At 66.0% G+C, this 55,186-nt stretch carries 58 protein-coding genes and 1 pseudogene (2 of these 59 cut by a window edge); 21 read left to right on the plus strand and 38 right to left on the minus strand.

Annotation, left to right across the window (positions count from 1 at the left end; genetic code table 11):
* Positions 1-2,482, minus strand: the 5' portion of a protein-coding gene (locus ACT3S6_RS02175) for an AAA family ATPase (protein ID WP_444553524.1). Its footprint begins 662 nt before the window's first position; the window shows 2,482 of its 3,144 coding nt (coding positions 1-2,482); the start codon lies at positions 2,480-2,482; its stop codon lies off the left edge, out of view.
* A complete protein-coding gene (locus tag ACT3S6_RS02180; RefSeq protein ID WP_444553525.1) occupies positions 2,479-3,645 on the minus strand; it encodes an exonuclease SbcCD subunit D in 1,167 nt (388 codons plus the stop codon). The genes ACT3S6_RS02175 and ACT3S6_RS02180 overlap by 4 nt, the downstream gene beginning before the upstream one ends.
* A 162-nt stretch (positions 3,646-3,807) precedes the next feature.
* Between ACT3S6_RS02180 and ACT3S6_RS02185 the strand changes: the two genes are divergently transcribed.
* The 5 genes from ACT3S6_RS02185 (at position 3,808) to ACT3S6_RS02205 (ending at position 8,152) form a co-directional block, all read left to right on the plus strand.
* The gene (locus tag ACT3S6_RS02185) at positions 3,808-4,347 is read left to right on the plus strand and encodes a CBS domain-containing protein (protein WP_444553526.1); all 540 of its coding nucleotides are present in this window, start codon (positions 3,808-3,810) and stop codon (positions 4,345-4,347) included.
* 46 nt (positions 4,348-4,393) lie between these two features.
* On the plus strand, positions 4,394-5,455 hold the full coding sequence (gene pdhA, locus ACT3S6_RS02190) for a pyruvate dehydrogenase (acetyl-transferring) E1 component subunit alpha (protein ID WP_444553527.1): 1,062 nt from the start codon (positions 4,394-4,396) through the stop codon (positions 5,453-5,455).
* Positions 5,456-5,475: 20 nt separating this feature from the next.
* The gene (locus tag ACT3S6_RS02195) at positions 5,476-6,468 is read left to right on the plus strand and encodes an alpha-ketoacid dehydrogenase subunit beta (RefSeq protein ID WP_444553528.1); all 993 of its coding nucleotides are present in this window, start codon (positions 5,476-5,478) and stop codon (positions 6,466-6,468) included.
* A 9-nt stretch (positions 6,469-6,477) separates the two neighbouring features.
* Positions 6,478-7,764, plus strand: coding sequence for a pyruvate dehydrogenase complex dihydrolipoamide acetyltransferase (locus ACT3S6_RS02200; RefSeq protein ID WP_444553529.1), 1,287 nt, complete (start codon positions 6,478-6,480; stop codon positions 7,762-7,764).
* Between the two features lie 190 nt (positions 7,765-7,954).
* Entirely contained in the window at positions 7,955-8,152 is a 198-nt protein-coding gene (locus ACT3S6_RS02205; RefSeq protein ID WP_444553530.1) for a DUF4177 domain-containing protein, read from the plus strand.
* A gap of 135 nt (positions 8,153-8,287) precedes the next feature.
* Here the strand turns inward: ACT3S6_RS02205 and ACT3S6_RS02210 are convergent, their stop codons facing one another.
* The gene (locus tag ACT3S6_RS02210; protein ID WP_444553531.1) at positions 8,288-9,157 is read right to left on the minus strand and encodes a DUF1295 domain-containing protein; all 870 of its coding nucleotides are present in this window, start codon (positions 9,155-9,157) and stop codon (positions 8,288-8,290) included.
* Between the two features lie 129 nt (positions 9,158-9,286).
* On the opposite strand from ACT3S6_RS02210, the gene ACT3S6_RS02215 reads away from it, so the two are divergent.
* The 3 genes from ACT3S6_RS02215 to ACT3S6_RS02225 all read left to right on the plus strand — a co-directional run bounded on the left by ACT3S6_RS02215 (position 9,287) and on the right by ACT3S6_RS02225 (position 12,564).
* Complete coding sequence (locus ACT3S6_RS02215) at positions 9,287-9,742, plus strand: MarR family transcriptional regulator (protein WP_444553532.1); 456 nt, start codon at positions 9,287-9,289, stop codon at positions 9,740-9,742.
* Between the two features lie 62 nt (positions 9,743-9,804).
* The gene (locus tag ACT3S6_RS02220; RefSeq protein ID WP_444553609.1) at positions 9,805-11,607 is read left to right on the plus strand and encodes an AMP-dependent synthetase/ligase; all 1,803 of its coding nucleotides are present in this window, start codon (positions 9,805-9,807) and stop codon (positions 11,605-11,607) included.
* 30 nt (positions 11,608-11,637) lie between these two features.
* Positions 11,638-12,564 carry an ADP-ribosylglycohydrolase family protein gene (locus ACT3S6_RS02225; RefSeq protein WP_444553533.1) on the plus strand — a complete coding sequence of 309 codons (927 nt, stop codon included), beginning with the start codon at positions 11,638-11,640 and terminating at the stop codon, positions 12,562-12,564.
* On the opposite strand, the gene ACT3S6_RS02230 is transcribed toward ACT3S6_RS02225, so the two are convergent.
* On the minus strand, positions 12,565-13,566 hold the full coding sequence (locus ACT3S6_RS02230; protein ID WP_444553534.1) for an exonuclease domain-containing protein: 1,002 nt from the start codon (positions 13,564-13,566) through the stop codon (positions 12,565-12,567). It abuts the gene before it with no gap.
* Positions 13,567-13,670: 104 nt separating this feature from the next.
* Here ACT3S6_RS02230 and ACT3S6_RS02235 point away from each other — a divergent pair, with 104 nt between their 5' ends.
* Positions 13,671-14,360 (plus strand): VTT domain-containing protein, encoded by a 690-nt coding sequence (locus ACT3S6_RS02235; RefSeq protein WP_444553610.1) that lies wholly within the window; start codon positions 13,671-13,673, stop codon positions 14,358-14,360.
* An 89-nt stretch (positions 14,361-14,449) separates the two neighbouring features.
* Here the strand turns inward: ACT3S6_RS02235 and rdgB are convergent, their stop codons facing one another.
* The 6 genes from rdgB to clpS all read right to left on the minus strand — a co-directional run bounded on the left by rdgB (position 14,450) and on the right by clpS (position 18,650).
* Entirely contained in the window at positions 14,450-15,076 is a 627-nt protein-coding gene (gene rdgB / locus ACT3S6_RS02240; protein ID WP_444553535.1) for an RdgB/HAM1 family non-canonical purine NTP pyrophosphatase, read from the minus strand.
* A complete protein-coding gene (rph, locus tag ACT3S6_RS02245) occupies positions 15,076-15,828 on the minus strand; it encodes a ribonuclease PH (RefSeq protein WP_444553536.1) in 753 nt (250 codons plus the stop codon). Before rph ends, rdgB begins: the two co-directional genes overlap by 1 nt.
* A 43-nt stretch (positions 15,829-15,871) precedes the next feature.
* Entirely contained in the window at positions 15,872-16,732 is an 861-nt protein-coding gene (locus ACT3S6_RS02250) for an MBL fold metallo-hydrolase (protein ID WP_444553537.1), read from the minus strand.
* Positions 16,729-17,691, minus strand: coding sequence for a glutamate racemase (murI, locus tag ACT3S6_RS02255; RefSeq protein WP_444553538.1), 963 nt, complete (start codon positions 17,689-17,691; stop codon positions 16,729-16,731). The genes ACT3S6_RS02250 and murI overlap by 4 nt, the downstream gene beginning before the upstream one ends.
* A 64-nt stretch (positions 17,692-17,755) precedes the next feature.
* The gene (locus ACT3S6_RS02260) at positions 17,756-18,340 is read right to left on the minus strand and encodes a DUF2017 family protein (RefSeq protein WP_444553539.1); all 585 of its coding nucleotides are present in this window, start codon (positions 18,338-18,340) and stop codon (positions 17,756-17,758) included.
* Positions 18,341-18,344: 4 nt separating this feature from the next.
* Positions 18,345-18,650, minus strand: a complete 306-nt coding sequence (clpS, locus tag ACT3S6_RS02265; protein ID WP_444553540.1) for an ATP-dependent Clp protease adapter ClpS — start codon at positions 18,648-18,650, stop codon at positions 18,345-18,347.
* 102 nt (positions 18,651-18,752) lie between these two features.
* Between clpS and ACT3S6_RS02270 the strand changes: the two genes are divergently transcribed.
* Together ACT3S6_RS02270 and ACT3S6_RS02275 are read left to right on the plus strand one after the other, a co-directional pair.
* Positions 18,753-20,066 (plus strand): nicotinate phosphoribosyltransferase, encoded by a 1,314-nt coding sequence (locus ACT3S6_RS02270; RefSeq protein WP_444553541.1) that lies wholly within the window; start codon positions 18,753-18,755, stop codon positions 20,064-20,066.
* A 38-nt stretch (positions 20,067-20,104) separates the two neighbouring features.
* Positions 20,105-20,743 (plus strand): isochorismatase family protein, encoded by a 639-nt coding sequence (locus ACT3S6_RS02275; protein ID WP_444553542.1) that lies wholly within the window; start codon positions 20,105-20,107, stop codon positions 20,741-20,743.
* A 27-nt stretch (positions 20,744-20,770) separates the two neighbouring features.
* Here the strand turns inward: ACT3S6_RS02275 and ACT3S6_RS02280 are convergent, their stop codons facing one another.
* Positions 20,771-21,265 (minus strand): GNAT family N-acetyltransferase, encoded by a 495-nt coding sequence (locus ACT3S6_RS02280; protein WP_444553543.1) that lies wholly within the window; start codon positions 21,263-21,265, stop codon positions 20,771-20,773.
* A 55-nt stretch (positions 21,266-21,320) separates the two neighbouring features.
* Complete coding sequence (locus ACT3S6_RS02285; protein ID WP_444553544.1) at positions 21,321-22,052, minus strand: alpha/beta fold hydrolase; 732 nt, start codon at positions 22,050-22,052, stop codon at positions 21,321-21,323.
* Positions 22,053-22,184: 132 nt separating this feature from the next.
* On the opposite strand from ACT3S6_RS02285, the gene ACT3S6_RS02290 reads away from it, so the two are divergent.
* Positions 22,185-23,162, plus strand: coding sequence for a hypothetical protein (locus ACT3S6_RS02290; RefSeq protein WP_444553545.1), 978 nt, complete (start codon positions 22,185-22,187; stop codon positions 23,160-23,162).
* A complete protein-coding gene (locus ACT3S6_RS02295; RefSeq protein ID WP_444553546.1) occupies positions 23,159-23,683 on the plus strand; it encodes a GNAT family N-acetyltransferase in 525 nt (174 codons plus the stop codon). Before ACT3S6_RS02290 ends, ACT3S6_RS02295 begins: the two co-directional genes overlap by 4 nt.
* 37 nt (positions 23,684-23,720) lie before the next feature.
* On the opposite strand, the gene ACT3S6_RS02300 is transcribed toward ACT3S6_RS02295, so the two are convergent.
* From ACT3S6_RS02300 to ACT3S6_RS02320, 5 genes are all read right to left on the minus strand, one after another.
* A complete protein-coding gene (locus ACT3S6_RS02300) occupies positions 23,721-24,128 on the minus strand; it encodes an ASCH domain-containing protein (protein ID WP_444553547.1) in 408 nt (135 codons plus the stop codon).
* Between the two features lie 33 nt (positions 24,129-24,161).
* Positions 24,162-25,145, minus strand: coding sequence for an ArsA family ATPase (locus ACT3S6_RS02305; RefSeq protein ID WP_444553548.1), 984 nt, complete (start codon positions 25,143-25,145; stop codon positions 24,162-24,164).
* Positions 25,136-25,429 carry a cory-CC-star protein gene (locus ACT3S6_RS02310; RefSeq protein ID WP_444553549.1) on the minus strand — a complete coding sequence of 98 codons (294 nt, stop codon included), beginning with the start codon at positions 25,427-25,429 and terminating at the stop codon, positions 25,136-25,138. The genes ACT3S6_RS02305 and ACT3S6_RS02310 overlap by 10 nt, the downstream gene beginning before the upstream one ends.
* A gap of 4 nt (positions 25,430-25,433) precedes the next feature.
* Positions 25,434-27,161, minus strand: coding sequence for a carbon starvation CstA family protein (locus ACT3S6_RS02315; protein WP_444553550.1), 1,728 nt, complete (start codon positions 27,159-27,161; stop codon positions 25,434-25,436).
* Positions 27,162-27,353: 192 nt separating this feature from the next.
* Positions 27,354-28,274 carry a serine hydrolase domain-containing protein gene (locus ACT3S6_RS02320; protein ID WP_444553551.1) on the minus strand — a complete coding sequence of 307 codons (921 nt, stop codon included), beginning with the start codon at positions 28,272-28,274 and terminating at the stop codon, positions 27,354-27,356.
* Between the two features lie 64 nt (positions 28,275-28,338).
* On the opposite strand from ACT3S6_RS02320, the gene ACT3S6_RS02325 reads away from it, so the two are divergent.
* The 3 genes from ACT3S6_RS02325 to ACT3S6_RS02335 all read left to right on the plus strand — a co-directional run bounded on the left by ACT3S6_RS02325 (position 28,339) and on the right by ACT3S6_RS02335 (position 29,584).
* Positions 28,339-28,947, plus strand: coding sequence for a TetR/AcrR family transcriptional regulator (locus ACT3S6_RS02325; protein WP_444553552.1), 609 nt, complete (start codon positions 28,339-28,341; stop codon positions 28,945-28,947).
* 169 nt (positions 28,948-29,116) lie between these two features.
* On the plus strand, positions 29,117-29,308 hold the full coding sequence (locus ACT3S6_RS02330) for a hypothetical protein (RefSeq protein ID WP_444553553.1): 192 nt from the start codon (positions 29,117-29,119) through the stop codon (positions 29,306-29,308).
* 102 nt (positions 29,309-29,410) lie between these two features.
* The gene (locus ACT3S6_RS02335; protein WP_444553554.1) at positions 29,411-29,584 is read left to right on the plus strand and encodes a hypothetical protein; all 174 of its coding nucleotides are present in this window, start codon (positions 29,411-29,413) and stop codon (positions 29,582-29,584) included.
* Between the two features lie 33 nt (positions 29,585-29,617).
* Here the strand turns inward: ACT3S6_RS02335 and ACT3S6_RS02340 are convergent, their stop codons facing one another.
* Positions 29,618-30,748, minus strand: a complete 1,131-nt coding sequence (locus ACT3S6_RS02340) for an FAD-dependent monooxygenase (RefSeq protein WP_444553555.1) — start codon at positions 30,746-30,748, stop codon at positions 29,618-29,620.
* Between the two features lie 301 nt (positions 30,749-31,049).
* Positions 31,050-32,720 (minus strand): APC family permease, encoded by a 1,671-nt coding sequence (locus ACT3S6_RS02345; protein ID WP_444553556.1) that lies wholly within the window; start codon positions 32,718-32,720, stop codon positions 31,050-31,052.
* A 256-nt stretch (positions 32,721-32,976) separates the two neighbouring features.
* Here ACT3S6_RS02345 and ACT3S6_RS02350 point away from each other — a divergent pair.
* Positions 32,977-33,372 (plus strand): annotated as a pseudogene (locus tag ACT3S6_RS02350) (mycothiol transferase); the annotation flags it as partial.
* A 96-nt stretch (positions 33,373-33,468) separates the two neighbouring features.
* On the opposite strand, the gene ACT3S6_RS02355 reads toward ACT3S6_RS02350, so the two are convergent.
* From ACT3S6_RS02355 to ACT3S6_RS02385, 7 genes are all read right to left on the minus strand, one after another.
* Positions 33,469-33,930 (minus strand): NUDIX hydrolase, encoded by a 462-nt coding sequence (locus ACT3S6_RS02355; RefSeq protein WP_444553557.1) that lies wholly within the window; start codon positions 33,928-33,930, stop codon positions 33,469-33,471.
* A gap of 47 nt (positions 33,931-33,977) precedes the next feature.
* Positions 33,978-35,729, minus strand: a complete 1,752-nt coding sequence (locus ACT3S6_RS02360; protein ID WP_444553611.1) for a DEAD/DEAH box helicase — start codon at positions 35,727-35,729, stop codon at positions 33,978-33,980.
* A 216-nt stretch (positions 35,730-35,945) separates the two neighbouring features.
* On the minus strand, positions 35,946-36,257 hold the full coding sequence (locus tag ACT3S6_RS02365) for a DUF3039 domain-containing protein (RefSeq protein WP_444553558.1): 312 nt from the start codon (positions 36,255-36,257) through the stop codon (positions 35,946-35,948).
* A gap of 28 nt (positions 36,258-36,285) precedes the next feature.
* Positions 36,286-37,860 carry a transporter gene (locus tag ACT3S6_RS02370; RefSeq protein ID WP_444553559.1) on the minus strand — a complete coding sequence of 525 codons (1,575 nt, stop codon included), beginning with the start codon at positions 37,858-37,860 and terminating at the stop codon, positions 36,286-36,288.
* On the minus strand, positions 37,842-38,621 hold the full coding sequence (locus ACT3S6_RS02375; RefSeq protein WP_444553560.1) for an ABC transporter ATP-binding protein: 780 nt from the start codon (positions 38,619-38,621) through the stop codon (positions 37,842-37,844). Before ACT3S6_RS02375 ends, ACT3S6_RS02370 begins: the two co-directional genes overlap by 19 nt.
* 113 nt (positions 38,622-38,734) lie before the next feature.
* Positions 38,735-39,691 carry a co-chaperone YbbN gene (locus tag ACT3S6_RS02380; protein WP_444553561.1) on the minus strand — a complete coding sequence of 319 codons (957 nt, stop codon included), beginning with the start codon at positions 39,689-39,691 and terminating at the stop codon, positions 38,735-38,737.
* Between the two features lie 60 nt (positions 39,692-39,751).
* Positions 39,752-41,443, minus strand: coding sequence for a hypothetical protein (locus ACT3S6_RS02385; RefSeq protein ID WP_444553562.1), 1,692 nt, complete (start codon positions 41,441-41,443; stop codon positions 39,752-39,754).
* Positions 41,444-41,640: 197 nt separating this feature from the next.
* Here ACT3S6_RS02385 and ACT3S6_RS02390 point away from each other — a divergent pair, with 197 nt between their 5' ends.
* Positions 41,641-42,918 carry an AI-2E family transporter gene (locus ACT3S6_RS02390; protein ID WP_444553612.1) on the plus strand — a complete coding sequence of 426 codons (1,278 nt, stop codon included), beginning with the start codon at positions 41,641-41,643 and terminating at the stop codon, positions 42,916-42,918.
* A gap of 36 nt (positions 42,919-42,954) precedes the next feature.
* On the opposite strand, the gene ACT3S6_RS02395 is transcribed toward ACT3S6_RS02390, so the two are convergent.
* A complete protein-coding gene (locus ACT3S6_RS02395; protein WP_444553563.1) occupies positions 42,955-43,299 on the minus strand; it encodes a hypothetical protein in 345 nt (114 codons plus the stop codon).
* Between the two features lie 74 nt (positions 43,300-43,373).
* Between ACT3S6_RS02395 and nucS the strand changes: the two genes are divergently transcribed.
* The 3 genes from nucS to ACT3S6_RS02410 all read left to right on the plus strand — a co-directional run bounded on the left by nucS (position 43,374) and on the right by ACT3S6_RS02410 (position 45,793).
* The gene (gene nucS, locus ACT3S6_RS02400; RefSeq protein ID WP_444553564.1) at positions 43,374-44,069 is read left to right on the plus strand and encodes an endonuclease NucS; all 696 of its coding nucleotides are present in this window, start codon (positions 43,374-43,376) and stop codon (positions 44,067-44,069) included.
* A gap of 77 nt (positions 44,070-44,146) precedes the next feature.
* Positions 44,147-45,382: an N-acetylglucosamine-6-phosphate deacetylase gene (locus ACT3S6_RS02405; protein WP_444553565.1), complete on the plus strand. Its 1,236-nt coding sequence runs from the start codon at positions 44,147-44,149 to the stop codon at positions 45,380-45,382.
* A 207-nt stretch (positions 45,383-45,589) separates the two neighbouring features.
* A complete protein-coding gene (locus tag ACT3S6_RS02410; RefSeq protein ID WP_086998333.1) occupies positions 45,590-45,793 on the plus strand; it encodes a cold-shock protein in 204 nt (67 codons plus the stop codon).
* A gap of 102 nt (positions 45,794-45,895) precedes the next feature.
* Here the strand turns inward: ACT3S6_RS02410 and ACT3S6_RS02415 are convergent, their stop codons facing one another.
* The 11 genes from ACT3S6_RS02415 to ACT3S6_RS02465 form a co-directional block, all read right to left on the minus strand.
* Complete coding sequence (locus tag ACT3S6_RS02415; RefSeq protein WP_444553566.1) at positions 45,896-46,327, minus strand: DUF2550 domain-containing protein; 432 nt, start codon at positions 46,325-46,327, stop codon at positions 45,896-45,898.
* Positions 46,328-46,334: 7 nt separating this feature from the next.
* Entirely contained in the window at positions 46,335-46,619 is a 285-nt protein-coding gene (locus ACT3S6_RS02420) for a F0F1 ATP synthase subunit epsilon (protein WP_444553567.1), read from the minus strand.
* 2 nt (positions 46,620-46,621) lie between these two features.
* On the minus strand, positions 46,622-48,082 hold the full coding sequence (gene atpD / locus ACT3S6_RS02425) for a F0F1 ATP synthase subunit beta (protein ID WP_444553568.1): 1,461 nt from the start codon (positions 48,080-48,082) through the stop codon (positions 46,622-46,624).
* Positions 48,083-48,139: 57 nt separating this feature from the next.
* Positions 48,140-49,030: a F0F1 ATP synthase subunit gamma gene (locus ACT3S6_RS02430; protein WP_444553569.1), complete on the minus strand. Its 891-nt coding sequence runs from the start codon at positions 49,028-49,030 to the stop codon at positions 48,140-48,142.
* A 70-nt stretch (positions 49,031-49,100) separates the two neighbouring features.
* On the minus strand, positions 49,101-50,735 hold the full coding sequence (gene atpA / locus ACT3S6_RS02435) for a F0F1 ATP synthase subunit alpha (protein ID WP_444553570.1): 1,635 nt from the start codon (positions 50,733-50,735) through the stop codon (positions 49,101-49,103).
* Between the two features lie 112 nt (positions 50,736-50,847).
* Positions 50,848-51,663, minus strand: coding sequence for a F0F1 ATP synthase subunit delta (locus ACT3S6_RS02440; protein ID WP_444553571.1), 816 nt, complete (start codon positions 51,661-51,663; stop codon positions 50,848-50,850).
* Positions 51,663-52,214 (minus strand): F0F1 ATP synthase subunit B, encoded by a 552-nt coding sequence (locus ACT3S6_RS02445; RefSeq protein ID WP_444553572.1) that lies wholly within the window; start codon positions 52,212-52,214, stop codon positions 51,663-51,665. The genes ACT3S6_RS02440 and ACT3S6_RS02445 overlap by 1 nt, the downstream gene beginning before the upstream one ends.
* A gap of 55 nt (positions 52,215-52,269) precedes the next feature.
* Positions 52,270-52,488, minus strand: coding sequence for an ATP synthase F0 subunit C (gene atpE / locus ACT3S6_RS02450; RefSeq protein ID WP_086998932.1), 219 nt, complete (start codon positions 52,486-52,488; stop codon positions 52,270-52,272).
* A gap of 69 nt (positions 52,489-52,557) precedes the next feature.
* Complete coding sequence (atpB, locus tag ACT3S6_RS02455; protein ID WP_444553573.1) at positions 52,558-53,364, minus strand: F0F1 ATP synthase subunit A; 807 nt, start codon at positions 53,362-53,364, stop codon at positions 52,558-52,560.
* A 327-nt stretch (positions 53,365-53,691) separates the two neighbouring features.
* Positions 53,692-54,174 carry a hypothetical protein gene (locus ACT3S6_RS02460; RefSeq protein ID WP_444553574.1) on the minus strand — a complete coding sequence of 161 codons (483 nt, stop codon included), beginning with the start codon at positions 54,172-54,174 and terminating at the stop codon, positions 53,692-53,694.
* A 144-nt stretch (positions 54,175-54,318) separates the two neighbouring features.
* Positions 54,319-55,186 carry the 3' portion of a UDP-phosphate glycosyltransferase gene (locus ACT3S6_RS02465; RefSeq protein WP_444553575.1) on the minus strand. Its footprint extends 140 nt past the window's final position, so 868 of the gene's 1,008 nt are visible here — the last part of the coding sequence; its start codon lies beyond the right edge, outside the window; its stop codon occupies positions 54,319-54,321.

Genomic DNA, 55,186 nt, shown 5'->3' on the forward strand with positions numbered 1-55,186 from the left:
CGGTATCGCGCGACGTCGCGGTGGCGGCGGCGGCAGCCGCGGCGGCCTCCAGTTCCTGCTGGCCCGGGACCTCGAAGCCCGCCTCGACCTCGGTCCTGGCCCGGGCGACCGCGACGGTTCCGGCCAAGGTCTCGATCCGCACCCCCTCGGCGGTGTGGTCGGCGATCCCTGCCTGGGCGCTGGTCCTGGCGTGCGGTTCGAGCAGTGCCGCGGCCCAGCTGGTGTCATCGTCGAATCCGGCCTCCCGGCGTTCGGTCTGCCAGCTCTCGGTGGCTGTTGCCAGGCCGCGCCGGGCCGTCTCGAGCCCACGCGCCGCCCGGGCCAGGTCCTCCAGCACCCGGCGTGCTTCCAACAGCAACCGGTGGCGGGCCTGCAGGGATTCCTCGTCGCCGCGCAACCGCTTCAGCCGGGAGTCCACGGTGGTGATCCGTTGGCCCAGTTGGTCGACGGTTCCTTCCAGGACGCTCAGCGCCGTGGCCTCGGCCGTGGTGCTCGCGCGCAGGCGCTCGAATTCCCCGGTCGCCTCCTCCAGGGCCGTCCGGGAGCGTTGGGCCTGTGCGGCGGATTCGGTCGCCTCGGCCAATGCCTTCTCGGCGTCGGCCAGGGCTTGTTCCGCCTGCTCCGTCGTGGATTCCCCGGCCTGTCCCGCCGCCCGGGAGGCGGCCTCGCGGGCTGCGTGGAGCCCGGAGGCGGCGGTGGCTTCGGCGGCATCGGCTTCGGCGGCCAGCCGTCGGGCATCGTCCTCGTCCTCCTCCTCGACGAGTTCGCCGTCCTCCACCGTGGCGGGGTTGGGGTGCTCGGCCGAGCCGCAGACCAGGCAGGCCTGTCCGGCCACCAGTTCCCGGGCCAATGCCGCGGCCGCCTGGGCCAGTCGGGTCCGCCCGAGGTCGAGCAGTCGTTCCCGGGCGGATAGTTGTCCGTCCTTGGCCCGGGCCCACACGGTGTGGGCCCGGGTTGCTTCGGTGTCGGCGGCGTGGCGGGCCGTGACCGCGGCGACCTGCTCGGCGGCCCGATCGCGGGTAGCCGTCAACGCCGGCAGGGCATCGGCGGTCCCGGACAGGGCGCCGGCCCGTTCCCGCAGCCCCGGCAACGAGGCACCGAGCTTCTCCAGTTCGCCCAGTGCTTCGGCCTGGGTCGCCGTCCGTCGTTGGTGGTCGGCGCGGGCGGCCGCCAATTCGGCTTCCTTCTCGTCCAGCTCCCTCTCCTCGGGCAGGGCCGCTTCCAGCACCGCGGCATCGCCGGTGACCTGCGCAGCCGCTTCGGCGGCCTGACGGGAGAGTTCCGTGGCCCCGGGCTCCGCGGCCCGGCCCTCGGATTCCGGTCCCGCTCCGGTGTCCTGGCCCGTCGCCGCGGCGAGGTAGCTGCCGGCCAGTCCCTCGCCGGCGGCTGTCTGGGCCGATTCCAAGGTCTGCTCCGCGTCCTGGACGGCCTGTTCCGCCCGGCGTCGTGCCGTCTGGGTGGGCTGCAATGCCGCAGCCCGCTCATCCAATGCCACCGTGGCGGCCAGGGCGGCCACCTGCCCGCTGCGTTCGGCATGCGCGGCACGCAACCGCTCCAGTTCGGCCAGCGCCCGGTGGCGTTCCCCGGCTTCGGCGAGCTCGGTTGCGGTGTTCCTGGCCTGCGTCGCGGCGGCATCCGCCGCCGTTCGTTCGGCGTCCAGCCGTGCCGTGTGTTCGTCCAGCCGCGCCTCCAGCAGTGCCAGTAGTTCGGCACTGGGCAGTTCCTGTGGCGCCGGCCGGTCCCCGTCTGCCGCCTCGGGATCGTCGGGGTCCCGGTCGAACGGGGATTCCCCCTCCTCTGTGGTCAGGGAGGCGGTGGCGTCTTCGATCAGTTGGCCGACGGCTTCCCCCCGGGCGCGTTCGGCTTCCTCGGCCGCCGTTCTGGCCGTGGTGAGTTCCTCGGCCAGCAGTGTCTCGACACTGCCGTAGAGCCGGGTGTCGAACAGTGTCTTGAGTAGTTCCTCGCGTTCCTTGTCCTTGGCCCGGAGGAAGGCGGCGAACGCCCCTTGGGGCAGCATGGCGACCCGGGTGAATTCGTCCTTGCCCAGGCCGATGACCCCCCGCAATTCGGCGGCGACCTCATCGTTGCGGGTGGAGATCTCCTGCCACTGACCCTCCACGAGTTCACGCAACCGACTCTGTGCCTGGGCCGTCGTCGTCCGGCCGGCCCCGCGTTTGGAAGGACGTTGCCAGGCCGGTGATCTTCGGACCTCGAATCGGCGTCCCCCGGTGCTGAACTCCAGGACGACCTCCGGCTCATCCGCCGGTCCCGCATGGTCGCTACGCAACGATTTCGTCCCCTCCCTCGCCCCGGGAAGCCCTGCGTAGAGGGCATAACAGATGGCGTCGAGGATGCTGGTCTTGCCGGCACCGGTTTCCCCGTTGAGCAGGAACAGCCCGGCGGCGGAGAGTTCGTCGAAGTCGATGTCCTGCCGGGCGGCGAATGGACCGAAGGCGGCGATCTGCAGGTGGTGGACCCTCATCGTTCCACCTGCCCGCTGGTGGCCTGCTCGAGGATCCGGCCCAACAAGGCGGCCTCGGGCTCCGACGGGGGGCGTTGGCGGACGTGGTCGATGAATCCCGTGCAGACCTCCAATGGGCTCTCGGCTGCCGCCAACCGGTCCCGGTAGCTGCGGTCGACCTCTGCCGGACGGCCTTCGGGCTCGAAGTTCAGGACCAGGGTGCCCGGGAAGCGGCCGCGCAGCCGTTCCATCGCCTGGGAGGGCCGGTCGCGGTCGGTCAGCGTCACTTGGCACCAGGCGGCTTCGGCTCCTGCCAGCCCGGGGTCGGCGAGGAGCTCCTCGAGGGGACCGCGCAGGACGCGCAGTTCGGTGGCGGCGGGCCAGTCCACGGCCTCGACGGAGGAGATGCCCTCGGCGTCTACGTCCAGTAGCCAGGCCCCCTTGCGGTGGGTCGCTTCGGAGAAGGAGTAGGCGATCGGCGACCCCGAATATCGGATGGTCTCGGCCAGGCGCTGCCGGCCGTGCAGGTGCCCCAGGGCTGCGTAGTCCAGACCGTAGAATTCCTCGGTGGGCACGATGTCCAGTCCCCCGATGCTCAGTTCCCGTTCGGAGTCGCTGGCTTGGCCGTTGGCGGCGAAGACGTGGGCCATGACGATGGAGCGGATGGGTTTCTTGGTCCCGGCCCGTCGGGTGGCCAGATCGGCGCGGACCCGATCCATGGCCGCCCGGACCACCGGTTGGTGTCCTGGCTTCTCGACCCCGAACTGCGCCGCGACCATCCGTGGTTCAAGATAGGGCAGCCCGTAGATGGCCAAGGTGAAATCCTCGGCTTCGACCAGGGCCGGGGTATCCAGTTCCGCCGGACGGGTGCGCAGGTGCAGCCCAGCGTGCCCGAGCAGACGGGAGCCGAACCCCAGCCGCAGGGCCGAATCGTGGTTGCCGCTGGTGGCCACGACGGTGGCCCCGGCCTCGCGCAGCCGGAAGACGGCGTCGTCGAACACGGTGACCGCATCGACCGCGGGCAGGGCCCGGTCGTAGATGTCCCCGGCGATCAGGACGACGTCGACCCGTTCGGTCTTCACCGTCTCGAGCAGGGCCTCGACGAAACCGCGTTGGGCCTCCAGGAGCCCGGCGCCATGGAAGGACCGGCCCAGATGCCAGTCGGAGGTGTGCAGAATCCGCATGGCCCCACACTATCGAGCGCCACCGACAGGTGGGACCAGGGGGCCGTCGACCGTGGATCCAGGGCCGCCGGGCAGCAGGACTCGTGGCGGGTTTCTGCGTCGTCGGTGGTCTGTCCGTCACCATTGCTGGCCAGTCTCGGCCGGTGGGGGCACACTGAGGGTATGAGCGAACCTACCGGCACAGGCGTTTCCCGGGATGCTTCCGAGCATCTTGACCCGGCCGGGGCACGAATCCCGACCACGGCCGCAGACATCATGAGCACCCCCGTGGTCACGGTCTCCCCCGGCACCCCCGTCGATCAGATCGCCGCACTGCTGGGCAGGCACCGCATCAGCGCCCTGCCCGTCGTGGAGGAGTCCGGGCATGTGCTGGGGCTGGTCAGCGAATACGATGTGCTCGCCAAGACCGGGACCACCGCCTCCGAAGTGATGAGCCCGGGGGTCATCAGCGTGTCCGTGGACACCCCGATCTCCGATATCCGGGCCCTGCTGGTGGATCAGCGGATGCGTCGCCTTCCCGTCATGGACACCGGCGTCCTGGCCGGAATCGTCAGCCGCCGCGACGTCGTGGCACTGCTGACCACCGAATGGGCGTGTGGAACCTGCGGCGAACCGGCCCGGGGGATGGAACCGCCCGAGAACTGCCCCACCTGCGGGGGCACCGGCATCTTCAGGCTTCAGGAACAGCTCCCCGGCCCCTGACCGCCCCGGGGGCAACGGTACGGAGGCAGTCCAGCAACGGAGGAACATGATGGTTGATCGGAAGGAACAGCGTACTGCCGGGCAGGAGGACGCGCAGACACTGATCGGGTACTACCGGCAGATGGCACTGATCCGCAGATTCGAGCTGACGGCCGACCAGATGTACAAGCGGGCGAAGATCGGCGGGTACTGCCACCTCAACCTCGGTGAGGAAGCCAGCGTCGTGGGACTGATGACCGCGCTGCAACCCCGGGACTACCTCTTCACCAACTACCGCGACCACGGCTATGCCCTGGCCCGTGGAATGAGCACCGGGGCGGTCATGGCCGAACTATTCGGCAAGAGCACCGGGGTCTCCAAGGGCCGCGGCGGTTCCATGCACATGTTCGACACCGAAACCCGCATGCTCGGCGGCTACGGCATCGTGGGCGGACAACTTCCTCCCGCCACCGGGGCCGCACTGGCACTGACCTACCGGGGGGACCCCGGGCCCGAGGCCGAAGCCGTCATGTGCCAGATGGGCGACGGCACCACCAACATCGGCGCCTTCCATGAATCGTTGAACCTGGCGGCCGTCTGGAACCTGCCGATCGTGTACGTCATCATCAACAACGGGTTGGGCATGGCCACCACGGTCGAGGCCGCCGCCGGCGAACCCGAACTATATAAACGCGGCTGCTCCTACCGCATCCCCGGTGAACGGGTCGATGGCAACGACGTGGTGGCCGTCCACGACGCCGCCACCCGGGCCCTGGACCGGGCCCGCCGGGAACGCCAGCCCTTCCTGCTGGAGTTGATGAGTTCACGCCTGCGCGGACACTCGGTGGTCGATCCCGCCCAATACCGTTCCCGGGAGGACGTCGAGCACGCCCAGGCCGCGGATCCGGTCCCGGCCTTCCGCCAGCAGCTGCTGGATTCGGGGGTGCTGGAGGAATCCCTGGCCCAACAGATCGACACCGAATCCCGTGAAGCGGTCAACGCCGCCGTGGCCTTCGCCGAGGCCAGCCCGGATCCGACCCCCGATCAGCTCTTCGACTACGCCTACGCCACCCCCGTCCCCAATTCCCCCGACACCCTGCCCGGCCACCCAGTGACCGGTATGCCATGACCGGCGAAGAAGGAGCCCAGATGACCGACACCACGTACCGGCAGGCCCTGAACGACGCCCTGCGGTCCGAGTTGAGCCGTGACGAGAACGTCCTGCTCATCGGCGAGGAGATCGGCCTGTTCGAAGGCTCCTATAAGATCACCGCCGGGCTGCTGGACGAATTCGGGCCCCGCCGGGTGCTGGACACCCCGATCGCCGAAGAGGGTTTCGTCGGCGCCGCCGTGGGGTCGGCGATGCTCGGGATGCGTCCGGTCGTGGAGATCATGACCTTGAACTTCTCGCTGATAGCCATCGACCAGATCGTGAACCATGCCGCGAAGATCCATGGCATGTTCGGCGGCCAGAGCTCGGTGCCGATGGTCATCCGCATGCCCGGCGGGGGCGGCCAGCAGCTGGCGGCCACCCACTCCCAGAACCTGGAGGTCTGGTACGCCCACATCCCCGGGCTCAAGGTCGTGGCCCCCTCCTCCCCTGCGGACGCCAAGGCCCTGCTGATCGCGGCGATCCGCGACGACGACCCGGTGATCTTCCTGGAGAACCTCGCGCTCTACAACACCCGCGGAGAAGTCCCCGACGGCGACCAGGTCGCCGAGATCGGCAAGGCCTCCATTGCCAAGGAGGGCAAGCACCTCAGCGTCATCACCTATTCGCGGGCCACCACCGTGGCCTTGGAAGTGGCCCGGCAGCTTGAAGAAGAAGGCATCTCGCTGGAAGTGGTGGATCTGCGTAGCCTTCGGCCGCTGGACCGGGAAACCATCTGCGCCTCGGTCCGCAAGACCAGCCGGGCCGTGGTGCTCGAGGACGACTGCCTCAGCTACGGCATCGGAGCCGAGATCTCGGCCACCCTCATGGAGGGGGCCTTCGACTACCTGGATGCCCCGGTCCGCCGGGTGGCGGCGGCCGAGATCCCGCTGCCCTATGCCAAGCCGTTGGAAAGCGCGGCACTGCCCACCGCGAAGGACCTGATCCGGGTCGTCCGCGAACTGCTCGCCGCCACCAGTTTCACACGATAGGAGACCGCGATGCCCGAGGTGAACATGCCCCGCCTGTCCGACACGATGCAAGAAGGTGTCCTCAGCCGCTGGGTCAAGAAGGTCGGGGACGCGGTGAGCGAAGGCGATGTCCTCGCCGAAATCGACACCGATAAGGCCACCATGGATCTCGAGGCCTTCGACGACGGGGTCCTGGAGAAGATCCTGGTCGAGGAAGGCACCATGGTCGCCATCGGGGAACCCGTGGCGTTCATCGGCTCGGGGTCCGGGACCGAGCCCGGTGCCGACGCCCCGACCGGACAGGACGCCCCGTCCCCTGCCGCCCCTGAGGACTCCCCCGCCCAGGCGTCCGAAAGCGCCCCCGCGCCACGGCCCGCCGAGGGGACTTCGACGCCCGGGACCATGGAGCCTCGCCCCCCGACCGGGGCCACCGGCGGACGCCTGCTCGCCTCCCCGCTCGCCCGCAGGATCGCCGAACAGCATGGCATCGATCCGGCGTCGATCACCGGGACCGGCCCAGGCGGTCGGATCGTCAGGGCCGATGTCGAAGCCGCGGTGGCCGCCCAGGCCGACACCGCCCCGCAGCAGCCCGCAGGGAAGACCGCGGCGAGCAATACCTCCACGGATGAGACGGAATCGGTGGAGGTTCCCCTGACGATGATGCGCAAGGTGATGGCCGAACGACTCACCGAAAGCGCTGGCGCCCCGCACTTCTACCTGACCAATGTGGTGGCCGTGGACCGGCTCTTCGCCCTGCGCGCCGAGATCAATGAACGCTTCGCCGACACCGGGACCAGGATCAGCGTGACCGACCTGCTGGTCAAGGCGTGCGCCCTGACCTTGGAGGACCACCCCCAGGTCAATGCCTCCTGGGCCGGGGACAAGATCCTCCAGCATCCGCGGGCACATATCGGGGTGGCGGTGGCCCTGGATGACGGGCTGATCGTCCCGGTCGTCCGCAACGCCGCCACCAAGGGCCTCGATGTGATCTCCACGGAAACCCGGGCCTTGGCCACGAAGGCCCGGGACGGCAAGCTGGCCCCGGCCGAATTCAGCGGCGGGACCTTCTCGATCAGCAACCTGGGCATGTTCGGCATCGACAACTTCACCGCGGTCATCAATCCACCCGAGGCCGCGATCCTGGCAGTGGGCGCCACCACCGAGGAGCCCTACGTGCAGGACGGGAAGCTCTCCAGCCGCCGGATCATGAAGATCACCCTCACCTCCGACCACCGGGTCCTGGACGGCGCCGTTTCGGCGGCGTTCCTGCGCGATCTCAAACGCACGCTGGAAGAGCCTTTGAGGATCATCATCTGATCCGTCCTCCGACCGGGCGTCCCGCCGGAGTGGTCGGACCTCTGGACTTTGGCGCCGGGAAGTTGGTTAATGAATTAAGGACCGTCGCCCTCGGGAACGTGGTTCTCGTTGTTGACCAACACGTTCGACGTGTTCTCCACGACATCGGGGCGTCAACGGGCTTCGCCACTCGCCGCGAGGAGGACCGGCCATGCATGAATATAAAGTCATCACCGACAGGATCAAGGACTACCCGGATTTCAAACCCTCGGATCTTGAAGCCAGTCTCAACGAGCATGCCCTGTCCGGGTGGAAGGTCGTCACCTGTTTCACCGACTCGACCGTCTGGCATGAGACCACTGTGACCACCATCCTGGAACGCCAAAGCAACTACACCACCAAGTCCTAGGCCGGCGGGAGGTCACCCGACGATCCTCTGGACCGGTCGGGTGACCCGGACACCGCACCCCCGCACCATGGCGCGGATTTTCCTGCCGGGTCCAGGTGATTCCACGGATCACGGCCTTCGGCGCCTTGGAACCGGCTACCAGATCCGAGGAACCAGGACCGGGGTCCTTGCCTTATAGGCCTCATAGTCTGCTTGGCCGCCCCACTTGGCATCGGACTTCTTTTCCAACAGGGGCACCCCGCTGACCTGGGTCAGGAGCAGAATGACCAGGACCGGTGAAATCAGTGCCACCAGCTGCCATCCTTCAAGTGCCGGGAAGGCGACGATGGCGACGCCGATCCACAGCAGGATCTCACCGAAGTAGTTGGGGTGGCGCGAGGTCGACCACAGGCCGGAGGAAATGAATCCTCCTTTTTTCGACGGGTCGGCGTTGAACCGCGATTTCTGCTGGTCGGCCACCACTTCCAGACCGAACCCGAGCATCCAGAGCAGGACGCCAACGAGCGCAAAACCGTCCAGGGGAACTCGGTGATCCGACGTCATGGCCACCCACGCCGCGGCCGCGGTGAAGGTGACCCACAACCCCTGGAGCGTCCACGTGCTCAGGAACCTGACGAAGGAGGGCTTGATCTGGTCAAAACGGTCATCCTTGCCCGCTCGGCTGATACGACGGAACAAGAAGAGTCCGAGCCGCAACGTCCAGATGAGAACCATCGTGGCCAGGATCAGGGAACGCGCGTCGATATCTGGAAGGGCCACAAGAATCATGACGGTAATCGCCACATAGCTCAGCATGCCGGTGAGGTCATAGTACTTTTCGGTCTGCGCCAAAAACGCAGGGATAAAAGCCATCCACTGGATCACGATGGCCATGCCCACGGCCAGGGCAAAGACGGGGATCACTCCCAGGGTGATACCGCCACTGCTGCCGGCAGCAGCAAGCAAGGCTCCGATGATCAGCACGATGGGCAACGTGATCAGCGCCGTGCGCTCAGACTTTTTCACGGAAAAGTTCCTCTCTGCCATGCGGAGCTTTCGCGGAGGCGATGCTACCGATAAAATTTCATTCAATCTTTTGATAATCAAAGAATCTTGACTATACTCGAAGCCTGCCCTTAAGGAACGGAAGCCGCCATGTTGTCCCACCTTTCCGTCGCCACGACCTTGCAGCAAATGTTGATTCTGGCCCGCGAAAGCGAGCGGGAAACGGCTCTGGGATTGGGCCTGAATCTCACGGATTTCCGTGCCCTTTCGGTGCTGACCCAGTCAGGGCCGATGACTTCGGGGAATCTCGCGTTGGAGCTGGGCTCCACCGCGGCCACCACTACGGCCATCACCAACCGTCTGGAGCTGGGAGGCTACCTCACCCGCAACCGGGGCGCGGCAGACAGGCGCCATGTCATGTTGACGGCAACCAACACGGCCTTCCAGGGAATCCTGGACCCGACCCATCCGCTGGCCACTGCCCTCTACGAACAGCTCCAGGGCCTACCCGTTGAGCACAGCACCATCGTCAGCAACTTTCTTGACGCTACCCAAGTCCTGATGCGCAACCACCTGCACACACTGTCTAATAAGGACACCCCGTGAAAGAGTTCACCACGCCGCCCCTGGTGGGTCCAACCATTTATCGAAACGCAACAGAGCTCCTGATGCAACGGCTCAGGACTTCGCCCCACCACATAGCTTTCGAAGTTCGTTCCGCCGGCGCAGCGATCACGGATCCCTGGGACCAAGTGAGCACCAGAGAGTTCGTCGGGCAGGTCCGAGCCCTGGCCAAAGGCTTCATGGCTTCGGGCCTGCAGCCCGGTCAATCCATCGCCATCATCTCGCCCACCCGCTATGAATGGGCCCTGGCGGACATGGCCGCCTGGTTCGCCGGCGCCGTCGTCGTTCCCCTCTACGAGACCGCGGCGGTCAACCAGATATCGGCCATTATCACCGACGCCGACGTGCGCTTCGGTGTGGCCGGCACGACGGAACACGCCCGGATACTCAAACAGGGATTCGAGCAAGCCGGCATGGCCGATGGGCGCATCTGGACGATGGATCCGAACACTGAATCGTCCCTGGACGTTCTGGTGCACAGCGGCGAACACATCACCGATGAGGCCCTGGAGCAACGACGGCTGGTGGCCACACTGGATGCGGTGGCAACCATCGTCTACACCTCGGGGACCACCGCTGCACCCAAGGGTGCGCTCATCACCCATGGGAACTTCGTCAACCAGGTACTGAATGTGGCCGGATCCTACGGTGAGGTGGTCCAGGAATCCGGCAACACGGTGATTTTCCTCCCGATGGCCCACGTACTGGCCCGCGGGCTCCAACTGATCTGTCTGGCCAACGGCATGCGCATTGCCCACCTGGGCGACACTCGTGAAGTGGTACCGGCTCTAGGCGCACTGAAACCCACCTTCTTGGTGGTGGTCCCGCGTGTTCTGCAAAAAATACGGACATCCGCTGCAGCAGCCGCCGAGGCAAAACATCTCGGCCCCCTCTGGAAGGTGGCACAGGACACCGCGGTGCAATGGGGCCGGCTGGCAGAGCGTCGCGATACACATCCGGCAGCACGAGCCGGGCTCGGGCTCCGGATCAAGCACGCCCTCTTTGATGGATTGTTCTATGCCCGGATCAGAAAACTGGTCGGTGGGCGCCTGGGCTATCTCCTCTCCGGTGCCGCGGCGCTGGACGCTGAACTATCGCTGTTCTTCCGCGGTCTAGGATTACCCGTCATTGAAGGATACGGACTCACTGAAACCACGGCTCCGCTGACCGGAAACCTTCCTGGAGCAATCACGGCAGGTTCCGTGGGAGTGCCCATGCCGGGAACCACAGTCCGCATTTCGGATCAGGGCGAGGTCCTGGCTCGCGGGGCCGGTGTTTTTTCCGGATACAACAGACCCGCGGACAACACCGAGGCCTTCATCGACGGCTTCTTCCGCACCGGTGACCTCGGCGAGCTCGATGAGCGCGGGCAGCTGACCCTCAAGGGGCGCATCAAGGATGTCGTCGTCACAGCAGGCGGCAAAACCGTTTCCCCCACCATCTGGGAAGGCTACGTCGAAAATGATCCCCTCATCGCCCATGCCGTGATGGTGGGAGAAGGCCGCCCTTTTCTCGGCGGCCTGCTGCTCCTTGACTTCGAAGCCGTCATCGATTGGGCCCATCGACACGGGGTCACCCGACTGGCGGGCCTTCGAATCCCCGAGACAGGTGGGGCGGTCACCATCGAGGAGCACGGACTTCTCGAAGTACTCAATCAGACGGTCAGCAAGGCGAATTCGAAAGTGTCCCGTCCCGAGCAGGTCCGAAAGTTCCTCCCGCTGCTGACCGATCTCAGCGAAGCCAGCGGAATCATGACTCCCACCATGAAGCTCAAGCGCGGGATCTTCACCCAACGTTCGCGTCCGTTCGTCGAAAAGATCTATGCGCAGTCACCGGAGCAAGGCTAGATTCGCCGGGCCATCTCCTAGACTGTCCGGGTGAACCAGACGCCGCAAAACCTCGAACCACGCCCCGAATTCTCCGACCGGGTGCTCGCCATCCTGCAGGCCACGGCCGCCGGCGCCACCGCAGCCAGGGCCCTGGACGCCCCGGGTGAGACGGAGACCCTGCAGTTGTTCCTGCTCGATGGCCTCCTCGAAGCCGTCGAATGGGCCAATGACGGGGTCGCCTCCGATGAGGCGGCCTGCCTGTGGCTGGCCGGGCTGCGCTGGAGGCACGCCGTCACCGGTTCCTTCCCCGAAGGGGCCCCGGAACCACTGCCGCGGTGGATCGACGCCGCCTTCGCCGACACCGGTGTGCTCCCGGCCCCGAACCTGGCCCCGGGGGATCCACAGAACCGCACGGCCCTGTCCGACCCGGAGATGGCCAGTACCGGTCGGCCGGCCCACCCCACGGCGGATGGTCCGGGGGTCCTGCCGCGGGCAGCGGTCATGGCCCTGCTGCCGCGGGTCGATGAGGGCACGACGGCACGGCTCGCCTCCGATGCCGCGGCCCTGACCCATGGTGCCCCCGCGGCCCACCGGGCTGCCGCATCGGCGGCGCTGGCGGTCCGGGCCGGCCTGGACCTGGGCGTGGAGGCGACGCAGCGTTGGCAGGAGCTGCTGGAGCAGTTGGCGCAGGACGAGGGGACCTCCTCCACCGCCCTGGGTGCCGCCCTGGCGGCCGCCCTCGAGGAGATGGCCTCCGGATTGTCCGAAACCGGTGGGGTCCCCGGCGTCGTCCGGCGTCTGGGGTCGGCACCGGATCCTGATACGGCAGGCTACGCGGCGGCGTTGGTGGCCTCGGCCCGCGGATATCGGCCGGCGGACGGCCGGCCGCAGTCCGCCGTGGATTCGGTCATCCACCAGATGCACCACCGGTGGGTCGAAGCCGTCCTCGGCGCTGCCCCGGAACCGGCGGGCTGATCAGGCGAGCCGGAACCCGTCGACCAGTTGCAGGAACTCACCTTCCGACAGCAGGGAGATCCCGCGTCCGGCCTCGCGCAACCGCAGGACATGTTTGACCTTGGTCGTCAGGCGGGTCGTGTGCAGATCCCCGGGGACGAAGCCGTCGCCGACGACCAGCACCGTGGTGGCGCGGGTGACCCGGCTGGCACAGGTGGCCCCGTTCTCCGCCGCCCGGTTCTTGGCTTCCTGCCGGGTGATGGACAGGTTCCCGGAAAAGACCACCGTCTCCCCGTAGAGCGGGTGCGCGGGGTCGGCCCCGGGGTTCGGCGGCGGGTTCTCCCCTTCGCTGGGCCAGCCTCCGGCCCAGGTCGGTTGGGCGGGGACCAGCATTCCGGCGGCCAGTCGTTCCCTGGCCGAGACCGTCGCCTTGGACAGGCCGTCCCCCGGCGCGTAGGCCGCGGCATGGCCCATCGCCACGCGGGCGGCGCCGGCGGCCCGGGAGACCGAGTCCACGGCATGCCGGTGGCCGATGTCGATCATGATGGAGGCGCAGGCCCTGGCGTCGGCCAGGGCATCATGGTGGTTCTCCATCGGCGATCCCGCGGCTTCGGCGACGAAGGGCAGCGAATAGGACTGCAGCGAGTAGGTCTTGCGCGCCAGCTTCACGGTGCAGGCGAAATCGTAGGCCGGGCCCGCCAGTTCGGAGACCTCCAGGGCGGAACGGATGACCCCGAGGTCGAAGGCCGCGTTATGGGCCACGACGGTATCGGCACCGATGAAGGAGGCCAGTTCCCCGAAGACCTCGCCGAAGCGGGGCGCGGTGGCCACCATATCGGCGGTGATCCCGTGGATCTGCACGTTGCGCGGATCGAAGTGGTCGAACCCCTCGGGCGGGCGCATCAGCCAGTAGGCCTCATCGACGATCCCCCCGTCACGGACGCGGGTGACGCCAACGGAGCAGGCCGACCCGCGAAATCCATTGGCCGTCTCGAAATCGATCGCCGTAAAGTCCAAAGCCACCCCACCACCTTAGCGGGGCATTGCTGGGAGTCTGCCCACACTTTGTCCCGAAGGCCTCTTTCGTCCCAGCCGGTGGCCAGCCCGCCGGTAAGCTGGACCCTGTGATGATTGACGCCCTGAGCCCGGCCCTGGACGCCGCAGTGACCCTCCAGCCCCAGATGGCCGGCTTGCTGCCGGACTTCCTGAACCCCGATGTCTTCCTGCGCGATCCACGGTTGGCGCCCTGGATCATCCTGCTGGTCTGCGGCATCGTCTTCGCCGAAACCGGCCTGCTGGTCGGCTTCTTCCTCCCCGGCGATTCCATGTTGTTCACTGCGGGCCTGCTGGTCGCCACGGGGGCCATCGACGTGAACCTGTGGTTCTTTGCCGGATGCGTGTTCATCGCCGCCTTCGCCGGGGACCAGACCGGCTATCTCATTGGCCACAAGGCCGGGCCGTCGGTGTTCAATAAACCCGATTCGCGGTTCTTCAGGAAGGAATACGTGGACAAGGCCCACGAATTCTTCGAGCGATTCGGCGGCCGGGCGGTCATTCTGGCCCGCTTCGTGCCGATCGTGCGGACCTTCGTCCCGGTCATCGCCGGGGTCGCGAAGATGCACTATCGCACGTTCATCGCCTTCAACCTCGTCGGGGCGCTGCTCTGGGGGGTCGGAGTGACCCTGCTGGGCCACTGGCTCGGGCAGTACACCTGGGTCGGGAACAACATCGACATCATCTTCGTGGCCATCGTGCTGCTCTCGGTCGTGCCCATCGCCGTGGAACTGATCAAGGCCCGCAAACCCGCCCGGAGCTAGCCGGATGCACGAATCCCCCTGATCCGCGACGGATCAGGGGGATTCCTTGGTCTGGCCGGGCGCCTACACCCGGAAGACTCGGCGACGGATCAGCCGGCCCGCAGCACCTCGACGAGGTGGGGCAGCAGGGCCCTGAAGGCCTGGCCGCGGTGGCTGATCGCGTTCTTCTCGGCACTGTCCAGCTCGGCGCAGCTACGGTCCTCACCGACGGGTTGCAGGATCGGGTCGTAGCCGAATCCCCCCTGCCCGCGGGGTGCTTCCAGCACGGTGCCTTCCAGGCGCCCCAGTTCCACCTGTTCGGTGCCGTCGGGCAGGGCCAGGGCGGCGGCGCAGACGAAGGCACCGCCGCGGTGTTCGGCGGGAACATCGGCCAGTTGGGCCAGCAACAGCGCCAGGTTCGCGGCGTCGTCGCCATGGCGGCCCGACCAGCGGGCGGAGAAGATCCCCGGCGCCCCGCCCAGGACGTCCACCGAGAGGCCCGAATCATCGGCGATGGCCGGCAACCCGGTGGCTTCGGCCACGGCGTGGGCCTTGAGCAGGGCATTGGCTTCGAAGGTCACCCCGGTTTCGCGGACGTCCGGGGCGTCCACGGCACCGGCGTCGACGACCTGGGTGTCCACGTCGAGTCCGGGGACCTGCCCGCGCAGCAGCTCGCGGAGCTCACGCAACTTGCCCTGGTTGTGGGTGGCCAGGACCAGCCGGGGGGACGGCGCCATCACTGCTCGAGGGTTTCGCGCTGGATGACCGCCAGCTCTGCGGTCCCCGACAGGGCCAGATCCAGCAGCGCATCGAGTTCGTCCCGCTTGAAGGGTGCGCCTTCGGCGGTGCCCTGGACCTCGACGAAGTCACCGGATCCGGTGACCACGACGTTCATGTCGGTTTCGGCCCGCACGTCCTCCTCATAGGGAAGATCCAGCATCGGGGTGCCATCGATGATGCCCACCGAGATCGCCGACACGCTGTCGGTGAGCACATTGGCCTTGGCGGCGATGAGCTTCTGGCCGCGGGCCCAGGTGATGGCATCGGCCAGGGCAACGTAGGCGCCGGTGATGGCCGCGGTGCGGGTTCCGCCGTCGGCCTGGAGCACGTCGCAGTCCAACACGATGGTGTTCTCACCCAGGGCCTTGGTGTCGATGACCGAACGCAGCGAACGGCCGATCAACCGGGAAATCTCATGGGTGCGCCCCCCGATCTTGCCCTTGACCGATTCACGGCCGTTGCGGGTGTTCGTGGCCCGGGGAAGCATCGCGTATTCGCCGGTGACCCACCCGGTGCCCTCGCCCTTGAGCCAGCGCGGGACCCCGGAGGTGAAGGAGGCGGTGCACAGCACCTTGGTGTTGCCGAACTCGATCAGGGCCGAACCTTCGGCTTGGAGGGACCAACCGCGGGTGATGGTGACCTTCCGCAGATCGGCGGTTCCGCGCCCGTCGGCGCGCTGGATGGTGGATGCATTGGAGCCTGTAGTCATGGGTCCCAGTCTAATGCCGGACACCGGGGCCCGTATCAGGGGTTCAGGGGCGGAAGGGGTCCCGCGGGGCGGGCCTGTCCTTCGGTTCGCCCAGCCGGTCCCCCGACCACACCCCATAGGTGACCCCGGACACGGCGATCGCCAGACCGCCGTCGTACGTGGTCTTCGCCTCGTCGACCACGGTGTTCACATCCGTCCACACCGGGATATGGGTGAGCAGGAGGCGTTTGGCCCCGGCGGCGGTGGCCATTTCCCCGGCCCGTTTGCCGGTCAGGTGGACCCCGTCGATGCCGTCGTCCCGGCCTTCCTCGAAGGCCGCCTCGCAGAGGAACATATCCGCATCATGGGCCGCCTCGACGAGGCCGTCGCAGGAGTCGGTATCCCCCGAATAGGCCAGCACCGAGGTCCGGGTCGTCCCGTCCTGGAGTGGTTCGGTCGCCTCGACACGGATGGCATAGGCTTCCTCGACCGGGTGGCGGACAGGAACCGCCGAGATGGTGAAGGGTCCAAGCTCGACCTTCTGCCGGGGCACCCAGTGGTGGAAGTCGAAGTCCTCGTGCATGCCCGGGTCCAGTTCCAGCCCGTAGGCGGTGGCCATCCGGTCGGCGGTGGCTTCGGGGCCCCAGACGGTGATCCGTTCCCGGTTCCAGCCGTTCGGGTTCCAGTGCACCGCCACATGGAGCCCGCACAGGTCCATGCAGTGGTCGGGGTGCAGATGGGACAAAAAGATCGCGTCGATGTCCTCCAGATCCATATACCGTTGGAGCACCCCCAGCGCGCCGCTGCCCAGATCCAGCAGGATCCGCCAGATGCGTTCGCCGTCGAACGCGGTGACCAGATAGCAGGAGGCGGGTGAGCCGGGGCCGGGGAAGGAGCCGCTGCACCCGATGATGGTCATCTTCATGGCTGCTCCCCCACGGCGGCTCCTTCGGGGACGACGCCGGCGTCGGGGACGAGCACCTGCGGGATCTCCCCGGTGGGGTGGATGGTTCCACCGTGGGCCATATGCCGTACGGACTGGACCTCGGGGCCCAGGAACCTGCGGGCCAACACCTCGAAGTAGCCGGAGTCGCCGGTGGACATGAAATCGTGGGCGCCGTGTTCGCCGGCTTCGCTGGAGAGCCCGTGGCGCATCAGCGCCGCGTAGACGTCCTTCGCGGTTTCCTCGGCACTGGAGACCAGGGTGACGCCGTCGCCCATGACGTAGGAGATGACCCCGGTCAGCAGTGGGTAGTGCGTGCAGCCCAGCACCAGGGTGTCCACCCCGGCGTCCTTCAGCGGGGCCAGGTACCGTTCGGCGGTGCGCAGCAGTTCGGAGCCGGCGGTGACGCCGCTTTCGACGAATTCGACGAACCGCGGGCAGGCGGCTGCGGTGATCTCCAGTTGCGGGGCCGCGGCGAAGGCGTCCTCGTAGGCGCGGGAGCCGATGGTTGCCTCGGTGCCGATGACACCGATGCGGCCATTGCGGGTCGCGGCGACCGCACGGCGGACCGCCGGCTGGATGACCTCCACCACGGGGATCCCGTAGCGGGCCGTATAGCGTTCGCGGGCGTCACGAAGCACTGCTGCCGAGGCGGAGTTGCAGGCAATGACCAGCAGTTTCACCCCGGCGTCGACCAGTTCGTCCATCACTCCCAGCGCGTTGGCCCGCACCTGGGCGATCGGCAACGGCCCGTAGGGGCTGTTGGCGGTATCGCCGACGTAGAGCGTGGATTCATGGGGCAGCTGGTCGATGATGGCCCGGGACACGGTCAGGCCGCCGACACCAGAGTCGAAGATCCCCAGCGGTGCGGAGCGGTCACGGGCGGCCCGGCGATCCTGCAAGGCATCGCCGGGGGGCTGCGCGGAGGCGTGGCTGTTCATGATCTACCGACCATACTGCCTGTGTCGGCGAGGGGGCAGTAATAAAACACGGATGTCTCCCACGTCACAACGAACCGAGCAGTGCCTGCATCAGGGTTTCCTGCAACCAGGTGACGAAGTTGTAGACCAGGGCCAGATATTCGTCCACGTCATCGACCGTGGCGGCGTCGATGACCGAGGAGATCCGTTCGGCGTCGTCCTCGGTACGCAGATCCAGACGTTCGGCCAGGACCAGACGGACATCGTTCAGGGCCTGGGCGAACTGGTTCGCCGCCGCGGCATCGAAGGCCAGGGCGGACGATTCCATCGCCAATGCGGCGGCCTTCAGCGCGCCGATCTTGCGCTCACGCAGCGTCGTTTCGGTCAATCGACGGTATTCCAGCGAGGCGTCCTGGTCCCCCTGCACCGCATCGGGCAGCAACCTCAACTCGGCGGGATCGGTGGGGGCGGCAAATTCCGCGGCGTGGGTGCGCGGATCCATGCCCACCATCGCCCAGAGCGGATCCGGTTCCTCCCCCGGGGCCGCGCCGTCGTCCTCGGGGGCCAGCAGCGTGGCGACGTCCTCGAACAATCCCCTCAGCAACTCGCGTTCGGTCGAATCCAGCCGGGCCGTGAAGCCGCGGGGCGTGGATTTGAAGGCACGGGCCATCGGGTCAGCCCTGGTCCGCGCGCTGGAAGGTCGCCCACAGCCCGTAGCCGTGCATTGCTGCGACATCGGCTTCGACCTGTTCCAGGGCACCGGTGGAGACCACCGAACGCCCTTGTTGGTGGACTTCGAGCATCAGTTGGTCGGCTTTGGTCTCGGAGTAGCCGAAGTGGCTGCGGAACACGTAGCTGACGTAACTCATCAGGTTCACGGGGTCGTTCCAAACCAGCAGGACGTACGGGGTATCCAGTTCCTGCTGCTCGGTCGTCTCGCTGCGTGGCAGGACATCGGTGGGTGCGGTCAAGACAGGCATACCCTCCATTCTACGACGTCAGGGCCCCGGCAGCCGATAGAGTGTGGGTGGGAGCGCGGCAGCGCGGTCCTGAACCGTACGATCCGAGGAGTCCTCCGACCGATGTGGCAGCAGCCGACCTCGCTCTTCACCGACCACTATGAGCTCACGATGCTCCAGGCGTCCCTGCACTCGGGGGCCGCACACCGCCGCTCCGTGTTCGAGGCCTTCGCCCGGCGGCTCCCCGAGGGCCGCCGCTACGGGGTCGTCGCCGGAACGGGACGCATCCTCGAGGGCCTGGAACACTTCCGGTTCGGCACCGAGCAACTCGATTTCCTCTCCGATCGCGGCGTCGTGGATGACACGACGCTGCAATACCTCAGCGGGTTCCGGTTCAGCGGGGACATCTACGGCTATGCCGAAGGCGACCTCTACTTCCCCAACTCGCCGCTGCTGACCGTCGAGTCGACCTTCGCCGAGGCCTGCGTCCTGGAGACCTACATCCTCTCGGTGCTCAACCATGATTCGGCGATCGCCTCGGCCGCCTCACGCATGATGGCCGCTGCCGGGGACCGGCCCTGCATCGAAATGGGGTCCCGCCGGACCCAGGAGCATGCGGCCGTCGCCGCGGCCCGCGCCGCGGTCATCGCCGGGTTCCACAGCACCTCGAACCTGGAGGCGGGCCTGCACTACGGGGTTCCCACCGTGGGCACCGCGGCGCATTCCTTCACCCTGCTGCACGATTCCGAACGGGCCGCCTTCGAAGCCCAGGTCGCCTCCCTGGGGGCCGATACCTCCCTGCTGGTGGACACCTACGACGTCGAACAGGGGGTCCGCACCGCCGTGGAGGTGGCCGGGCCAGCACTCGGCGCCGTCCGGCTGGATTCGGGCGACCTGGTGGAACAGGCCCGCTGGGTGCGCCGGCTGCTCGATGACCTGGGCAACCACAACACCCGCATCATGGTCACCTCCGATCTGGACGAATACGCCATCGCCGCCTTGGCCTCGGCCCCGGTGGACGCCTACGGGGTCGGCACCGCACTGGTCACCGGCTCGGGGGCGCCGACGGCCTCCATGGTCTATAAATTGGTGTCCCGCCAGGACGACGACGGCCATTTCGTCGATGTGGCCAAGGCCGCCAAGAACAAGGTCAGCGTCGGCGGCCGCAAATACGCGGTGCGCCGGCTCAACGAGCGCGGCCGCGCCACCGCCGAGATCGTCGGCATCGGCGAGCCCCCGGCCTCCGATGGGAACGACCGCGACCTGCTGGTCCCGTTGGTGACCGACGGCGTCGTCGCCCGGGAATACACCGGTTCCGCGGGACTGCAGCGTGCCACCCAACGACATCGCGACAGCGTGAAGGAAATGCCGGGTCTTTCCAAGCGGCTGCAGCGCGGTGAACCCGTGATCCCCACCGAATTCGTGGATCATCTATAGGTACCCGACCACCGGGTGCCCAAGGAGGAGAGCAAGACATGGAAACGGCCCTGATCATCGTCGACGTGCAGAACGACTTCTGCGAGGGCGGCTCGCTCGGGGTGAGCGGAGGTGGTGCCACTGCTGCGGCCATCACCTCCTACCTGAACGACCACGGTTGGAAGTACGCCGCCGTCCTGGCCACCCAGGATTGGCATATCGACCCGGGGACCCATTTCTCCTCCGAACCGGACTACGTCGATTCCTGGCCGGTGCACTGCGTCGCCGGCACCCCGGGGGCCGAACTACACCCCGGGCTGGCCCCGGTCCTGAAGGCCGGCGCCTTGACCGCCACCTTCCGCAAGGGCCGCTACGAGGCCGCCTACTCCGGTTTCGAATCCACCCTGGTGGACCCGGAGGATCCGGCGGCCACCTCCGAGGAGGCGGACCGCGAATCCTTGGAGAGCACCCCCGGCGAGTCGCTGGGCGAATGGCTGAGCTCCCGGCATATCCACAAGGTCGACATCGTGGGCATCGCGACCGACTTCTGTGTCCGGGAGACCGCCCTGGACGCGGCGCGGGCCGGATTCGACACCACGGTCCTGGCCCGGCTGACGGCCGCCGTGCACCGGGTGACGGTGCCCACCGTCCTCGGTGAGCTGGCCCGGGCCGGGGTCGCCATCGACCAGGATGCCTAGGCGCCGCCACCCTTTCCGCGAGTGGGCCTACCTGAGCATCCGCGCTTCAACGATGCGTGGTGTTCCCGGGTCGGTCTGTTCGGTCCCATCGAACTCGAAGCCGTTGCGTCGGTAGAAGGAGATGGCCCGAGGGTTGCCCGGTTCGACCCAGAGCATGGCTGCCTCTTCGCCGAGCACCCCGTTGAACAGATCCTGTCCGACGCCGGTTCCGTGGCCGCTTTGGAGCACATATAGGCAGAACAGCTGACGTTCGCGCGGTGGCACGGACTTCGCCGTGGGCACGCTCGGGCCGGAGAACGCGAAGCCGAGGGGTTCGCCGTCCTGCTCGGCCAGGCGGACCTCGAAGTCCTCCCGTTCCTGGCCGAGGATGTGCTCCCACATCCCCTGGCGCTTGCGGCGGTGCTCCTCGGTGAAGAAGCCCTCGGGCAGCAGGTGCTCATAGGTCTGTTGCCACGTGGCCACATGCAACCCGGCCAGGGCGGGGGCATCGGCGGCAGCAGGGCGTCTGATCGTGTAGGCCATCGGTTCATGATGCCATGTCGACTACGGGTCCTGGGGGCATTGCCGTCAGTGGAGTTCAGAGCCCCTGTTCGGCCGCCTGCTCCAGGAGCCATTTCTCGGCGTCCGGCCACGCGACCTGCAACTGGCTGTTGAGCCTTTCGTGGTCGTACCCGTCGTACTGTTTCCAGCGCACTCCCCGACGAGCCAGGCCTTCGCCTAGTTCATGAGGGGGCATGATCATTCCCACGGCATCCTGATCCTGCGCGCCCCAGAAGCCGAAGAGTGGACAAGGCATGAGATCGACTAGTGCATCGGGCGCCAGTTCGGCCAGATCACGATAGAATTCCGCCCCGGCCCACAGATCGAACCGTTCGTTGTACCGCTCCCGGATCGCCGGGTCCTTTTCCAATCCCGCCAGCTCGGCGTCGACGTCGCGCGAGGTGATCCCGTAGTCACCGAGCAGGGGGAACCCACCCGAAGCAACAGCTGCCACCGACCCGTATTCGGCCAGCTGAAGTGCCAGCCACGGTCCGAAGGCACCAGTGAAGGAGTAGCCGAAGACCAGGAACCGTTCATGGCCCAATTGGTGTGCCACCTGCCGCAGGTCGGTGGCCCAACGGTTGGGCAGATAGGGAGCACCCGTGCGTGTGCTGGTTGCGAAGTCCCGCGGGGAAGCGACGATGAGCGTGAACCGGCGCGCCATCAACCCCTCCATTTCCCGGGACCAGGTGAAGTTGCACTCCGGCGCCAGTAGCGCAGGTCCGGAGCCCGCTACACGGAACGCGATCCTGGCTCCATCAAGCGTCATGAATCCCATGCCACTGACCGTAGGTGACTCGACCTTCCCTGCCAATACCGGTGGGCTGCTGCGCGAAGGCCTCGACCACCGGATCGACCAGTGGGACCCAGTCGCAGGCCACCGTCGCACTAGACTGCCTGAATGCTCTCCGCCGAAATCATTGAAGCCGCCACGGCGTGGACGTCACCTCGCATCGTGGAATGGTCTCCTTCCCTACACCGCAACCTCAGCGAATGGCTTGAACCCAGTATGGCCCTGGTGGGTGATGCAGCATGGGGAGCGCAGATCCGCGATCTCGTCCAGTTGCCCATTGACGATCCGCTCCAATGGGCCAATCGCCGCATCCCCCTTCCCGGCGGAGAGTGGGCAATCGCCGGCATCCGTTTCAGGGTCCGTGATATCAGCAGGCCGTTTGTCGACATCATCGCCACCTCCCTCGCCCCGGAGCCCTCCCAGTTGGCGGCCCTGGCCGACGTCCTGCCGCATTTCACCGCCTTCTCACCCCTCTGCCTTCGCATCCACTGCCCCGATCCGGAACAGACCCTCTCCGAGCTGGCACGGTGCGGTACCTATGCCGGGCACGCGGCCACTGACTTGCTCATTGTCGCCGGACTGTTGGAAACCCTTAAATGGCGCGCCATGCCGAGCAGCACGGAGAGCGTCGAGCTTCGAGCCGTCGATCCTCAAGCAGCGGCAGACCGTGTGGCCGCGATATACGACGAGCTGGAACATTCGCGCCCCGGCATCAAGTCCTGGGCGTCCCCGGCCGACGTCGATCTTCTGTCCAGCGCAGCCACAGAAAATCTGCTGTTCGAGGTGTGTTCGGATTCTGAGCCGATCGGTGTCGTTGCCGCTGCCCGCGAGAACGCTTACGGCATGTCGGGATACAGCGTCCAGGAGCTGTGCCTCAACGCGGAGCACCGTGGACGCCGGTTGGGCCGGGCCGTACTGCTCCAGCTCTGCGGCCGGTTGCCGATCGCCTCGGTCGGCGACGTGCTCTGGGGTCACATCCACCCCGACAACAAGCCTTCCCTGGACAATTCGCTCTCCATTGGCCGTGAGGTCGTCGGAGGGCATCTGTGGCTGAGCCCCGCCGGCTACGAGGGGATGCCGGCATGATCGGCGAACCGAGAGCTGGCTCCCTTTGCGCTGCCCCGGCGTCCGCTCCGGTGGAGCCGGTGATTCGGCGGGTCACCACCGAGGATATCGGCGCGCTCGTCAGGCTCCGGGCCGTCATGTTCGAGACCATGGGCCAAGCGTCCTCTCCGGAAGCTCCCTGGCTGGCCGAGGCGTCGCAATGGTTCACCGACCACTTGGGTGTCGATGCCTGTGCGTACATCGTCTATTCCTTCGGGACAGCAGTGGCGGCGGCGCTTGGCTATGTCCACACCACACCACCGTCGCCGGCAAGCTGCGCAACGGTGACCGGGCACCTCTCCAATGTCGTCACCCTCGAGGGCCATCGCCGCCGTGGACATGCCCGTGCCTGCGTCCAGGCGCTCCTGGAGTGGTTCCGCCATGAAACCTCGGCGGCCAGGGTGGATCTGGCGGCCAGCGAGGACGGTCTGGCCCTCTATGAATCCCTGGGGTGGGTGCGCCGGGAGCAACCCACCTTGCGTTTATCCCTCCACCGCGACTGAACGGGATCGTCCACCCGAACGGGTCATCCCGAGGCGGTCAGCGAACGACGGCGAACCGTTCCAGGACGACCATGGTGTCGTCATCGGGTTCGAAGTCCGCTCCGAGTTCGGCCCGGATCTCGGCGGACGTCCAGAACTCCAGGTGGTCGGCCCGCCATTCGGCCACCGAGGTATGGCCTTCACCTTCGGCCAAGGCATGGTCGAGGGGCACATCTGCCAGCCGCACGAAGTCGACGCCGGTGGTCTCCACGGCGAAGAGCCTTTCGCCGTCGGAGCCGACGACGCAGCCCGCGTCGCCGACAACCGGCAGCGTCCCATCACCGACCTCGTATTCGCGCATCAATGAGCTGGTCGAGGTTTTGGCGCCGGATTCGATGGCAGCAATCAAGCTGTCGCGTAGCGGCCCCGGGAAGGCAAATTCAATGCTCGGAAGGTCGTCGTTCATTGGCACAGCTAACCAGAACCTCACGGTTCCCCACTAGTCGACGGCCCCTCCGGCACCCGCCAGCAGCGCCGCGAGTTCCTCCAGGGCCTCCTCCCCCGTCAGGTCCCGGGCCAGCAACGGCAGTTCGGTCATCGGTACCGCGGGGAGGTTCCGGCGGAGCACCTGCAGTGAAGCGTCTTCGAGTTCTCTGCGTTCGGCCAGGAACGACCCCGCATCCGCGGGTGATCTGCGGTTGACCACCAGGGAGGCGACGTCGATCCCCAAATCGCGCAATTGCCGCACGATGTCCAGGGACTCGGCCACGGGCATCTTCTCGGCCAGACTCACGATCACGAAACCGGTGGCGGTCTCGTCGGTGATCGCTTCCCGCATGCGGGAGAACCGGTCGCGGCGGGCGATCAAGGTCCGGCGCAGCTCCGAATCCGTTGCCGCCTGGGGGTCTTCACCGCCGACGAGCCCGCGGGCGGCGGCGGCGAACCGCTCGGATCTGGACCGACTGGCGAGCAAGGATTCCGTCCATCCCGTCAGCTTTTCCGGCAGGGTCAGCAAGTGCAGGGTATGCCCCGAGGGAGCCGTGTCGAACAGGACCAGGTCATAGTCGGCGGCTCCCAGATCGATGAGCTCGGCGATCCGTTCCAGGACTGCTGATTCGTGGCTGCCCGGCGCGGTCTTCGCCAGGTCGAGATGCTGCTGCGCGGAGCGGTGCAGTTGCTCGGGAAGGAGCTTCATCATCGTGGCGCCCACCGACTTGAAGTGGCGCTCGATGGTGGCCTGCGGGTCGATTTCCACGGCATCGACATACCCCGTGGCAGCGGTACACACCCGGGTCGCGGTATCCGAGAGCTTCAGGTCCCAGATATGACCGAGGTTATGCGCAGGATCGGTGGAGACGAGCAGGACCCGCCCGCCGCTGCGGGCCCGGGCCAGCGCCAAGGCCGATGACACGGAGGTCTTGCCGACGCCTCCCTTGCCTCCGACGAAGAGTACTTTGCGTTCGCTAGCGAGTTTCAGCAACATCCAATATGGTCCAATGGCGATCGGGGAATGCCGACGCGACGATGCCAGGCATGGAAGTCCTCCCAGACGGCCGGCATCAGTTCGGCGGTGTAGTAGGCGGCGGGGTCGGGGACCCCCAGGGCTTCACCCAGGACGGCGATCATGAACAGATCGTCTTCTTCCTGTTGTTCCCGTTTGAACATCTGGCGGTACGGTCCCACATAGAACTCGTACAGTCCCTCCCGGAAAGCGGACCAGCGCCGGGAGAACTTGTCCCGGCGCCGGTCGGTCGATGCTGGTTCCATCGGGCTAGAGGTCTTCCCTGGTCGCCGTCAGTTCGGCATCGGCCCCCTCGTGCTCGGGAACCATCTTCGTGGCGTTGCGCATGGCAAGGATCGCTTCGACGGCGACCCAGACACTGGCCACGATGATGATGACGTCCAGGGCGAAGAGCATCCAATCGGGGTTGGCGGGGTCGGTGAAGCTGCCCAGTTGTTCGATCGCGGCCCAGAAGGCCATGACGAAGATGATCACCAGCGGAATCAGCGCCGTGATGGGGTTGCGTCCCTTGCGGATCAGGATGACCGCGATGATGGACAGGCTCAGTGAGGCCATCAGCTGGTTCGTGGTGCCGAACAGCGGCCAGATGCGCAGACCGCCTTCGCCGCCCAGGCCCTGGGAGAACGTCAGTCCCAGTCCGAGGACCACGACGATCAGGGTCGCGGGGATCTTGCCGATCTTGACCTTGAACGCCTCTCCGGCTTCCTGGACCACGAAGCGCAGCAGCCGCATCCCGGTATCCATGGTGGTGGCCGCGAACAGCACCGCCATGGTCGCCAGCACCGTGGCACTGAGCGACGCCGGAAGGCCGATGCCGTTCTGCATCAGGTTCGCGCCGCCTTCGACGAAGGCGTTGACCCCGGCGGAACCGAACTCGCTGTAGATCTCATTCCATTCGGCCACGGACTTGAAGCCGCCGATGACCGCGAGGATCGTCCCCAGGGAGAGCAGGCCTTCGCCGACGGCACCGAAGTACCCCACGAACCGGGCGTCCGTCTCCTTGTCGAGCTGCTTCGAGGTCGTACCGGAGGCGACCATGCCGTGGAAGCCCGAGATGGCGCCACAGGCGATGGTCACGAACAGCAGCGGAATCATGCTCGGTGTTCCGTCGGGAACGTTCATGTTGATGGCCGGGGCGACGACATCCGGGGGTGAGGCGGAGAACAACGTGGCCAGCAGGACCGAGCCGAACAGCAGGATCAAACCGACGAAGAGCTGGACGCCGTTGATGTAGTCACGCGGCTGCAGCAGGACCCATACCGGCAGCAGTGAAGCAACCGCCCCGTAGATGAAGAGGGCCAGGATCCAGAAGGTGGCCGGGGACATGCCCAGCGTCGACTCGGGCAGCACCACTGGCATCTTGTCGCCCACCACGATCAGTGCGTACAGGACGACGACGCCGACCACGGTCACGGGCAGCAGCGACCAGCGCAGCCGGTAGACGGCCACGCCCACCAGGAGGGCCACGACGATGGCGCCCCAGACGGGGATGACGGCTCCCGGCGTGCTGATCAGCAGGTTCTTGATGACGACGGCGAAGGCCGCGATCACCATGAGCAGGACCAGGAAGATGACAACGAGGAAGAGGTTGGCCCCGCGTTTGCCGATGTAGCGGGCCGAGAGCGCTCCGATGGAGCGTCCCTTATTGCGCGTCGAGGCCCACAGCGTACCGAGGTCGTGCATCCCGGCGAAGAAGACGGTGCCGAGGGTGACCCAGAGCAAGGCCGGAAGCCAGCCCCAGATCACCGCGATCGCGGGCCCGACGATGGGCGCGGCCCCGGCGACCGACGTGAAGTGGTGGCCCCACAGGATGAACTTATTCGTGGGCATGTAGTCCACGCCGTCCTTGAGTTCATGGGCCGGGGTCACGAAGCTGCTGTCGAGTTTATAGACCCTCTGCGCGAGGAACTTGGAATAGACCAGATAGCCGGCCGCCATGACGGCCAAACCAATGATCATGAGTATCAGGGAACCCATGAAGTTCTCCCCTCCTTGGTGAGCTATCGCGGCCGGCTAGTGCTGAACAGCCCTGCGGTGTCCGATAGTGCGAGTGAACCGAGGCAGGTTTGCGACGGCGGCCGAAGTGATGTCGGTCATATACTTGTCGACAATATCAGGGGCCCCCGAACGGGTCTTCATGTTTCGGGGTCGATCACGTAATGAACGCCTCTAGTCAGCGGAGCCTTCCACCCCTTTGCCCACGAGCCCATGCGACCGGCCCGTGATGGCCTCGTGGGCGAGTTCCATCAAACGGTGGTCACGCGATTCCTCATGGGCGGTGATCGTCACCACGGCGTCGCTGATGTCATCGACCAGGATGTACTGCCCGTACTTTCCATCCAAGCGCCACGCATGACCCGGTCCCCGCCAGGCCGCCAGTCCATAACCGTCGAAAGGGGCCTCGGCTCCGGTCGGGAACCAGTTGGCGTGCATCCTGTCGATCCACGCCGCATCCACCAACCGCTCTCCGCCCCATTGGCCCCTATCGCGCAGCACGCGCCCGATGCGCGCCAACTCCTCGGTCCGCAACTCCAAGCCGCTGCCGCCGCTGATCCACCCTCGTGGACACCGCTGCCATTGCGGATTGTGAATCCCCAGGGGTTCGAAGAGCCGCGGGATCAGCCAGTCGCGCACATCACCAACGATGCTGCCGAGCATGCGCATCGCCACATAGGTACTGGCATTGGAATACTGGAACACGGTCCCCGGCCCGCTACTGGGGCTGGCCAGCATCTCCTGCACCGGATCGGGCCCGGGCACCTCCACGATCCCGAAACACTGGAAGTCGATTCCGCTGGTCATGGCCAGCAAGTGCCCCACCGATACCTGGTCGACCCCGGGCCCGAGCTCGATTTCCGGAAACAGCCCCGGAACCGTCGTGGCCGGGCTCAGCAGTCCTTCGTCGACGGCCATGCCGATGGCGAGGGCACACACCCCCTTGGAGACCGAATAGATGTTTTCCCGGTCATCGCTTCGCCATCGATGCTGCGCTTCGTCCTCCCCCATGAGGACGTGCACCCCGTAGGCGCCGAGTCGTTCCTCCTCGACGGAGGAGACGAAACGATCCAGGACAACTGAAGCGGGGGTCATCGGCCCAGTCTTGCAGTTCCGCCGTGGGACGCCGTCACCCCGGGTTTCTGATACGTTGTTGAACATGTTCAGTGAACACGTTCAATCACGTGAGACCCAACGTCGGGCAACCCGGCGGAAGGTCATGACCGCGGCGGAAGCCCTCTTTCTCAAACACGGCTTCAAGGCAACCACCGTGCGCCAGGTGGCCACGCAGGCCGGGGTGAGCATCGGCACCGTGATGGCCGAGGGCGGCAAGGAGGCACTGCTCGTCTCCGTCTTCGAGGAGTGGATCTCCGGTGTCCACGACCACCGCCCCCTGCCCCCGGAACCTCCGGGCTCGGGGGAATCCGGTGCCCGGACGGCGGATGCCATCACCACCCTGGTCGGGCCCTTCATCGACCTCTTTGCCGCCAACATGCCGCTGGCTCGGGACTACGGGGCGGTCCTGCTCCGCGGGGGCCCCGGTTCCGGGATCTTCCAAGCCCTGGCGGCCACCCTCAAAACGGAGTTCTCCCATGTCCTGGAAGGACATGGCATGCCCCCGGGCACCGCGACCCAGACGGCGACGGCCATCTACTTCGCCTATCTGGGGGTACTCCTCTCCTGGGCCGGTGGCGCCCTGGATCAGCACACGGTCCGTGAGGAGCTCACCTCCGTGGTGGCTTCCCTGCTGGATCCCGAGGACCGTTGACGTGATCCTGCTTCCTGACCCCTGGTGGCCCACCTTCTTGCTCGCGCTGATACTGCTCGCAGATGCCGTCCTTTCCATCCACCCACCGAAGTTCATTCGGGACTGCCTGGATGGGGTGGGCTTTCCCTAGAACTGGTGGTGGGCGCTGATTCTCATCAAGTTCCTCGCCGTGGCCGGCCTGCTGGTGGGGATCACCGTCCCGGGTATTGCCTGGGCTGCCAATCTGGCGGTCATCGCCTACTTCCTGGCGGCCGCCATCGCACACCTTCGCGCTCGCTTCCTGAGGCATGAGTTCTGGCTCAACTGTCTGGGTATGTTGGTTCTCTCCGCGTCGGTCCTCCTGGTCTCCTACTGGAACTAACCGGTCCCAGCCCCGCATGCCACCGTGGCCGGGACGATTCGGGGCGTGTACTCTCGGGTTAACGGCACCCGAGCTCCTCGTGCCGTCTGGAGGTGAGTCGCAATGTTCGGATCAATCGGCCAGCCGGTTTCCGGGGCGAAGAACGATCAGACCGCTCGTATGTTCCTGAAGTACCTGCGGGACCAGGATCCCGACCACGCATCGACCCAGCGCCGCAGGAAGCGGCAGCGGCAGCGTTTCTACCGCAGGGTCAAGGGGTGGTTCACTTCCGACTGAATTCCTGGGATCCATTCGAAGGCTTGGTCCGGGTCAGCCGGTCGTCCGTTCCAGCAGACTCCGGCCAAATCCCTGGCCGGACCTGACCATCCGTTGGGCGGTCCCGAGTCGCTGTTTTTCATAGGCGTTCAGGACCTTCCTGCCCCGTGGACCCACCACACCGCGTTGGGTGAGTGCGCCCAGGGTCTCGGCATCCGCCAACCCGGTATCGAAGCCTGCCCCGGTCATGGGTGAAGGCACATGCGCCGCGTCCCCGATGATCGCGATCCGTCCATGCATCAGTCGTCGGGGAACATATTCGGCGATCGGTGTGGCGATGATCCTGCGTTGCTTCACGCTATGGCGAACGATCCGGCCCCATGGCTCCGGCCAATGCGCGGACCGCTCGTGGATGTCCTGGTACTTCGAGGCCGCGATCCGCTCATTGACCAGTGAGTACTGGGAGACGTCGTCCACCAGGGCTCCGGTCTCACGCAAGTAGTCGTTGCTGGTGGGGTCGTACCACTGCCAGAAATATCTCCGGGGTTCGCCGTTGGTCTTCGTCTCCCCGACGATCATGACCCCGTCCCCGTGGGGCAGGGTAATCATGTCCATGTGGTTGCGGCCTTCGGCCCACCCGGGAGCCGCGTCGTAGGGGGCCTTTCCGGTCCAGATCATGTAGCCGGCATAGCTGGCATCGGGGTGTGCCGGGTCGACGCTGCGGCGTACCAGGCTGCGGTGCCCGTCAGCCCCCAGGAGAATATCCGCCACATGGACCTTGCCGTTGGCATCCGAAGCCCACGCGGTTTCGGCGTCTTGGCCGATATCGACGACTTCGCTCTCATAGTGGATTGATACCCCCGGTTCCAAGGCAGCAGCATCTGCCAACCTGCGCCGGACGGTCGCCCAGCCCTCGGGTCCAGGGGCACCTGCCGAGGCGATCGAGGCAATGGAGGGCATCGCTGTCCCCGATCCGTCGCGCCGCCGGCTGGTTTCCCCCATCCCGCCCCAGAGACGGAGCCCGGTGCCACCCTGACGTTCCTCTTCGGCCCGTTCGAGGACGTCCACCGCCAGCCCCGATCGGGCCAGTGAGATGGCCAGCGCCAATCCGGCCAATGAGGCCCCCACGACCAGGGCCGTCCCACGTGCAGGGATCGGTCCGGGAATGGTCTGTGCTTGACTCACGGTCCCTCCTCCCTTCCCCAGGAATGTCACTGGGCCCTCAACACCGCCGTGACGTCCGGAAGGTCCCTTCCACATCGGGGGCCGGTGATGGGCACAACACCTTGGATTCGACTAGTCTATGCCGCCCTACCATCGCCATCGAGGGGGTTCGCAACGGGCGCATCCCGCCACTACCGGCTGGACGGAACCCGCTGTTTGGCCTACTCCGGAGGCCAAGGCGGTCGAATGCGGCAACCCCGCCCGGGTGGACTGTCAAGCAGGTCCGCGCAGATCTACTCGTGTGCGAGGCATAGCGCGGGATTCAGCCGCTCGTCGTCTTTTCGTTGCCGTCCTCGGGGTCCTCGAGGTGCGTGCGGTAGACGTTGTCCACGACTTCCTGGGGTGACAAGCGCCGCGTCACGGCTACCCAGAACACGATCGCCGTCAGCACCAGGGCTCCGAGTTCCCCCCACCCGAAGGTCAGCAGATCCAGCGAACCGTCCCCGTAGTGCCCGATCCAGCTCAGCAACGCCAGTCCGGCCATCCACAACAGCATCCACCCTCCGGATTTCATCTGCAGTGGCGGGATCTTGCTGCGATCGCTGAATACGTAGTGCAGGACCAGGACGATGTAGCCGATCAGCACCGCCACGAAGAGCTTCCAGTTCGTATCCCAGCCCGTCCAGTACACGATCAGGTTCGCGCAGAGGAATCCGAGGAACGGGAGCACGTCCCCTCCTGGAAGGCGGTAGGGACGCTCCTGGTCAGGGAGTTGACGGGGCAGGGCCGCCACGGTGACCGGACCGCTGCCGAAGGACAGCACCGTTCCGGTCGTGATGAAACCGACCAGCTTCGCCCAGGAAGGGAACGGGAGGAACATGAAGCAAGCGACGACGAACATCACGATGAGCCCGACCCAGGGAACCCCCCGCTTATTGAGCTTTTGCAAGCCCGACGGGGCATTGCCTGCCCGGGCCTGGGAGTAGGAAAGACGCGGCGACAGTGCCGTGTAGATCAGGCCCGTGTCGGCAGGAGAGACCACCGCATCGACGTAGAGGATGACGCCGAGCCACATCGCTCCCAGGACGATTGCGATTTGCGCCCAGGGGCCCGCGTCGTTGGTGAATGACAGGCCCGACCAGCCGTTGTCGAGCAGGCTGTCCGGCACGGCCCCGATGAAGGCGATCTGCAGCAGCACGTAGATGATGCCGGTGATCACGATCGAACCGATCAGTGCAAAGGGGACGTTCTTTTGCGGATTCGTCGTTTCGCCGGCGAATTCGACCCCTTGCCGGAATCCCAGGTAGGAAAACACGATGCCGGCGGCAGGAAGTGCCGCGAAGATCGGCCCCACCCCTTCGGGCATGAAGCCACCGAACCGGGCTTCGTGGAAATGTCCCGGGTGGAAGGCCAGGATGCCGAGCACGACAATGACCAGCAGGATCACGGCGAGCTTCCACCAGACGAGGATGTTGTTGAACCGGGCGAAGAGTTTGACGCCGAACATGTTGATGACACAGAACAAGGCCACCAATACGACGCTGACAGCGATGCCGCCGCCGGTGAGCACGAGGGTCCCCTCCACATCGTGCATGAGCCATGGCAGATAGCTGGAGGCGTATTGAACCGCCGCCAGGACCTCGATCGGAACCGTGGCCGCAACCGCCAGCCAGGTGATCCACCCGCTGGTGTAGCTGGCGAAGGAACCGAAGGAGTAATGCGGGAATCGGATGACACCGCCGGCGACCGGGAACATGACGCCGAGCTCTGCATAGTTCAGGGCGACGATGATGATCATGATGGCCCCGAGGATCCACGAGATGATCGCCGCCGGGCCGACCAAAGATGCCGCCTCGAAGGCACCGAACAACCATCCGGAACCGATGATGGAACCAACCCCGGTGAAGAGCAGACCGATCTTGCCGATATCTGGTTTCAGGCCCCGGTCCAGTTCGACCTTGACCTTGGTGGGAGGTGACGTTGGTGAAGACATCTTCGGCTTCTTCTGTCGAGCACGATCTACATCATGCGGTCAAATGGCTCGGTGAGGCGGGTCACTTTCGTAGTATCTGCCTACTGATTTCGGGTGTCAACAACAACCGTGGGGAACGTTCGCTTTTCTTGTGATGACACGGTCCGCGTGTTTCCGGCGGTGAGTGTAACGTCGAGGCACGGACCAGGTTCCCCCTCTCGACGTTCCCGAACGCACCGATCCGCCCTTCGCTGACACCGAGCGAAGTGCCGTGGAAGTGTGGCTGGATTTCCATCGAGCGACCTCGAAGACCGAATGCGCCGGGCTCAGCGCGAAGCAGCTGGGACGGCAAGCCGTTGCGCCCTCGCCCTTGAGCCTGCGTGGTCTGCTGCGCCATCTCACGGAGGTCGAGCGGTATTGGTTCGCCGAGGTCTTCTCCGGCCACGAATCCGCGGATCTCCACTGCACCGGGGACGACCCCGACGGGGACCACCACGGCTTCGATCCGCTGGCGGAGAACGCGGACGAGGAAGTCCGCCGCGAAGTCTCCCACCTGGACGACGCCATCACGACCAGCCGTGAGATCGCGCGGGCCCACGAATCCCTGGATGAGGTCTCGGTTCGTCGCCGGGATGGCCAGCCCGTGACACTGCGCTGGATCTTCCTGCATCTCATCGAGGAATACGCCCGACATAACGGACACGCCGACCTGCTCCGTGAGTGCCTGGATGGGGCCACCGGGGAATGGAGCGCATCCTCGGTACGTCTCTCAGGGCGTATCGAAGCCGAACGTCGTCAGGGCCGGCAGACCCGCCGCCAGGCGTTCAAAGACGTACCGTTCATGGGGAACGACTGGATGTGGAAGGTCGTCGAGAGAGAACCAGCACAGATCGGCGGCCTTGTCCGGCTCCATCAGCCGGGGTCTTCCCTGCCATTGCTCGCAACCGAAGAAGAAATCCACCCGTGGTTCCTCCGCCACCCCGGGTCCAGGCCCGCGGTGCATCGTGGTCAGCGGAACCAGTTGCCCGGAGTCGAGGGAGACCCCCAGTTCCTCGCGGGCTTCGCGCACTGCCGCCTGGACGGCGGATTCCCCCGCTTCGACATGACCGGCAGCAGCGGCGGCCCAGCATCCGTCCATGTATCCGGTACCTTGCCGCAACTGCAGCAAGACCTGATCGGCACGACGAAAAACAACGTAGCTGGCAGGGACCAGACGAGGACCTTCAGACATCGAAGTTTTTCTCCTGACCAAAGCGCCCGTGGAACCTTGCGTGTCTCTCAGCGTTTGCCGACGAACCAGCCCTGCAACTTATCCAGCCGACGGTTGAGCTGGTCCGCGTTGGCTTGGGCCACTGCCGGCCCGCCACACACTTCCCGCAGCTTGTTGTGGACCACCCCGTGGGGTGTTCCGGTGCGGGCCGCCCACGCGGAGACGTTCTTGGAGAGCTGGCTGCGCAGTTCGGTCAGTCGACGGTGGTCGGTGACCGAGGGATCCTCGACCGGGGCGGCGGGCGCCCCTTGTTTGCGACCGCGCCGGGTCACTTGTTCCTGCTGGCGTTGGCGCAACAGCGCCCCGACCTGTTCGGCGTCCAGCAGCCCGGGGATCCCCAGGAAGTCCTGTTCGTCCTCGGAGCCGAGCATGGCCCCGGTCCCGAATTCGCCTCCGTCGTAGAGGACACGATCGAAGGAGGCATGGGAGTCCAGTGCCTCGAACTTCTGTTTATTCAGTTCATCGGAGGCTTTTTCCTCGCGGTTGGCCTCGTCCATGAGGTCGTCCTCGGGAATGAAGTCCGGGTCATCCACATGCTTTTCGGGTCGGTCCAGGGCGTGGTCCCGTTCGAGCTCCATCTGGTTGGCCAGCGCCATCAGGATCGGAACGGACGGCAGGAACATCGAGGCCACTTCCCCGCGCTTGCGCGAACGGACATAACGTCCCACCGCCTGGGCGAAGAACAGCGGGGTCGAGGTGGAGGTGGCGTAGACCCCCACGGCCAGCCGCGGGACGTCGACGCCCTCGGAGACCATGCGCACCGCGACCATCCACCGGTCGTTGCTTTCGGTGAAGTCCTCGATCTTGGCGGAGGCCTTCGCGTCATCGGAGAGGATCGTGGTGACCTTTTCCCCGGTGATCTTCTTCAGCTGCGCGGCATAGGCCTTGGCATCGGCGTGGTCGGTGGCGATGACCAGTCCGCCGGCGTCGGGGACGGTATGGCGTACTTCGGTCAGCCGGCGGTCGGCTGCGGCGAGGACCGAGGGGATCCATTCGCCTTCGGGGTTCAGTGCCGTCCGCCAGGCGTGCGCGGTGACGTCCTTGGTGAACCCCTCCCCCAGCTGGGCCTCCATTTCCTCCCCCGCCGAGGTGCGCCAACGCATCTGGCCGGAATAGGCCATGAAGATGACCGGTCGAACCACGTGGTCCTTCAGCGCGTCGCCGTACCCGTAGGTGTAGTCGGCCTTGGAGCGGCGGATGCCCTCGGCGTCCTCGATGTACTCGACGAAGGGGATGGCCGCCGTATCGGAGCGGAAGGGGGTTCCGGTCAACGCCAGCCGGCGGGCCGCCGGTTCAAAGGCCTCACGGATGCCGTCGCCCCAGCTCAGGGCGTCGCCGCCGTGGTGGATTTCGTCGAGGATCACCAGGGTGCGGGCCGCCTCGGTCTTGGCCCTATGCAGCAGCGGCTTGCTGGCCACCTGGGCGTAGGTGACGACCACCCCGATGAAGTCGGCGCCATGCCGGCCGTCGGCATTCTTGAAGTTCGGGTCCAGGGCCAGCCCGATCCGGGCGGCGGCATCGGCCCACTGGCTCTTGAGGTGCTCGGTCGGGGCGACGACCGTGATCCGGTTGATCGTTCCGGCTTCGACCAGCATCGCCGCCACACGCAGGGCGAAGGTCGTCTTGCCGGCCCCGGGGGTGGCGACGGCGAGGAAGTCCTTGCTCGTGGTGGCGAAGTACTTCTCCAGCGCTTCGGCCTGCCATTGGCGCAGCTTCGTGGCCGTTCCCCATGCCGCCCGCTCCGGATACGCCGGTGGCATGGACTCGCCCAGACTGAACAGGGCATCGCCCACGGCCAACCTCCTCAAGTGCTCGGTGGCAGGTGAAATCGGCCGCGATCGGCCGAAAAGAAAAAACCATCTTATGGCGGGCGGCTCCCGGGCCGTCCCACCGACACGGGAGCCCACCTGATCGGTGCGTCACCATGCCTTGCCGTCACCTGCCGAGGGCAGGCGCGGGCTTCACGCGGCGAAGGACTACTTCTTGTCGTCCTTGCCGCCGCCGTCCTTCGGGGCACGGATGCCTTCGTAGACTTCCTTGCACTCCGGGCAGACCGGAAACTTATTCGGGTCCCGTCCCGGGACCCAGACCTTGCCACACAGGGCGATCACCGGTTCGCCGGTCAGCGCCGACTCCATGATCTTTTCCTTCCGCACATAGTGCGCGAAACGCTCGCTGTCACCGGGCTCGAGGTGCTCACGCAGCTCTTCGCGCTCGATGGTCGCGGTGCCGCCGCCCTGGCCCGGGTCGTTGGGGTCGTTTTCAAACGGGTCTGCAGGCATCGTCATGCCCCCAGTCTACCAACTCCTTGCGGGCCTAACGGTTCAGTACGGTCGCCTGCATCAGTTCCGGGGTCCTGGAATCGAACCAGCGTCCACCGATCCGTAGTCCCCCCATCAGCATCAGGGCCCCGAGAACGACGCCGGTGACCAGCACGAGCCAGGCGTAGAGCTCCTGCCCGGTGACCAGGAAGACGATATGCAGAATGATTTCGGGCAGCATCAGCACGATCGTGGACCCGAACGTCGCCAGCTGGGTGACGGCCATGCGGGCCCCGGTGCCCGGGGGCGTCTTCATCGGGTTGTCCCCGGGCAGCGGGACCGCATAGGTGTAGCGGGCGGAGGCGATGCTCGAGACCGCCCAGCCGGTTCCCAGGGCCCCGAGCGAGAGCCCGAGGATGGCGGGCAGCAGTTCCGTTTCCCCCAGCAGCGCCGCCGGCAGGATCGCCGCGAGCAGCACGGTCGGCACGGCGAAGACCGCCGAGGCGGCCACCCGTCCCAGCCGATCGTCGAATCCGCGCAGTCCGGTGAGCACATGCAGTGAGAACGCGGTGTTGTCATAGGAGATATCCGCCGAAATGCTGAAGGCCAACAGCACGGCGATGATCGGTGCCAGATAAAGCATGGCGGTGTAGTCGCCGCCCTGGGAGGACCAGAACCAGATCAGCAACGGGACCAGCGGAACGAAGATGATGCTCATCGCATAGCGGGGGTCCTTCATCCAGTAGGTCAGGCACCGTGAGGCCACGGCACCCCACGGGGTGGCCGGGAACAGCCGGAAGGCGACACCGAGCCCGGAGACGGCGCGGCTCCCGCCCGATTGTTGCGGCGGGGTTTCCAGGGCCCGGAAGAGTACTGATTTCCAGGCCAGGATGATCACCACCAGATAGACCAGCGAGAGCACCAGCCTGGCGGCCGCCAGCCCCCAGGCGCCAATGGCCATGTCCCCCGGGACGGCGGCGAAGGAACCCAACGGCGTCCAGGCCAGCACCGCTGAGATGTCGGGCAGCCAGCCCAGTCCCGCCTCGAGCCCCTCGGTCGCCGTCTGGAGGATGGGCCCGAGCATGATCAGCGGCACGAACAGCAGGATCATTCCCAGCTCGCGGAATCGCCGGTTGGACGTCAGCGCCGTGGCGGCGGTGACGGCCAGCCGGGAGAGGGCCAGCGCATTCAGCGCCGCCAGGACGCCGCAGAGGATGCCGACCAGGGCCAGTCCTGCATTGGCCCGCCAGGCCAGCCCCTGACCGGCGAAGAGCAGCAGCATCACCAGGCCGGGGACCCCGATGAAACCGCTCAGCAGCAGGCCGATCACCAGTTGCCGCGGCGGGATGGGGTAGACCGAGAACCGTGAGGGATCAAGCGTCAGGTCGACTCCCGAGAGCAGTACCGGGATGACCGCCCACCCCAGGGTGATCAACGAGACGGCCAGCACGACGACGGTGGTGATCAGTTCGGCGGGCTGGTCGCCCAGGGCGAACATCCCCACGAAGAGCAGCACCGCCAGCCCGAGGCCGTAGATCCCCCCGATGATGACGCCCACGAGTTGCCACGGGCTGCGTTTGAAACCGTTGCGCAGCAGCGCCAACTTCAGTTTCAGGAGGTGTGCAACCACGAGAGCCCACCTCCTTCGGCCCGGCCACCGACCATGTTCACGAAAGTGTCCTCGAGGCTTCCCTCGCCGCGGACCTCGTCCACGGTTCCTGCGGCGAGCAAGTTGCCATCGGAGATGATCGCGACATGGGAGCACATGCGCTGGACCAGGTCCATCACATGGCTGGAGACCACGACGGTCCCTCCGTGCCCGACATAGTCGGCGAGGATGTCCCGAATATTTGCCGCCGATACCGGGTCGACGGCTTCAAAGGGTTCGTCAAGGACCAGCACTCGCGGTGAATGAATCAGCGCGGTGGCAAGGGCAATCTTTTTGGTCATGCCCGCCGAGTAGTCCACCACAAGTTTTCCGCCGGCGTCGGACAGGTCCAAGACCCGCAATAAGTCATCGGTTCGTTCGTCCACCGTGGCAGCATCCATACCGCGGAGCAGACCGGCATAGGTCACCAGCTGGCGCCCGCTGAGCCGGTCAAAGAGCCGCACCCCGTCCGCCAGAACACCGAGCAGTGATTTGGCGCGGCGCGTATCTTTCCAGACGTCCACCCCGTGGACCCATGCTTGTCCTGCATCGGGGCGCAGCATGCCGGTGGCCATGGAGAGCGCGGTCGTCTTCCCGGCGCCGTTGGGCCCGACGAGTCCGTAGAAGGAGCCGGAGGGCACGTCGAGGCTGATCCCGTTCACGGCGATCTTCTGGCCATAGCGCTTGCCCAGGCCACGCAAGCTGATGGCAGGGGCCGTCGACTGATGGAGTTCGGTGTTCATGCTCCGAACCTAACAGTGGGCCCGGGCCAAAGGCATCATCCTCATGGCTGAATCCGCTTCTCAGCCTTCAGGGGGAGGCACGCTTGCCCCGGCCCGGGGGCGGACCAAGCCGGTTAGAACAGGACGCGCGCCAGTTTCTGCCGTGACTTCACGACGCGTTCGTCCTGGGCCCCGACGACGGCATAGAGCGAGACCAGCCGGGCCCTGACGCGTTCGCGGTCTTCCGCGGCAGTGCGCCCCACCAGCGATACGAGCCGGGCGAAGGCATCCTCGACATGGCCGCCGAGGACATCCAGGTCGGCCACGGCGAGCTGTTCGTCGATGCCGTCGGGATGATCGGCGGCCGCCTTGCGGGCCGAATCCAGGTCGGAGAACGCCGTGCGCTGGAGCAGCTCTACATGCTGTAGCCCGGTCTGGGCCTCGTCGTCGTTGGGTTTCTCGGCCAGGGCCTTGCGGTAGGCGGTCACGGCCCCGGCATAATCGCCGGCGTCGATGGCGTCCATCGCCTCCTGGTGCAGCGGCGGGACCGGCTGCTCGGCCTCCGGGGCCCCGAAAGGCGGCACGGTCCCGGTCACCCCGTGCTGGACCCCGAGCTGGAGGAGCTCCTCCAGCAGCGACGCGATCTGCTCGGGGGCCGCATCGCCTTGGAACATGGGGACGGGCTGTCCATTGAGCAGGGCCACCACGGAGGGGACCTGCTGGACCCTGAAGGCCTGGGCGATCGCCGGTTCGCGGTCGGTATCGACCAACGCCAGGACGAGGCGTCCGGCATGGCCGTCGATGATCCTGCGGAGTTTTTCATCCAACTGCACCGAGGCCGCGGAGGACCCGGTGCCCAACGAGACCACGACCGGTGCCGTGTTGGAGACCTGGACCAGCTGGGTGAACTCCTGCTGGTTCACCGCCGCGGTCCACGTCGCCCCCTCGGTGGCCGCCGGTGATGGCCCGGCCGGCGGGGCCGGCATCTGGGCCGGCCCCGGGGCGGACGCGGCCTGCGGGTCCTGGGCGCCGAGTCCTGACAGATCGACGGCGCCACGGCTGGAAGCTGCTGCTGGTTCGGTATTGCTCATGCCCCTACCTTATGGTCTGCCTCGGGTGGGTGCCCAATGGATGGGCGTGGTCCCCGAGGACTACTTCACTTTGGCGGACTGCAGGACGATCTCCCCCGCAATCAGGCGGATCTTGTCCTTGCTGTCGGCGCCGGGGATGTAAAAGACGACGGGTTCGGCCGATTTGGTGACCACACCCTTCTTGGTGCTCTTGGCGTCGGCGAGCTTGGCGCTGGCGTCATCGAGCTTCACCGTGCCGCCCTCTTCCTTCGGGGTGGCCGTCATGGTGCTGTTCAACAGCCCGCTGACCAGGGCCCCGCCATTGGGGGTGGAGAGCACTTCGAGGGATTTCTGATCGACCTTGTGCTCATACTTGATCTTGGCGTTCTTATTGTCCTTGATCTCCTTGGCCTGTCCCTCATGGGTGGCCGAGATGAAGGCGCTTTCGGCGAACTGCCCCTTCTTCTTGGACTTGGAATCGCTGAGGTAGGCCGCCAGGTCCTTGGCGGCCGTGGCCGGAGCGGTCTTCACCGAATCGTCCTTGTTATCCAGGGTCCGCACCGAGGTGTCCCCCACGGCCAGCCCGGGGAACTCCGATCCGGGGAGCATGGAGACCTCGTTGATGAGTTTGTAGTTCGCGCGGGGGTCCTCCTGCTTGAGCACCAGCACCCGGGGGATCTTCGCGTCCTTGGCCTGCGTGACGATCATCGAGGTCCGCGGCCATTTCGTGGTGGTGGTCACTGCTGCCGAACGGACCGGCGCGGCAGCCACGGTCCCGGGGGCGGGGATCTTCAATCCGTCGTTGCGCTGCGAATAATTTGTCTTGCGCAGGGACAGGGCGTCCCCACCGACCCGGGACTTGAGCTTCTTGGCATCCTGGGCCTTGTCGCCGCTGGAGACGGTATCCGCCACGGATTCCAGGATCCGGTCCAACTGGTCCTCCTGCAGCACGGCATGGACATCATCGCCGTCCTGGTCCTGCTCCGTGCTGGATGCCGAAGGGGATGCGGTGGCGGATCCGGTGGCAGCGGAGGCGGGCAGGGCCGGCACCAGGACCAGGGCGGCCGCGGCGACGACCGTCGCGGTGCGCTGGAGCGTCGAGGCGCCGCTTCCGGAGCCGGCGGCCGGGGTCGTTGACCCGCCACCGGTCGGTGCCGAGGCCTCCGGGCCCTTGCCTCGTCCGCCGCGTCCAACCAGGACGGAGGCCAGACCGAAGAGGATCAGCAGTGATCCGACGATGATCAGCGGGATGGAGAACGGTGCGGTGGCGTCGTTCTCCCAGGAAACGGTGATGTCGGTGGGTGCGGCCTTCGTCCCATCGGTGGCCAGCAGCAGCGACCAGTCGCCCTCGTCGGGTGCGGTCCAGCGGTGGACCATATGTGAATCGGCTGATTCGGAGGCAACCCAGAGATCGGAGTTCTTGGGGTTCGGGACCTTGGCCTCGCCCTTCGAGTGCTCGGCCGTCAGCGTCATTGCTTCGTCATCGATCCCCGAAATCGTGTTGTGGGCGGCCTTGCCGACCCAGGCGTCGACGTCGGAACTGCGTCCGAGAGCGGCGGTGAATTCGCCATCGGCTTCGACGGTGACATCGACGGGCCGGTCCTCGATCTCCGCGACGCCGGGCTCGACCACGGTCAGCGGGGCGTCCTTCAGCTCGGTCTGCACGGTCGCCGTCACGGTCTCGGGCGGCGCCCAGAAGGTCCGCTGCCCGATCCCCACCACCAGGGCCAGGGCGCCCAGCAAAATGGAGATCGCAGCAATGAAGATTCGCACGTAATTACACCTAACAAAATGGGGGTCGATGATCGGCCTCGGTCGTGGTCGGGCACAGTTGCAGACCGGCCACACTGCAATGATAACGAATCGGTTACCCCGGCGGTTCCCGGCTGTGTCGCGGAGCACGTGATGTGGTGGATCCGGACGGCCGAACACCCGCCGCATGACGCCGGAAAGGTAGGCTCGGGCTCGTGATGAAAGAGAGCAATGCCACCCCGGACGACGGCGAACAACTCCCCGGCACCGACCGCGGTGCCTTCGAAGCCGCGAGTGCCGACGTCCCGGCTTCCCCGCGCCCGGCGGAGCCGGCAACCGGGGCCCCGCCGGCGGGGAAGCCGACGTTGTTGGGCCGGTTCCTGCACGCCACCGGAATCACCCGCCCGCCGGCCGCGCGCCCCGCCGCCGACCCCGAGGCCGAACCGCTCCTCAACGTCCCGGGCGGACACCATCCGGTCTTCACCGGGTTCATGTTCAGCGTCGGCGTCGGGCTGGCGCTGCTACTGTATTTCATCCTGACCAATGTCGGCTCCCTGCTGGTCTGGATCGCCATTGCCTTGTTCATCGCCCTGGGGCTGGATCCGATCGTCAGGTATCTGGAACGCCACCGGGTCCCCCGCCCGGTGGGCGTGCTGGCGGCGATGCTGTTGTTGGCCGTCATCTTCGGCGGTGCGGTGGGCATCCTCATCCCGACCATCGTCAAGCAGACCACCGCCTTCGTGGAGAAGGCCCCGGACATCGTCGACAGCTTCCTGAACTCGGATTTCTTCACCACCATCGACGAGCAGTTCCAGGTCCGCGAACGCATCACTCAGGAAGTCGATAAGTTCTTCCAGAACACCGACGCCCTCGGTGGGGTCTTCGGCGGGGTGATCGGGGTCGGCGGGGTCGTGGCCCAGGGTCTGTTCGGCACACTCATCGTCCTGGTGCTGGCCATCTACATCCTGGCGGCGTTGCCCGGGTTGAAATCCTGGGCCTACCGCTTGGTCCCGCGGTCCAAGCGCCAGCGCGTGGAGACGCTGTCCGAGCAGATCTCCAACAGCGTGGGCAACTACGTGATGGGCCAGGCCATCGTCGCCCTGCTCAACGCCCTGTATGCCTTCATCATCATGACGATCGTCGGGGTCCCCTATTCCCTGCTGCTGGCCCTGGTCGTCGTCGTCCTGGCATTCATCCCGCTGGTCGGGGCGGTCATCGCCGGGATCCTGGTCTCGCTGATCGCCCTGACGGTCGGCTGGGAGACCGCGGTGGTCTATGCGATCTTCTACTTCGGCTACCTGCAGTTCGAGGCCTATTTCATCTCGCCGCGGGTGATGCAACGCACCGTTGCGGTTCCCGGGGCCGTGGCCGTGATCGCCGTGATCGCCGGCGGGACGCTCATGGGCATCGTCGGCGCCCTGATGGCCATCCCGCTGGCGGCCTCCACGATGCTGCTGATCCGCGAGGTATTCATGGCCCGGCAGGAACGGCGCTAGGACCCCGTCCCGGGGCGGTCCGGTTCCCGGGCCGGATCAGTAGCGGAAGCTGCGGCCGTTCCAGCATTTGAGATGCCAGTGCCGCCGGGAGGCGGCGGAGGCCTCCTCGCCGCTCCAATGGTCCGCCCGCCACGCGACGATATGCTCGACGCCCGGATCGATCGTGCGATGGCATCCCGGGCAGGTGTAGTTCTTCCCGGCCCGGGCCGCAGAGATCCGCCGGACATGCCATTGGCCGTCCGGTGCGCTCTGCACCGAGGGGATCGACAGCCCCGGGCCCCTGAACCCGTCGTCGTCCTCGCTGCGGCGTCGCTCGGCCTGCGCCCACTTATTGGGGCGGGCCTGGCGCTGCGGGCGACGCGGACGGTTGGAGCGGGGCATGTTCGCGATCGTATCGCTTTCCATCGGCGCAGCGGGAATGCCCACCGGGGGGAACGGACGGTAGAGTGCTGGATGTGCGTTTAGTGATAGCTCGTTGCTCAGTCGATTACCTGGGCCGTCTGCGTGCCCATCTGCCGTTGGCGACCCGCCTGCTCATGGTCAAGGCCGACGGCTCCGTCCTCATCCATTCGGACGGCGGTTCCTATAAGCCGCTGAACTGGATGAGCCCGCCGGCGACCATGCACATCGCCCCGGCCGATGAGGATGCCGCAGCCGAGGGCGTCGTGGAGACTTGGCGCGTCCAGCACTCCAAGGTCGATGACCACCTGGTCATCAGGATCCATGAGGTCCTGCACGATTCCAGCCATGAGCTCGGGACCGATCCCGGGCTGATCAAGGACGGGGTCGAAGCAGATCTGCAGCGCCTGCTGGCCGAGCAGATCCATACCCTGGGCGAGGGCTTCAAGCTCGTGCGCCGCGAATACATGACGGCGATCGGGCCGGTGGACATCCTGGCCCGGGACGCCGAGGGTTCCACCGTGGCGATCGAGCTCAAACGTCGCGGCGATATCGATGGCGTCGAGCAGCTCACCCGCTATCTGGAGCTGATGAACCGCGATCCGCTGCTGGCCCCGGTCCGGGGGGTCTTCGCTGCCCAGCAGATCAAACCCCAGGCACGCACCCTGGCCACCGATCGCGGCATCGAATGCCTGACCCTGGATTACGACGCCATGCGCGGGGTCGACGACAGCGCCTCCCGCCTGTTCTGACCCGCCGGTCCCCGGCCCGCCGCTTCACCCGGGAAACTCTTCTAGGTCGCCCGCCGGGCAGAAACTATGCTGGGGTCATGACATCCACCGAAGAACCCACCCGGCTGTCCCTGCGCGGCCGTGCCGTCACCGGAGGCGCCATCCTCGATGACGCCGTGATCGCCTTCGAAGCCGATCGCATCGTCTTCGTCGGCACCCCCGAGGAATTCTCCCGGTGGCCGCAGTCCGCCTCCCATCCCGACGTGCAGCTGCCTGCGGGGGCGACCATCATGCCCGGATTGGTCGATGTGCACTGCCATGGAGCCGCCGGAGGGGACTTCCCCAGCGGGGACGCCGAGGCCGCGGCCCGTTCCATCGAGTTCCTCCATGCCGCCGGGACGACGACGCTGCTCGCCTCGCTGGTCACCGCCACCCGCGCCGATCTGCTCTCCGCCGCCTCCGTGCTGGCCGATTTCGCCGAACGTGAGCTCATCGCCGGCATCCATTCCGAGGGCCCGTTCCTCTCCACGGTGCGCTGCGGCGCCCAGGACCCGTCCCTGCTCTCGGCCCCCGACCCGGCCTTCGTGGACGAACTGGTCGCCGCGGCCCGCGGCCAGCTGCGCACCATGACCTACGCCCCCGAGCTGGCCGGTTCCGATGCCCTGGTGGAGCAACTGGTCTCCCACGGGGTCCTGCCCTCGCTGGGACACACCAACGCCGATGCGCCCACCGTCACCGCCTCGCTCGATGTGGCCGTGGAGGAACTCTCCTCGGCAGGCTTCGACGGCTATACCGAACGCGCCACCGTGACGCACCTGTTCAACGGCATGCCCCCGATGCACCACCGCTCCCCCGGTCCGGTGGCCGCCTGCCTCGAGGCCGCCGCGGCCGGCAAGGTCGTGGTGGAGCTGATCGCCGACGGAGTGCATCTGGATCCGGCGATCGTCCGGGCGATGTTCGTCCTGCTCGGCGCCGAATCCATCGTGCTGGTCACCGACTCCATGGCCGCCACTGGTCTGCCCGACGGGCAGTACACCCTGGGCCCGCAGGACGTGGTGGTCGCCGATGGGGCGGCCCGGCTGGCCGAGGGCAACTCGCTGGCCGGAGGCACCGCCACCATGTTGGACGTGGTCCGCAGCACCGTCGAGGCGGGGGTTCCGTTGGAGCAGGCAGTGCTTTCGGCCTCCTCGGTCCCCGCCGAACTGGTGGGCCTGACCGACGAGGTCGGTGCCCTGGGCATCGGTTTCAGCGCCGACGCCGTCATCGTCGACCGGCACTTCAGGCTCCTCCGCGTCTACCGCGACGGGGTCGAGCTGGCGCCCCATCACGGGTAATCACCCGCCACATGGGCTTTTGCCGTTGAATACGCCACATTGATGTGTGATGATCAACTCAGTCTTTGTGTTGGTCATGTACATGCCCGCAAAGCAGGTTGCGGGTGTGAAGTACCGCCGGCCACGTCGGCATCTTCCCACTTCGGTACCGTCCGGACGCGGCAAGACGCCGTGTGCGGTTAGTTTCACATCAATGAGGAGATATACATGGCGCAGGGCACCGTGAAGTGGTTCAACGCTGAAAAGGGCTTCGGCTTCATCACGCCGGACGAGGCTGACGGCGATGTGTTCGTCCACTACTCGGAAATCCAGAGCAACGGCTTCCGCACGCTGGAGGAAAACCAGCGGGTCGAGTTCGAGATCGGTCAGGGAGCCAAGGGCCCCCAGGCCACGGGAGTCACCGGAATCTAGAGGGCCCTCCGGCCGCACCGCCGGGAGTCCACGAAAAAAGCCATGGCGCGCATCCCCTCATCCAGGGGGTGCGCGCCATGGCCATGTCCAGGGGTGGTCGCTTCAGCGCCACGTCCCGACCCCGGCCACCGGGCCGGCTTCGATCCAACTGCGCAGGCCCGTATAGGAGCCGTAATCCATCGCCAACAGGATCGGGATCCCCCCGGCAACCAGATCCACGACGACGGCGCCGGGCTGGACCCTGATGCGTTCCTCACCTTCGGACTCCCGCCACCCGATCAGTTCCAGCGACGTCCTGGCGTAGCGGTGCAGGGGCACCGGGGTCACCGAGAACAACCGGAGGAATTCCAGGTCGGTCCCCGTATAACGACAAACCCCCATCATCCACTTCCCGGAGGTCGTGGAGATGGAGGCGTCGAAAGTCCCCAGGGCGCGCCGCAACTGATGGCGACGCACCCCCATGGCACCCAACATCATCAACAGCAGGAGCAGGGCCGCAGCCAGGATGATGACGGGAATGCCGATGTCGTTCAAGGGCGGACTATCGGTTTCCTACCGCGACGGCATCGTCGAGCTGCGCATTGTCAGCCACGATGACAACCCGGTCATGGTCGACCGAGAAGAAACCGCCGTCGGCCTGGACCGTGAACCGCTCGCCATTGGAGGGCACGATGGCCAACTCACCGGCTGCGAGAACCGCCAGGACCGGGCTGTGCCCGGGCATGACGCCGATCTCGCCATCGCTGGTGCGGGCCTTGACCAGTTCCGCTGCCCCGGACCACACGAAGTGGTCCGCGGCAACGATTTCGACTTCGAGTTCGGCCATGGCTACTTGCTCTTGCCCTGGATCTCGGCCCACTGGCGCTCGACGTCGTCCAGACCGCCGATGTTGAAGAACGCCTGTTCGGCAATGTGGTCCAGGTCGCCGTCGCAGATGGCCTTGAAGCCCTCGATGGTGTCCTTGATGGACACGGTCGAGCCGTCGACACCGGTGAACTGCTTGGCGGTGTAGGTGTTCTGCGACAGGAACTGCTGGATGCGACGGGCCCGGGAGACGACGATCTTGTCTTCCTCGGAGAGCTCGTCGACACCCAGGATCGCGATGATGTCCTGGAGTTCCTTGTTCTTCTGCAGGATCGACTTGACCCGCACGGCCGTGTCGTAGTGCTCCTGGCCCACATACTGCGGGTCCAGGATGCGGGACGTGGAGGTCAGCGGGTCGATGGCCGGGTACAGGCCACGGGAGGCGATTTCACGGGAGAGTTCCGTGGTCGCATCCAAGTGCGCGAACGTCGTGGCCGGCGCCGGGTCGGTGTAGTCGTCCGCGGGGACGTAGATGGCCTGCATCGAGGTGATGGAGTGGCCCTTCGTGGAGGTGATGCGCTCCTGGAGGGTACCCATCTCATCCGCCAGGTTGGGCTGGTAGCCCACGGCCGAGGGCATGCGGCCCAGCAGGGTCGACACCTCGGAACCTGCCTGCGTGAAGCGGTAGATGTTGTCGATGAACAGCAGCACGTCCTGGTTCTGCACATCGCGGAAGTACTCCGCCATGGTCAGGGCCGACAGCGCCACGCGCAGCCGGGTTCCCGGCGGCTCGTCCATCTGGCCGAAGACCAGGGCGGTATCCTTCAGGACCCCTGATTCTTCCATTTCAACCCAGAGGTCGTTGCCCTCACGGGTCCGCTCGCCGACACCGGCGAAGACCGAGGTACCGCCGAAGTTGCGGGCCACACGGGTGATCATTTCCTGGATCAGCACGGTCTTGCCGACACCGGCACCACCGAACAGACCGATCTTGCCGCCCTGGATGTAGGGGGTGAGCAAGTCAATGGACTTGATGCCGGTCTCGAGGATCTCCGTGGAGGCTTCCAGTGTCGCGAAGGCCGGGGCCTCGCGGTGGATGGGCCAGCGTTCGGTGATCTCCAGATCGGAGGCCGGAACGTCGAGCGGTTCGCCGAGCACGTTGAAGATGTGTCCCTTGACGACGTCGCCGACGGGCACGGAGATCGAGGAGCCGGTGTCCTGGACGACGGCGCCGCGGACGAGCCCGTCGGTGGCCTGCAGCGAGATCGCGCGGACCAGGTCGTCGCCAAGGTACTGGCTGGTTTCGAAGGTGACCGTGTGGGTCTCGCCGTTAAGCGTGATATCTGCGGTCAGGGCGTTGTACAGGGCGGGAAGGGCATCGGCCGGGAATTCGACGTCGACGACCGGGCCAGTGACGCGCGCGATGCGCCCGGTTGCTCCCGGGGCTGCGGCGGCGGTTCCCTGCTCGTTTAGTTGGGCAGTCATCTCTCTCACTTCGCTTGTATCTCTAGAGCGTGGGGGTAAATGGTGATCGGCCGGCTGCTACGCGCTGAGCGCGTCGGCACCTGCCACGATTTCCGACAGTTCCTGGGTGATCTCCGCCTGACGGGCGTTGTTCCGAAGTCGCGTGTACTTCTTGATCAACTCGTTGGCGTTGTCCCCGGCTGCCTTCATCGCGCGCTGGCGGGCAGCCAGTTCCGATGCGGCCGCCTGCAGCATGGCTGCAAAGATGCGGGATTCGATGTAGCGCGGCAGGAGTGCGTCCAGAACCTGTTCCGGTTCCGGTTCGTACTCGTACAGCGGCAGCAGATCGCTCTCGCGTTGCACTTCCTCCTCCACGACTTCCAGGGGCAGTAGACGGATGACCGTCGGCTCCTGGAGGACCATGGACTTGAACTGCGTGAAGACGACGTGGATCTCCTCCACACCGCCTTCCTCGTACGGGGTGTTGAAGGCCTCCAGCAGCGCCTCGCCGATCTCCTGGGCCGTTTCGAACTTCGGAGCGTCGGTGTCCCCGGTCCACACCCGCGCATAGTCGCGGTTGCGGAAGTCGAAGTACGCCTGGGCCTTGCGGCCGACGATGTAGGTGCTGATTTCCTTGCCTTCACCGTGCAGCAGTTCGATGAGCGATTCTGCCTGCTTGATCGCACTGACCGAATAGGCACCGGCCAAGCCGCGATCGGACGTCATCACCAACACGGCCGAGCGGCGGACTTGTTCCGGCTCGGTGGTCAGCGGGTGTTCGACCTCGGACTGGGACGCGACGGCAGAAACGGCACGGGTGATCGCACGGGCGTATGGCATTGAAGCCGAAACGCGGCTGCGTGCCTTGCCGATGCGGGAAGTGGCGATCAGTTCCATCGCCTTGAAGATCTTGCCCATCGACGAGGTCGAGGCGATCTTCTGGCGGTAGACCCGAATCTGGGCTCCCATGTTTATCCTTTCCTAGTCCGTGGCGGTGGTGCCACGACCCGCGGGTCGCGGCACCACCTCACGGAGAACGTCAGCGTTTCTGCTTGACGATCTTTTCCTGGTCGACGTTCTCTTCACCCAGGGCGTCATGCTCCTCGTGCCCGGGGCCAACCAACTGCTCCCCGTCGCCGAAGAAGCCCTTCTTGAACTCCTCGATGCCGGTGTTCAGCGCCTCGAACGTGGAGTCCTCCAACTTGCCCGTCTGGGTGATGGTGGTCAGCACGTCGGTGCGGTTGCGCAGGTACTCGAGGAATTCCTTCTCGAAGCGGCGGACATCCTCGACCGGGACGGCGTCCAGGTGGCCGTTCGTGCCGGCCCAAACCGAAGCAACCTGCTCGGCGACCGGGTACGGGGCGTACTGGCCCTGCTTGAGCAGTTCCATCAGGCGGGCGCCACGGGTCAGCTGCTGCTTGGTCGCGGCATCCAGGTCCGAGGCGAACATGGCGAAGGCCTGCATGTCCCGGTACTGGGCCAGTTCCAGCTTCAGCGTGCCGGAGACCTTCTTCATCGCCTTCGTCTGCGCCGAACCACCCACGCGGGACACCGAGATGCCCACGTCGACGGCCGGACGCTGGTTGGCGTTGAAGAGGTCCGACTGCAGGAAGATCTGTCCGTCGGTGATGGAGATGACGTTGGTCGGGATGTAGGCCGACACGTCGTTCGCCTTGGTTTCGATGATCGGCAGACCGGTCATCGAGCCGGCGCCGAGCTCGTCGGAGAGCTTGGCGCAACGTTCCAGCAGGCGGGAGTGCAGGTAGAACACGTCACCCGGGTAGGCCTCGCGTCCCGGCGGACGACGCAGCAGCAGGGAGACGGCACGGTAGGCTTCGGCCTGCTTGGACAGGTCATCGAAGACGACCAGAACGTGCTTGCCGCCGTACATCCAGTGCTGGCCGATGGCCGAGCCGGCGTACGGTGCCAGGTACTTGAAGCCTGCGGGGTCCGAGGCCGGGGAGGCCACGATGGTGGTGTACTCCATGGCGCCGTGCTCTTCGAGCGACTGGCGGACCGCGGCGATCGTGGAGGCCTTCTGGCCGATGGCCACGTAGATGCAGCGCACCTGCTTGGAGACATCCCCGGAGGCCCAGTTGTCCTTCTGGTTGATGATCGTGTCGACGGCCAGGGCGGTCTTGCCCGTCTGGCGGTCACCGATGATCAGCTGACGCTGGCCACGACCCACGGGGATCATGGCGTCGATCGCCTTCATGCCCGTCTGCATCGGCTCACCGACCGACTGGCGCTGCGTCACACCGGGAGCCTGAAGCTCCAGCGGGCGGCGGCCCTCGGGGACGATGTCGCCCATGTCATCGATGGGTTGGCCCAGCGGGTCGACCACGCGACCCAAGAAGTTATCGCCCACGGGCACGGAGAGGATCTCACCGGTGCGGTGGACTTCCTGGCCTTCTTCAATGCCTGCGAAGTCACCCAGGACGACGACGCCGATATCACGGGTGTCGAGGTTCTGTGCCAGACCCAGCGTGCCGTCTTCGAAACGAAGAAGCTCGTTGGCCATTACGGAGGGAAGACCCTCCACCTTTGCGATGCCGTCACTAGCCGTGGTCACGCGACCGACCTCGACGCGCTCCGCGCTGCCCGGGTCATAGGACGCGGCGAAGTCTGTCAAGGCGTTGCGGACGTCATCGGCGTTGATGGTCAAATCGGCCATCTGCAGTCCCTGCTCTCCTAGATTGTGGTTTCCGACCTGTGTTGCTGGTGGAAACCGGGGTTTGTTTCAGTCTGTGGTGTCGGCGGCAAGCCGCCCTCCCGCTGGGGGAGGGCTAGCCGGCCAACCGACGACGGAGTTCCGCGAGCCGGGTGGCTGCGGTTGCGTCAACAACCTCGTCACCGACGACTACCCGGATACCTCCAACTAGTGATGGATCCACTGCGGCGTTGATCTTCAGATCGCGTCCGTAGAGCTTATTGAGCCCTGCCTGCAGTCGGTTGAACTGTTCGTCAGTCAACGGACGGGTGGCGCTGACTTGCGCAATCCACCGCTGCTGGCGCTTGGCCACCAACTCCACGAACTTCTCCACGAGTGCCGCCGGCTTCAGGCCCCGGGGGGACTGGACTGCCTGGGCGATCAGGACTCGTGCGACCTCGCCGGCCTGCGGGGACACCTTTAGCGCAAGTTTGCGCTTGGCATCGTCCGAGGCCTGCGGGTCATCGAGCGCACGCTGCAGATCATGACTGGACCCCACAACCCTGATGAAGCCGAAAAGGTCTTCCTCCAAGGCTTCGAGACCGGCTGGTCCCTCTGCTTGGCGCTCAGCCACGCTAATGGCCGCCGTGGCGGCCAGCGTTTCGAGTGCATCTCCGATGTCACGTGCCGAGCCCCACCGGGAACCGGCGAGGCCGGCCACGATGGATTCGGCCTCCGCGGAGACCTTGCCCCGCAGTAGCCGGGACGTCAGTGCGGTCTTTTCCTCGGTGCTGCGCGCCGGATCGGTCAAGGCACGGCGCAAGCCGGCATTGGAATCCATAATGCTCAACACGCCGAAGAGGTCCTCGGCGAGCGGCAGCCCGACCGTGGGCAGTTTCGCCTCAAGGTCGGACTGGGCCGCTGCCAGGGACTGGCTCGATACACCTGCCATTAGTTCGATGCACCTGCGCTTTGCTCGTTTTCGAGGTCGCTCAGGAAGCGGTCAACCACGCGGGCCGAGCGTGCATCGTCGTCGAGGGACTCGCCCACGATGCGGCTGGCCAGCTGGGTTGCCAGCGTTCCGACTTCTCCGCGGAGGGAGACGACGGCTGCCTGGCGTTCAGCTTCGATCTGGACCTGTGCCTGATCGGTGATGCGTGCGGACTCGGCCGCCGCCTTCTCCTTCAGGTCGGCCAGGATCTTGGACCCCTCAGCACGGGCCTCCTCGCGAATGCGATTGGCTTCCGTGCGGGCGTCCAGCAGCTGCTGCCGGTACTCTTCGAGGGCTGCGTTGGCTTCTGCCTGTGCGGCTTCTGCCTTAGCAATCCCGCCCTCGATGGCTGTTGAGCGTTCCTTGTACGTCTTCTCGAATGCCGGAACGGCAAACTTGTTGACGATGTACAGCAGAACGAGGAACGTCACCAGCGTCAGTGCGATTTCCCACACATTGGGGACGAGGGGGTTGACTTTCCCCTCAGCCGCGCTAAGTGCTGCGTAGATCATGTTTCACCCGTCTTTCTTAGACTCTAACCTTCGGTTCCGAATACGGAGCCGAAGTTTAGACGCGGCCCCAGATGAAGGCGAAGACGAGGCCCAGGATGGCCAGGGCTTCCGTCAGCGCCAGGCCGAGGAAGGCGATCGGCTGCAGCACGCGCTGTGCCTCGGGCTGACGTGCGACGCCATTGATGTACGCGGCGAAGACGAGGCCCACGCCGATGGCACCGCCGATTGCGGAGAGGCCGTAGCCGATGGCGTTGAGGCTGCCGTAGATGTCCATTTGGTTCCTTTCAGAATGCCGGTTGGCAGGGTGTTGGATACAGGATGTTCCCCCGAGAGGGAATGGTTCTTAGTGTTCTTCGACCAACGCGCCTTGAATGTAGATGGCTGTCAGCAGGACGAAGACGTAGGCCTGGAGGGCCATGATGAGGACTTCGAAGAGGCCCATGGCCACGCCGCCAGCAAAGGTCAGCACGCCCAGACCCTTGAGGAAGGCACCGCCCTCCACGAGCATGAAGGACGTACCGGCAGCGGCAAGCATCACGATCAGGTGACCGGAAAGCATGGTGGCAAACAAACGCAGACTGTGCGTCAGCGGGCGGACGAAGAAGTTAGAGATGATCTCGATGACGATGATCAACGGCAGGATCGCCTTGGGGACTCCCGAAGGGACCACGGACAGCTTCAGGTAGGCAATCCCGTGTTTCTTGAAGCCGAGGAAGATCCAGTACACATAGACGATGCCGGCCAGTGCATAGGCGGTGCCCACATGCGATGTGGTGGGCAGTTGGAAGATCGGCACGACACCGAAGAGGTTGTTCACCAAGATGAAGAAGAACAGGCTCATCAGCAGCGGGACGTAGGGCTTGAAGTCCTTTTCGCCGATGATGTCCTTGCCGACCGAGTTACGGACGAAGTTGTACGAGACCTCACCGAGGAACTGGAATTTACCCGGAACGATCTTGCCGCGCCGAGAAGTAGCCATGAAGAACCAGGAAATGAGAACGACGGAGAGGATGACCAGCAGCATCTGCTTGCCGAAGCCACTGCCGTAATCGGCTCCCCACGGGATGATTTCGGGAAGGTGCATGTCCTCTAGGCCGGGGGCTTTGAACCCACCTTCTGCGGGGGCCGCCGGAAGCGCAAGCGCGATCAACGCGGTTCCTCTCTGCTGTGTCCGTCATGGGGCAATAGCGTTGGAAAGCCGTTCAGGTTTCCCAACGGATGAAGTTTTTTGGTTCTTACTCGTCCGCACCAGAAATCGGCCCGGAAGCACGATCTTTTCTGTGGAGGACTGCCAGGTAATATCCAGCGGCGGCTCCAAGAAGGGCACCTACCAACCAGATCCAGCGGGCATGCAACAAGAAGTCCAACAGCCACCCTATCAAACCCCACGCGATGATCCCGCCAACGATGTAGTTGACGTTCTCCCGGAAGGGTGAGATCCCTCCGCCCTGGGGGCGGTCGCCGTTCGGTGGGGACATCAGGCCCCACCCGCTCCGGCGTCCGTGGCGGGAATCGGGTCGTTGTACAACTGCAGGCGCAGCTTGGAGAAGGCGTGCAACTCCACTGCCTGCCAGATGACCACGGCGGAGACGACGCCGACCAGAAGCCAGGTCCCGTCCGTCCAGGCCGGCAGGCCCAGGCCGAAGGCCAACCCGCCAAGCAGGAGGACCTTCACCACGTAGCCGATCATGAACGCCCCGAAGGCCGCGGAAGGATTACGCCGACCCACCAGATGTCCGATGGCCAGGCTGATGCCGAAGAAGATGATGACCACGACGACCGATCCCAGTGCGCTGCCCGCCGCTGCCGGCCCGGCGACCACCCAGGCCACGAGGGCCAGGAGGACGGCGGCAAGACCGGTGACGATCGAACAGGTACGCAGGATCGCCAGCCAGGGAGACGCGGTCTCCCCCGACTCCTTGACGACGCCGACGCCGCCCGAGCCAGTCGCCTGTGGCATGTACATCCCATCCTTGTCGCTCCTCCCCCCGACCGGTCGAAACCCGTCGCGAAGGGGTGGGGCAGCAGTTCAACTTTTTGTGTTTCCGCTGGAAACCTCGTCCGATTCTACACGAGATAGAAAAGTATTCTGAACCGGGGGTCGCTAGGCCGCGACGCTGCGACGCAAGCGCCCGATCCAGACCGGACTGGAGAGGTAGGCCAGCACGATCGCCAGGATGAAAATGCCCCAGAGGTACTGTCCCCAACCCACCGACTGCACGGCCATCATGGCACCGCCGGCACAGAGCGCGGTGGCCCCGGCCACCATCAGCGCCGAGGCGGGGTGGCTGAGTCCGACGTCGGTCAGACGCTGGTAGACGTGTTGGCGGTGGGCGGCATACCACCGTTCCCCGCCGCGGATCCGCGCCAGCAGGGTGTAACCGGTATCCGCCAGGTAGATGGCCACCGGGCCCAGCAGATAGCCGGCTTCCATCCCGTTCAGGAAGGCCGCGGCGCCCAGTGCCGCCAGCGTTCCGCCCAGCAGGTAGCTGCCCACGTCCCCGAGGAAGACGTGCCCCCGCCCCAGGTTCCAGGGCAGGAAGGAGGCGAAGGCGGCGGCGACGACCAGGGAGGGGGCGATGAGCCAGGCCTGGTCATCGATCGCCCCGGCCCCGGCGAAGAAGAGACCGACCACCAGCCCGTGCAGGCCGCTGATCCCGTTGATGCCGTCCATGAAGTTGGCGACGTTGATGTAGGCGCCCAGGGCCAGCGCCCCGACGAGGATCCACCACCAGGAGCTGCCGGTGAGGATGACCATCGCCGTGGTGCCGACGGCACCGATGATCAGTTGCAGGGAGAACCGCCAGCCCACCGAAACCCCGCGGTAGTCCTCGACCCAGCCCAGGACGGCCGCGGCCAGGGCGACCCCGGCCACCACGGGAAGCAGGCCCCCCGAGGCGTTGTCCGCGGTGGCCCAGATGATCGCGAAGCCGGCCATGATGGCCACGGTGATGGTCAACCCCAATCCGCGC

The sequence above is a fragment of the Arthrobacter sp. AOP36-C1-22 genome (genome assembly GCF_052377515.1).
In the GTDB taxonomy this organism is placed as follows: domain Bacteria; phylum Actinomycetota; class Actinomycetes; order Actinomycetales; family Micrococcaceae; genus Arthrobacter_H.

Coding starts and splice junctions, on each gene's coding strand:
- pdhA (WP_444553527.1), top strand. CDS start 4,394: ATGATGGTTGATCGGAAGGAACAGCGTACTGCCGGGCAGGAGGACGCG.
- ACT3S6_RS02195 (WP_444553528.1), top strand. CDS start 5,476: ATGACCGACACCACGTACCGGCAGGCCCTGAACGACGCCCTGCGGTCC.
- ACT3S6_RS02375 (WP_444553560.1), bottom strand. CDS start 38,621: ATGAACACCGAACTCCATCAGTCGACGGCCCCTGCCATCAGCTTGCGT.
- ACT3S6_RS02440 (WP_444553571.1), bottom strand. CDS start 51,663: ATGGCAGGTGTATCGAGCCAGTCCCTGGCAGCGGCCCAGTCCGACCTT.
- atpD (WP_444553568.1), bottom strand. CDS start 48,082: ATGACTGCCCAACTAAACGAGCAGGGAACCGCCGCCGCAGCCCCGGGA.
- ACT3S6_RS02355 (WP_444553557.1), bottom strand. CDS start 33,930: ATGTCTGAAGGTCCTCGTCTGGTCCCTGCCAGCTACGTTGTTTTTCGT.
- ACT3S6_RS02295 (WP_444553546.1), top strand. CDS start 23,159: ATGATCGGCGAACCGAGAGCTGGCTCCCTTTGCGCTGCCCCGGCGTCC.
- ACT3S6_RS02235 (WP_444553610.1), top strand. CDS start 13,671: ATGATTGACGCCCTGAGCCCGGCCCTGGACGCCGCAGTGACCCTCCAG.
- ACT3S6_RS02335 (WP_444553554.1), top strand. CDS start 29,411: ATGTTCGGATCAATCGGCCAGCCGGTTTCCGGGGCGAAGAACGATCAG.
- ACT3S6_RS02395 (WP_444553563.1), bottom strand. CDS start 43,299: ATGCCCCGCTCCAACCGTCCGCGTCGCCCGCAGCGCCAGGCCCGCCCC.
- ACT3S6_RS02360 (WP_444553611.1), bottom strand. CDS start 35,729: ATGCCACCGGCGTATCCGGAGCGGGCGGCATGGGGAACGGCCACGAAG.
- ACT3S6_RS02180 (WP_444553525.1), bottom strand. CDS start 3,645: ATGCGGATTCTGCACACCTCCGACTGGCATCTGGGCCGGTCCTTCCAT.
- ACT3S6_RS02345 (WP_444553556.1), bottom strand. CDS start 32,720: ATGTCTTCACCAACGTCACCTCCCACCAAGGTCAAGGTCGAACTGGAC.
- ACT3S6_RS02260 (WP_444553539.1), bottom strand. CDS start 18,340: ATGGCCCGTGCCTTCAAATCCACGCCCCGCGGCTTCACGGCCCGGCTG.
- rph (WP_444553536.1), bottom strand. CDS start 15,828: ATGACTACAGGCTCCAATGCATCCACCATCCAGCGCGCCGACGGGCGC.
- ACT3S6_RS02365 (WP_444553558.1), bottom strand. CDS start 36,257: ATGACGATGCCTGCAGACCCGTTTGAAAACGACCCCAACGACCCGGGC.
- clpS (WP_444553540.1), bottom strand. CDS start 18,650: ATGCCTGTCTTGACCGCACCCACCGATGTCCTGCCACGCAGCGAGACG.
- ACT3S6_RS02310 (WP_444553549.1), bottom strand. CDS start 25,429: ATGGAACCAGCATCGACCGACCGGCGCCGGGACAAGTTCTCCCGGCGC.
- ACT3S6_RS02205 (WP_444553530.1), top strand. CDS start 7,955: ATGCATGAATATAAAGTCATCACCGACAGGATCAAGGACTACCCGGAT.
- ACT3S6_RS02460 (WP_444553574.1), bottom strand. CDS start 54,174: ATGCCACAGGCGACTGGCTCGGGCGGCGTCGGCGTCGTCAAGGAGTCG.
- ACT3S6_RS02410 (WP_086998333.1), top strand. CDS start 45,590: ATGGCGCAGGGCACCGTGAAGTGGTTCAACGCTGAAAAGGGCTTCGGC.
- ACT3S6_RS02220 (WP_444553609.1), top strand. CDS start 9,805: ATGCAACGGCTCAGGACTTCGCCCCACCACATAGCTTTCGAAGTTCGT.
- ACT3S6_RS02390 (WP_444553612.1), top strand. CDS start 41,641: ATGAAAGAGAGCAATGCCACCCCGGACGACGGCGAACAACTCCCCGGC.
- atpA (WP_444553570.1), bottom strand. CDS start 50,735: ATGGCCGATTTGACCATCAACGCCGATGACGTCCGCAACGCCTTGACA.
- ACT3S6_RS02420 (WP_444553567.1), bottom strand. CDS start 46,619: ATGGCCGAACTCGAAGTCGAAATCGTTGCCGCGGACCACTTCGTGTGG.
- ACT3S6_RS02445 (WP_444553572.1), bottom strand. CDS start 52,214: ATGATCTACGCAGCACTTAGCGCGGCTGAGGGGAAAGTCAACCCCCTC.
- ACT3S6_RS02405 (WP_444553565.1), top strand. CDS start 44,147: ATGACATCCACCGAAGAACCCACCCGGCTGTCCCTGCGCGGCCGTGCC.
- ACT3S6_RS02320 (WP_444553551.1), bottom strand. CDS start 28,274: ATGACCCCCGCTTCAGTTGTCCTGGATCGTTTCGTCTCCTCCGTCGAG.
- ACT3S6_RS02185 (WP_444553526.1), top strand. CDS start 3,808: ATGAGCGAACCTACCGGCACAGGCGTTTCCCGGGATGCTTCCGAGCAT.
- ACT3S6_RS02380 (WP_444553561.1), bottom strand. CDS start 39,691: ATGAGCAATACCGAACCAGCAGCAGCTTCCAGCCGTGGCGCCGTCGAT.
- ACT3S6_RS02215 (WP_444553532.1), top strand. CDS start 9,287: ATGTTGTCCCACCTTTCCGTCGCCACGACCTTGCAGCAAATGTTGATT.
- ACT3S6_RS02325 (WP_444553552.1), top strand. CDS start 28,339: ATGTTCAGTGAACACGTTCAATCACGTGAGACCCAACGTCGGGCAACC.
- ACT3S6_RS02200 (WP_444553529.1), top strand. CDS start 6,478: ATGCCCGAGGTGAACATGCCCCGCCTGTCCGACACGATGCAAGAAGGT.
- ACT3S6_RS02300 (WP_444553547.1), bottom strand. CDS start 24,128: ATGAACGACGACCTTCCGAGCATTGAATTTGCCTTCCCGGGGCCGCTA.
- ACT3S6_RS02290 (WP_444553545.1), top strand. CDS start 22,185: ATGCTCTCCGCCGAAATCATTGAAGCCGCCACGGCGTGGACGTCACCT.
- rdgB (WP_444553535.1), bottom strand. CDS start 15,076: ATGGCGCCGTCCCCCCGGCTGGTCCTGGCCACCCACAACCAGGGCAAG.
- ACT3S6_RS02285 (WP_444553544.1), bottom strand. CDS start 22,052: ATGACGCTTGATGGAGCCAGGATCGCGTTCCGTGTAGCGGGCTCCGGA.
- atpE (WP_086998932.1), bottom strand. CDS start 52,488: ATGGACATCTACGGCAGCCTCAACGCCATCGGCTACGGCCTCTCCGCA.
- ACT3S6_RS02275 (WP_444553542.1), top strand. CDS start 20,105: ATGGAAACGGCCCTGATCATCGTCGACGTGCAGAACGACTTCTGCGAG.
- ACT3S6_RS02315 (WP_444553550.1), bottom strand. CDS start 27,161: ATGGGTTCCCTGATACTCATGATCATTGGTTTGGCCGTCATGGCGGCC.
- ACT3S6_RS02430 (WP_444553569.1), bottom strand. CDS start 49,030: ATGGGAGCCCAGATTCGGGTCTACCGCCAGAAGATCGCCTCGACCTCG.
- murI (WP_444553538.1), bottom strand. CDS start 17,691: ATGAACAGCCACGCCTCCGCGCAGCCCCCCGGCGATGCCTTGCAGGAT.
- ACT3S6_RS02280 (WP_444553543.1), bottom strand. CDS start 21,265: ATGGCCTACACGATCAGACGCCCTGCTGCCGCCGATGCCCCCGCCCTG.
- ACT3S6_RS02270 (WP_444553541.1), top strand. CDS start 18,753: ATGTGGCAGCAGCCGACCTCGCTCTTCACCGACCACTATGAGCTCACG.
- ACT3S6_RS02305 (WP_444553548.1), bottom strand. CDS start 25,145: ATGTTGCTGAAACTCGCTAGCGAACGCAAAGTACTCTTCGTCGGAGGC.
- ACT3S6_RS02250 (WP_444553537.1), bottom strand. CDS start 16,732: ATGAAGATGACCATCATCGGGTGCAGCGGCTCCTTCCCCGGCCCCGGC.